66 protein-coding genes (1 of these 66 only partly in view) are annotated in these 54033 nt (G+C 67.4%); 54 read left to right on the plus strand and 12 right to left on the minus strand.

Going from position 1 to position 54033, the window contains the following annotated elements; all coding sequences use genetic code 11:
• The 29 genes from tuf to rplQ all read left to right on the plus strand — a co-directional run.
• On the plus strand, positions 1 to 1190 hold a 1190-nt coding region (gene tuf / locus D106_RS0107975), incomplete at its 5' end, for an elongation factor Tu (RefSeq protein ID WP_018879750.1).
• Positions 1191 to 1195: 5 nt separating this feature from the next.
• The gene (gene rpsJ, locus D106_RS0107980) at positions 1196 to 1507 is read left to right on the plus strand and encodes a 30S ribosomal protein S10 (RefSeq protein WP_018865670.1); all 312 of its coding nucleotides are present in this window, start codon (positions 1196 to 1198) and stop codon (positions 1505 to 1507) included.
• A gap of 110 nt (positions 1508 to 1617) precedes the next feature.
• Complete coding sequence (gene rplC, locus D106_RS0107985; protein ID WP_018878096.1) at positions 1618 to 2262, plus strand: 50S ribosomal protein L3; 645 nt, start codon at positions 1618 to 1620, stop codon at positions 2260 to 2262.
• A 4-nt stretch (positions 2263 to 2266) separates the two neighbouring features.
• Positions 2267 to 2872: a 50S ribosomal protein L4 gene (gene rplD / locus D106_RS0107990; RefSeq protein ID WP_018865672.1), complete on the plus strand. Its 606-nt coding sequence runs from the start codon at positions 2267 to 2269 to the stop codon at positions 2870 to 2872.
• Positions 2869 to 3165: a 50S ribosomal protein L23 gene (gene rplW, locus D106_RS0107995; protein ID WP_017941073.1), complete on the plus strand. Its 297-nt coding sequence runs from the start codon at positions 2869 to 2871 to the stop codon at positions 3163 to 3165. The genes rplD and rplW overlap by 4 nt, the downstream gene beginning before the upstream one ends.
• 2 nt (positions 3166 to 3167) lie before the next feature.
• On the plus strand, positions 3168 to 3989 hold the full coding sequence (gene rplB, locus D106_RS0108000) for a 50S ribosomal protein L2 (protein ID WP_018865673.1): 822 nt from the start codon (positions 3168 to 3170) through the stop codon (positions 3987 to 3989).
• Between the two features lie 12 nt (positions 3990 to 4001).
• Positions 4002 to 4274, plus strand: a complete 273-nt coding sequence (gene rpsS, locus D106_RS0108005; RefSeq protein ID WP_018139876.1) for a 30S ribosomal protein S19 — start codon at positions 4002 to 4004, stop codon at positions 4272 to 4274.
• 9 nt (positions 4275 to 4283) lie between these two features.
• A complete protein-coding gene (rplV, locus tag D106_RS0108010) occupies positions 4284 to 4625 on the plus strand; it encodes a 50S ribosomal protein L22 (RefSeq protein WP_018865674.1) in 342 nt (113 codons plus the stop codon).
• Positions 4626 to 4627: 2 nt separating this feature from the next.
• A complete protein-coding gene (gene rpsC / locus D106_RS0108015) occupies positions 4628 to 5308 on the plus strand; it encodes a 30S ribosomal protein S3 (RefSeq protein WP_018865675.1) in 681 nt (226 codons plus the stop codon).
• Between the two features lie 10 nt (positions 5309 to 5318).
• The gene (gene rplP, locus D106_RS0108020) at positions 5319 to 5732 is read left to right on the plus strand and encodes a 50S ribosomal protein L16 (RefSeq protein WP_017941078.1); all 414 of its coding nucleotides are present in this window, start codon (positions 5319 to 5321) and stop codon (positions 5730 to 5732) included.
• Entirely contained in the window at positions 5732 to 5926 is a 195-nt protein-coding gene (rpmC, locus tag D106_RS0108025; protein WP_018865676.1) for a 50S ribosomal protein L29, read from the plus strand. Before rplP ends, rpmC begins: the two co-directional genes overlap by 1 nt.
• A gap of 4 nt (positions 5927 to 5930) precedes the next feature.
• Positions 5931 to 6197, plus strand: coding sequence for a 30S ribosomal protein S17 (gene rpsQ, locus D106_RS0108030; protein WP_018865677.1), 267 nt, complete (start codon positions 5931 to 5933; stop codon positions 6195 to 6197).
• Between the two features lie 22 nt (positions 6198 to 6219).
• Positions 6220 to 6588: a 50S ribosomal protein L14 gene (gene rplN, locus D106_RS0108035; protein WP_017941081.1), complete on the plus strand. Its 369-nt coding sequence runs from the start codon at positions 6220 to 6222 to the stop codon at positions 6586 to 6588.
• A 7-nt stretch (positions 6589 to 6595) separates the two neighbouring features.
• On the plus strand, positions 6596 to 6910 hold the full coding sequence (rplX, locus tag D106_RS0108040; RefSeq protein WP_018865678.1) for a 50S ribosomal protein L24: 315 nt from the start codon (positions 6596 to 6598) through the stop codon (positions 6908 to 6910).
• Between the two features lie 17 nt (positions 6911 to 6927).
• Positions 6928 to 7467, plus strand: coding sequence for a 50S ribosomal protein L5 (rplE, locus tag D106_RS0108045; RefSeq protein ID WP_018879751.1), 540 nt, complete (start codon positions 6928 to 6930; stop codon positions 7465 to 7467).
• Between the two features lie 15 nt (positions 7468 to 7482).
• Complete coding sequence (rpsN, locus tag D106_RS0108050) at positions 7483 to 7788, plus strand: 30S ribosomal protein S14 (RefSeq protein WP_018865680.1); 306 nt, start codon at positions 7483 to 7485, stop codon at positions 7786 to 7788.
• Between the two features lie 14 nt (positions 7789 to 7802).
• Entirely contained in the window at positions 7803 to 8195 is a 393-nt protein-coding gene (rpsH, locus tag D106_RS0108055; protein WP_017941085.1) for a 30S ribosomal protein S8, read from the plus strand.
• A 10-nt stretch (positions 8196 to 8205) separates the two neighbouring features.
• Positions 8206 to 8736 (plus strand): 50S ribosomal protein L6, encoded by a 531-nt coding sequence (rplF, locus tag D106_RS0108060; protein WP_018865681.1) that lies wholly within the window; start codon positions 8206 to 8208, stop codon positions 8734 to 8736.
• Between the two features lie 10 nt (positions 8737 to 8746).
• Positions 8747 to 9100 (plus strand): 50S ribosomal protein L18, encoded by a 354-nt coding sequence (gene rplR / locus D106_RS0108065; RefSeq protein ID WP_017941087.1) that lies wholly within the window; start codon positions 8747 to 8749, stop codon positions 9098 to 9100.
• Between the two features lie 26 nt (positions 9101 to 9126).
• Complete coding sequence (gene rpsE, locus D106_RS0108070) at positions 9127 to 9633, plus strand: 30S ribosomal protein S5 (RefSeq protein ID WP_018865682.1); 507 nt, start codon at positions 9127 to 9129, stop codon at positions 9631 to 9633.
• Between the two features lie 3 nt (positions 9634 to 9636).
• Positions 9637 to 9816 carry a 50S ribosomal protein L30 gene (rpmD, locus tag D106_RS0108075; RefSeq protein WP_017941089.1) on the plus strand — a complete coding sequence of 60 codons (180 nt, stop codon included), beginning with the start codon at positions 9637 to 9639 and terminating at the stop codon, positions 9814 to 9816.
• Positions 9817 to 9818: 2 nt separating this feature from the next.
• Complete coding sequence (gene rplO, locus D106_RS0108080) at positions 9819 to 10250, plus strand: 50S ribosomal protein L15 (RefSeq protein ID WP_018879752.1); 432 nt, start codon at positions 9819 to 9821, stop codon at positions 10248 to 10250.
• 3 nt (positions 10251 to 10253) lie between these two features.
• Entirely contained in the window at positions 10254 to 11600 is a 1347-nt protein-coding gene (secY, locus tag D106_RS0108085) for a preprotein translocase subunit SecY (protein ID WP_018146441.1), read from the plus strand.
• A 15-nt stretch (positions 11601 to 11615) separates the two neighbouring features.
• Complete coding sequence (gene rpmJ / locus D106_RS14760) at positions 11616 to 11729, plus strand: 50S ribosomal protein L36 (protein WP_018881305.1); 114 nt, start codon at positions 11616 to 11618, stop codon at positions 11727 to 11729.
• A 66-nt stretch (positions 11730 to 11795) separates the two neighbouring features.
• Positions 11796 to 12152: a 30S ribosomal protein S13 gene (gene rpsM / locus D106_RS0108090; protein WP_017941092.1), complete on the plus strand. Its 357-nt coding sequence runs from the start codon at positions 11796 to 11798 to the stop codon at positions 12150 to 12152.
• Between the two features lie 21 nt (positions 12153 to 12173).
• Positions 12174 to 12563: a 30S ribosomal protein S11 gene (rpsK, locus tag D106_RS0108095; protein ID WP_017941093.1), complete on the plus strand. Its 390-nt coding sequence runs from the start codon at positions 12174 to 12176 to the stop codon at positions 12561 to 12563.
• A gap of 15 nt (positions 12564 to 12578) precedes the next feature.
• Positions 12579 to 13199 (plus strand): 30S ribosomal protein S4, encoded by a 621-nt coding sequence (rpsD, locus tag D106_RS0108100; protein ID WP_018865685.1) that lies wholly within the window; start codon positions 12579 to 12581, stop codon positions 13197 to 13199.
• A gap of 30 nt (positions 13200 to 13229) precedes the next feature.
• Complete coding sequence (gene rpoA, locus D106_RS0108105) at positions 13230 to 14219, plus strand: DNA-directed RNA polymerase subunit alpha (protein ID WP_018865686.1); 990 nt, start codon at positions 13230 to 13232, stop codon at positions 14217 to 14219.
• Positions 14220 to 14262: 43 nt separating this feature from the next.
• Entirely contained in the window at positions 14263 to 14652 is a 390-nt protein-coding gene (rplQ, locus tag D106_RS0108110) for a 50S ribosomal protein L17 (RefSeq protein WP_018865687.1), read from the plus strand.
• A 121-nt stretch (positions 14653 to 14773) separates the two neighbouring features.
• On the opposite strand, the gene uvrA is transcribed toward rplQ, so the two are convergent.
• Entirely contained in the window at positions 14774 to 17626 is a 2853-nt protein-coding gene (gene uvrA / locus D106_RS0108115; protein ID WP_018865688.1) for an excinuclease ABC subunit UvrA, read from the minus strand.
• Between the two features lie 173 nt (positions 17627 to 17799).
• Here uvrA and D106_RS0108120 point away from each other — a divergent pair, with 173 nt between their 5' ends.
• The 7 genes from D106_RS0108120 (at position 17800) to lnt (ending at position 25407) form a co-directional block, all read left to right on the plus strand.
• On the plus strand, positions 17800 to 19170 hold the full coding sequence (locus tag D106_RS0108120; RefSeq protein WP_018879753.1) for an MFS transporter: 1371 nt from the start codon (positions 17800 to 17802) through the stop codon (positions 19168 to 19170).
• Between the two features lie 109 nt (positions 19171 to 19279).
• Positions 19280 to 19756, plus strand: a complete 477-nt coding sequence (ssb, locus tag D106_RS0108125; RefSeq protein WP_018865690.1) for a single-stranded DNA-binding protein — start codon at positions 19280 to 19282, stop codon at positions 19754 to 19756.
• A 47-nt stretch (positions 19757 to 19803) separates the two neighbouring features.
• Entirely contained in the window at positions 19804 to 21156 is a 1353-nt protein-coding gene (gene miaB / locus D106_RS0108130; RefSeq protein WP_018865691.1) for a tRNA (N6-isopentenyl adenosine(37)-C2)-methylthiotransferase MiaB, read from the plus strand.
• A gap of 287 nt (positions 21157 to 21443) precedes the next feature.
• On the plus strand, positions 21444 to 22472 hold the full coding sequence (locus tag D106_RS0108135; RefSeq protein ID WP_018865692.1) for a PhoH family protein: 1029 nt from the start codon (positions 21444 to 21446) through the stop codon (positions 22470 to 22472).
• Positions 22462 to 22974: an rRNA maturation RNase YbeY gene (ybeY, locus tag D106_RS0108140; RefSeq protein WP_018879754.1), complete on the plus strand. Its 513-nt coding sequence runs from the start codon at positions 22462 to 22464 to the stop codon at positions 22972 to 22974. The genes D106_RS0108135 and ybeY overlap by 11 nt, the downstream gene beginning before the upstream one ends.
• A complete protein-coding gene (locus D106_RS0108145) occupies positions 22967 to 23899 on the plus strand; it encodes an HlyC/CorC family transporter (protein WP_018865694.1) in 933 nt (310 codons plus the stop codon). The genes ybeY and D106_RS0108145 overlap by 8 nt, the downstream gene beginning before the upstream one ends.
• A gap of 5 nt (positions 23900 to 23904) precedes the next feature.
• On the plus strand, positions 23905 to 25407 hold the full coding sequence (gene lnt / locus D106_RS0108150) for an apolipoprotein N-acyltransferase (RefSeq protein WP_018879755.1): 1503 nt from the start codon (positions 23905 to 23907) through the stop codon (positions 25405 to 25407).
• A 17-nt stretch (positions 25408 to 25424) separates the two neighbouring features.
• On the opposite strand, the gene D106_RS0108155 is transcribed toward lnt, so the two are convergent.
• Together D106_RS0108155 and D106_RS0108160 are read right to left on the minus strand one after the other, a co-directional pair.
• Positions 25425 to 25964 (minus strand): zinc ribbon-containing protein, encoded by a 540-nt coding sequence (locus tag D106_RS0108155; RefSeq protein ID WP_018865696.1) that lies wholly within the window; start codon positions 25962 to 25964, stop codon positions 25425 to 25427.
• 107 nt (positions 25965 to 26071) lie between these two features.
• Positions 26072 to 26923, minus strand: coding sequence for a DUF2189 domain-containing protein (locus D106_RS0108160; protein WP_018865697.1), 852 nt, complete (start codon positions 26921 to 26923; stop codon positions 26072 to 26074).
• Between the two features lie 246 nt (positions 26924 to 27169).
• On the opposite strand from D106_RS0108160, the gene leuS reads away from it, so the two are divergent.
• From leuS to D106_RS0108200, 8 genes are read left to right on the plus strand one after another with little or no spacing between them, the layout of a single operon-like run.
• On the plus strand, positions 27170 to 29761 hold the full coding sequence (gene leuS / locus D106_RS0108165) for a leucine--tRNA ligase (protein WP_018879756.1): 2592 nt from the start codon (positions 27170 to 27172) through the stop codon (positions 29759 to 29761).
• Positions 29758 to 30297: an LPS assembly lipoprotein LptE gene (gene lptE, locus D106_RS0108170; protein ID WP_018865699.1), complete on the plus strand. Its 540-nt coding sequence runs from the start codon at positions 29758 to 29760 to the stop codon at positions 30295 to 30297. Before leuS ends, lptE begins: the two co-directional genes overlap by 4 nt.
• Positions 30297 to 31334, plus strand: coding sequence for a DNA polymerase III subunit delta (gene holA, locus D106_RS0108175; RefSeq protein WP_018879757.1), 1038 nt, complete (start codon positions 30297 to 30299; stop codon positions 31332 to 31334). The genes lptE and holA overlap by 1 nt, the downstream gene beginning before the upstream one ends.
• Positions 31335 to 31338: 4 nt before the next feature.
• On the plus strand, positions 31339 to 32643 hold the full coding sequence (locus D106_RS0108180; protein ID WP_018879758.1) for a glutamate-5-semialdehyde dehydrogenase: 1305 nt from the start codon (positions 31339 to 31341) through the stop codon (positions 32641 to 32643).
• Between the two features lie 45 nt (positions 32644 to 32688).
• Positions 32689 to 33339: a nicotinate-nucleotide adenylyltransferase gene (gene nadD, locus D106_RS0108185; protein WP_018865702.1), complete on the plus strand. Its 651-nt coding sequence runs from the start codon at positions 32689 to 32691 to the stop codon at positions 33337 to 33339.
• Positions 33340 to 33347: 8 nt separating this feature from the next.
• Positions 33348 to 33740, plus strand: coding sequence for a ribosome silencing factor (gene rsfS / locus D106_RS0108190; RefSeq protein ID WP_026279156.1), 393 nt, complete (start codon positions 33348 to 33350; stop codon positions 33738 to 33740).
• A gap of 15 nt (positions 33741 to 33755) precedes the next feature.
• On the plus strand, positions 33756 to 34226 hold the full coding sequence (gene rlmH, locus D106_RS0108195) for a 23S rRNA (pseudouridine(1915)-N(3))-methyltransferase RlmH (RefSeq protein WP_018865704.1): 471 nt from the start codon (positions 33756 to 33758) through the stop codon (positions 34224 to 34226).
• Positions 34223 to 34816, plus strand: a complete 594-nt coding sequence (locus D106_RS0108200) for a nucleoside triphosphate pyrophosphatase (protein WP_196799896.1) — start codon at positions 34223 to 34225, stop codon at positions 34814 to 34816. Before rlmH ends, D106_RS0108200 begins: the two co-directional genes overlap by 4 nt.
• A 21-nt stretch (positions 34817 to 34837) precedes the next feature.
• Here the strand turns inward: D106_RS0108200 and D106_RS0108205 are convergent, their stop codons facing one another.
• On the minus strand, positions 34838 to 35260 hold the full coding sequence (locus tag D106_RS0108205) for a DNA polymerase III subunit chi (protein ID WP_018879760.1): 423 nt from the start codon (positions 35258 to 35260) through the stop codon (positions 34838 to 34840).
• 16 nt (positions 35261 to 35276) lie between these two features.
• Positions 35277 to 36770 (minus strand): leucyl aminopeptidase, encoded by a 1494-nt coding sequence (locus tag D106_RS0108210; RefSeq protein WP_018879761.1) that lies wholly within the window; start codon positions 36768 to 36770, stop codon positions 35277 to 35279.
• Between the two features lie 88 nt (positions 36771 to 36858).
• Here D106_RS0108210 and lptF point away from each other — a divergent pair, with 88 nt between their 5' ends.
• Genes lptF through D106_RS0108225 form a run of 3 tightly spaced genes read left to right on the plus strand, consistent with a single transcriptional unit; the run spans position 36859 to position 39676 of the window.
• Positions 36859 to 37965: an LPS export ABC transporter permease LptF gene (lptF, locus tag D106_RS0108215; RefSeq protein WP_018865708.1), complete on the plus strand. Its 1107-nt coding sequence runs from the start codon at positions 36859 to 36861 to the stop codon at positions 37963 to 37965.
• Positions 37962 to 39035: an LPS export ABC transporter permease LptG gene (lptG, locus tag D106_RS0108220; protein ID WP_018879762.1), complete on the plus strand. Its 1074-nt coding sequence runs from the start codon at positions 37962 to 37964 to the stop codon at positions 39033 to 39035. Before lptF ends, lptG begins: the two co-directional genes overlap by 4 nt.
• A complete protein-coding gene (locus D106_RS0108225; RefSeq protein ID WP_018876453.1) occupies positions 39032 to 39676 on the plus strand; it encodes a GDSL-type esterase/lipase family protein in 645 nt (214 codons plus the stop codon). The genes lptG and D106_RS0108225 overlap by 4 nt, the downstream gene beginning before the upstream one ends.
• 213 nt (positions 39677 to 39889) lie before the next feature.
• Here the strand turns inward: D106_RS0108225 and D106_RS0108230 are convergent, their stop codons facing one another.
• On the minus strand, positions 39890 to 40429 hold the full coding sequence (locus tag D106_RS0108230; protein WP_018878078.1) for an RDD family protein: 540 nt from the start codon (positions 40427 to 40429) through the stop codon (positions 39890 to 39892).
• A gap of 59 nt (positions 40430 to 40488) precedes the next feature.
• Between D106_RS0108230 and D106_RS0108235 the strand changes: the two genes are divergently transcribed.
• The gene (locus D106_RS0108235) at positions 40489 to 40842 is read left to right on the plus strand and encodes a PilZ domain-containing protein (protein ID WP_018879763.1); all 354 of its coding nucleotides are present in this window, start codon (positions 40489 to 40491) and stop codon (positions 40840 to 40842) included.
• A gap of 7 nt (positions 40843 to 40849) precedes the next feature.
• Here the strand turns inward: D106_RS0108235 and glp are convergent, their stop codons facing one another.
• The 3 genes from glp to mobA all read right to left on the minus strand — a co-directional run bounded on the left by glp (position 40850) and on the right by mobA (position 43430).
• Positions 40850 to 42106, minus strand: a complete 1257-nt coding sequence (gene glp, locus D106_RS0108240; RefSeq protein WP_018879764.1) for a gephyrin-like molybdotransferase Glp — start codon at positions 42104 to 42106, stop codon at positions 40850 to 40852.
• Between the two features lie 13 nt (positions 42107 to 42119).
• Positions 42120 to 42656 carry a molybdopterin-guanine dinucleotide biosynthesis protein B gene (mobB, locus tag D106_RS0108245; protein WP_018879765.1) on the minus strand — a complete coding sequence of 179 codons (537 nt, stop codon included), beginning with the start codon at positions 42654 to 42656 and terminating at the stop codon, positions 42120 to 42122.
• Positions 42657 to 42719: 63 nt separating this feature from the next.
• A complete protein-coding gene (mobA, locus tag D106_RS0108250) occupies positions 42720 to 43430 on the minus strand; it encodes a molybdenum cofactor guanylyltransferase MobA (protein ID WP_018879766.1) in 711 nt (236 codons plus the stop codon).
• On the opposite strand from mobA, the gene D106_RS0108255 reads away from it, so the two are divergent.
• The 4 genes from D106_RS0108255 (at position 43429) to D106_RS0108270 (ending at position 47558) form a co-directional block, all read left to right on the plus strand.
• Positions 43429 to 44991, plus strand: a complete 1563-nt coding sequence (locus tag D106_RS0108255) for a nodulation protein NfeD (RefSeq protein ID WP_018879767.1) — start codon at positions 43429 to 43431, stop codon at positions 44989 to 44991. The genes mobA and D106_RS0108255 overlap by 2 nt on opposite strands.
• A 39-nt stretch (positions 44992 to 45030) precedes the next feature.
• Positions 45031 to 45843, plus strand: coding sequence for a slipin family protein (locus D106_RS0108260; protein ID WP_018865717.1), 813 nt, complete (start codon positions 45031 to 45033; stop codon positions 45841 to 45843).
• Between the two features lie 3 nt (positions 45844 to 45846).
• Positions 45847 to 46752, plus strand: coding sequence for a site-specific tyrosine recombinase XerD (gene xerD / locus D106_RS0108265; RefSeq protein WP_018876448.1), 906 nt, complete (start codon positions 45847 to 45849; stop codon positions 46750 to 46752).
• A gap of 92 nt (positions 46753 to 46844) precedes the next feature.
• Complete coding sequence (locus D106_RS0108270) at positions 46845 to 47558, plus strand: DsbC family protein (RefSeq protein WP_018876447.1); 714 nt, start codon at positions 46845 to 46847, stop codon at positions 47556 to 47558.
• A 224-nt stretch (positions 47559 to 47782) separates the two neighbouring features.
• On the opposite strand, the gene trxA is transcribed toward D106_RS0108270, so the two are convergent.
• Positions 47783 to 48658: a thioredoxin gene (trxA, locus tag D106_RS0108275; protein ID WP_018879768.1), complete on the minus strand. Its 876-nt coding sequence runs from the start codon at positions 48656 to 48658 to the stop codon at positions 47783 to 47785.
• 460 nt (positions 48659 to 49118) lie between these two features.
• Here trxA and parE point away from each other — a divergent pair, with 460 nt between their 5' ends.
• Entirely contained in the window at positions 49119 to 51005 is a 1887-nt protein-coding gene (gene parE / locus D106_RS0108280) for a DNA topoisomerase IV subunit B (RefSeq protein ID WP_018879769.1), read from the plus strand.
• Between the two features lie 63 nt (positions 51006 to 51068).
• Here parE and D106_RS0108285 read toward each other — a convergent pair whose 3' ends face one another.
• Complete coding sequence (locus tag D106_RS0108285; RefSeq protein ID WP_018879770.1) at positions 51069 to 52217, minus strand: glycerate kinase; 1149 nt, start codon at positions 52215 to 52217, stop codon at positions 51069 to 51071.
• A 280-nt stretch (positions 52218 to 52497) separates the two neighbouring features.
• Entirely contained in the window at positions 52498 to 53859 is a 1362-nt protein-coding gene (locus tag D106_RS0108290) for a GntP family permease (protein ID WP_018865726.1), read from the minus strand.
• 94 nt (positions 53860 to 53953) lie between these two features.
• On the opposite strand from D106_RS0108290, the gene D106_RS0108295 reads away from it, so the two are divergent.
• A protein-coding gene (locus tag D106_RS0108295; RefSeq protein ID WP_018865727.1) for a Spy/CpxP family protein refolding chaperone crosses the window boundary here: on the plus strand, positions 53954 to 54033 show its 5' portion. Its footprint extends 556 nt past the window's final position; the window shows 80 of its 636 coding nt (coding positions 1-80); it begins with the start codon at positions 53954 to 53956; its stop codon lies off the right edge, out of view.

A 54033-nucleotide genomic window follows, 5' to 3' on the forward strand; every position in this document is an offset into this window, starting at 1 on the left:
TGTCCAAGGAAAAGTTCGAGCGTAAGAAGCCGCATGTGAATGTGGGGACGATTGGTCATGTGGACCATGGGAAAACGACGCTGACGGCGGCGATGACGGCGGTGCTGGGCAAGAAGTACGGGAGCGAAGCCCGTGCGTTTGACCAGATCGACAATGCGCCGGAAGAGAAGGCGCGCGGGATCACGATTGCGACCGCGCACGTCGAATACGAAAGCGACATTCGCCACTATGCGCACGTCGACTGCCCCGGGCACGCGGACTATGTGAAGAACATGATCACGGGTGCGGCGCAGATGGACGGCGCGATCCTGGTGGTGTCGGCGGCCGATGGCCCGATGCCGCAGACCCGCGAGCACATCCTGCTGGCGCGTCAGGTCGGTGTGCCGTACATCGTGGTGTTCCTGAACAAGGCCGACATGGTCGACGATCCGGAGCTGCTGGAGCTGGTCGAGATGGAAGTTCGCGACCTGCTGTCCTCCTACGACTTCCCGGGTGACGACACCCCGGTGATCACCGGTTCCGCGCTGAAGGCGCTGGAAGGTGACGAGAGCGAAGTGGGCGCCCCGGCGATCTACAAGCTGGTGGAGGCGATGGACAGCTGGATTCCGGAGCCCGAGCGTGCCGTGGACGGCGCGTTCCTGATGCCGGTGGAAGATGTCTTCTCGATCTCCGGTCGTGGCACCGTGGTGACCGGTCGCGTCGAGCGCGGCGTGGTGAAGGTCGGCGAAGAAATCGAGATCGTCGGTATTCGCGACACCCAGAAGACCACCGTCACCGGTGTCGAGATGTTCCGCAAGCTGCTGGACCAGGGCGAGGCGGGCGACAACGTCGGTATCCTGCTGCGTGGCACCAAGCGTGACGACGTGCAGCGTGGTCAGGTGCTGTGCAAGCCGGGTTCGATCACCCCGCACACGCATTTCGAGGCCGAGGTGTACATCCTGGGCAAGGACGAGGGCGGTCGTCATACGCCGTTCTTCAACGGGTATCGTCCGCAGTTCTACTTCCGCACGACCGACGTGACGGGTTCGGTGGAGCTGCCGGAAGGCACCGAGATGGTGATGCCGGGCGACAACGTCAAGATGACGGTGTCCCTGATCAACCCGATCGCGATGGAAGACGGGCTGCGCTTTGCGATCCGCGAAGGTGGCCGCACCGTCGGCGCCGGCGTCGTCTCCAAGATTATTGAGTGAACGAGATGGCTAACCAGCGCATTCGAATTCGTCTGAAAGCCTTTGATCATCGACTGATCGACCGCTCCGCGGCCGAGATTGTCGAGACCGCGAAGCGGACCGGCGCCCGGGTCAAAGGGCCGATTCCGCTGCCGACCAAGCGCGAGGCGTACACGGTCCTGGTCTCCCCGCACGTCAACAAGGACGCGCGTGACCAGTACGAGCTGCGTACGCACAAGCGCCTGATGGATATCCTCGATCCGACCGACAAGACCGTGGATGCCCTGATGAAGCTGGATCTGGCCGCGGGCGTCAATGTTCAGATCAGGCTTAACTAACGTTAAATTTTCTGCCATACTATTGGGCTTTCCGTGGCCCGGCGGAATTTTCGCCGGGCCACGGCTTTAGGGCGCTTGATAGCGCCGTCTGATACGGAAGGGGTTTTGTAATGGCTCTTGGACTCATCGGTCGCAAGCTCGGCATGTCGCGCGTCTTTACGGACGACGGCGTCTCCGTGCCGGTCACGGTGCTGCAGGTGGACAACAATCGCGTGGTCCAGATCAAGCGCACTGAAGGCGACGGCTACAACGCGGTCCAGGTGACGGCGGGCTCGCGCAAGCCGTCTCGGGTAAGCAAGCCGGAGGCCGGTCACTTTGCTGCGGCGTCGGTGGAACCGGGTCGTGGTCTGTGGGAATTCCGCGTGGACGAGGCCGATCTGGAAGGCCTGGCCGCCGGTGATGCGATCACCGTTGACCGGTTCGAGGAAGGTCAGATCGTCGACGTGACCGCGCAGAGCAAGGGCAAGGGCTTCCAGGGTGCGGTAAAGCGTCACAACTTCCGCACCCAGGACGCGACCCATGGCAACTCGCTGGCGCACCGTGCCCCGGGTTCCATTGGGCAGAACCAGAGCCCCGGCCGCGTGTTCAAGGGCAAGAAGATGGCCGGCCACATGGGCGCGGAGCGCAAGACCATCCAGAACCTCAAGGTGGTGCGTGTCGACGCCGATCGCAGTCTGGTCCTGGTTCAGGGTGCCGTGCCGGGCGCGCCGAGTTCCGACGTGATGATTCGTCCGGCCGTGAAGGCGAAGGGTTAAGACAATGCAAGTAACGACTGCCGATACCGGGGCCAGCGTCGAGCTGTCCGCCGTCTGCTTCGAGCGGGAATTCAACGAATCCCTGGTGCATCAGAGCGTGGTCGCGCAGCTCGCCGGAGCCCGCAGCGGCACCCGTGCGCAGAAGACGCGCGCCCAGGTGAGCGGCGGCGGCATCAAGCCGTTCCGTCAGAAGGGCACCGGCCGTGCGCGTGCCGGCACCATCCGCAGCCCGCTGTGGACCGGGGGCGGCAAGGTATTCGCGGCGCGCACCCAGGATTTCTCGCAGAAGCTCAACAAGAAGATGTATCGCGCCGCGATGGCGTCGATCCTCTCCGAGCTGCTGCGCCAGGATCGCCTGAAGGTGGTTGCGGGCTTTGCCGTTGAATCCGGCAAGACCCGCGACGGCGTCGCGAAGCTGAAGGAACTGGGCCTGGAGAAGGGTCTGGTGGTCCTGGCCGAAGAGGACGCGATGACCGCCCGCGCCCTCGGCAACGTGCCGCACGTGGACGTGATCGACGTCAACGGCGTCAATCCTGCCAACCTGGTCGGGGCCGAGACGGTCGTGATCACGGAAGGCGCCATCCGCAAGCTCGAGGAGTGGCTGGCATGAATTCGCGTCTGATGCAGATTATTCAGGGTCCGGTGGTGTCCGAGAAATCGACCAACGCCGGGGAAGTCGGGCAGTACGTGTTTCGCGTGCTGCCGGATGCCGACAAGGCCGAGATCAAGGCCGCGATCGAGAAGCTGTTCGAGGTTCGTGTCCAGCAGGTCCGCACGCTGAACCAGCAGGGCAAGAACAAGCGCTTCGGTCGCCAGTTCGGTCGTCGTAACCACTGGAAGAAGGCCTATGTCGCGCTCGCCGAGGGCGAGAGCATCGACATGGGTGAAGGAGAACAGGTCTAGTCATGGCGATTATCAAGACCAATCCGACGTCGGCCGGACGCCGTCACGCGGTTCAGATCCGCGGTGACGGTCTGCACAAGGGCGCCCCGCATGCGGCGCTGGTGGAGAAGCAGACGCGCACGGGCGGCCGAAACAATTCCGGGCGCATCACCACCCGTCATGTGGGCGGTGGGCACAAGCAGCGCTATCGCATCGTCGACTTCAAGCGGAACAAGGACAACGTGCCGGGCAAGGTTGAACGGCTCGAATATGACCCGAACCGTAGCGCTCATCTCGCACTGGTGCTGTACGCGGACGGCGAACGCCGGTACATTATCGCGCCTCGCGGCCTGAAGCAGGGTGACGCGGTGCACAGCGGCTCGCAGGCGCCGATTCGTGTCGGTAACGCCATGCCGTTGCGCTCGATCCCGGTCGGTACGGTGATTCACTGCATCGAGATGAAGCCGGGCAAGGGCGCCCAGATCGCCCGTTCCGCCGGTGCCTCGGCCCAGGTCGTGGCCCGCGAAGGCGCCCACGCCACCATCCGGCTGCGCTCCGGCGAGATGCGTCGCATCCCGTCCGAATGCCGCGCCACGGTGGGCGAGGTCGGGCATACGGAGCACAGCCTGAAGAAGTTCGGGAAGGCCGGTGCCAAGCGCTGGACGGGCGTGCGCCCGACCGTGCGCGGCACCGCGATGAACCCGGTCGACCATCCGCATGGTGGTGGTGAAGGGCGCAACTTCGGGCGTCACCCGGTGACCCCGTGGGGCCGTCCGACCAAGGGTTACAAGACCCGCAACAACAAACGTACCGACGGCATGATCGTGCGTCGGCGCAAGAAGTAACGGAGTGCCAGCATGCCGCGTTCACTGAAAAAAGGCCCGTTCGTCGACCACCACCTGCGCAAGAAGGTGGAAGAGGCGCGCGAGAAGAACGATCGCCGGCCGATCAAGACCTGGTCGCGTCGCTCGATGATTATCCCGCAGATGGTGGGTCTCACCCTCGCGGTTCACAACGGGCGTCAGCATGTTCCGGTGCTGGTCAACGAAAACATGGTCGGCCACAAGCTGGGCGAGTTTGCGTTGACGCGGACCTTCAAGGGTCACATCGCCAACAAGAAGTCGCGCTGAGGACGAACGATGGAGACGATTGCAAAACTGCGCTACGCGCGCATCTCGCCGCAGAAAACGCGGCTGGTCGCCGACCAGGTTCGTGGTATGCGCGTGGAAGAGGCCCTGAACGAGCTGACCTTCAGCCCGAAGAAGCCGGCCGCCATCGTGAAAAAGGTGCTGGAATCCGCGATCGCCAATGCGGAGAACAACGACGGCGCCGACATCGACGAGCTGCGCATCTCGCGCATCCAGGTCGACGAGGGCCCCGTGCTTAAGCGCATGCAGGCGCGTGCCAAGGGCCGCGGCAACCGCATCATGAAGCGCACCAGTCACATCGTGATTGGCGTTAGCGAGAAGGGAGCGAACTAACCATGGGTCAGAAAGTACATCCAACCGGCATCCGGCTGGGCATTTCTCGCCCGTGGTCGGCGACCTGGTACGCCGACGGTCGTGAATTTGGCGAGACGCTGAACAACGACATCAAGCTGCGCGAATTCCTGCAGAAGAAACTCGCGCACGCGTCGGTGAGCCGCATTACTATCGAGCGTCCGGCCAAGGCCGCGCACATCACGATCCATACGGCGCGTCCGGGGATCGTGATCGGCAAGAAGGGCGAGGACATCGAGAAGCTGCGTCGTGAAGTCGCGGCGGAGACGGGCCTGGACCAGGGCAACGTCAAGATCAATATCGAGGAAGTGCGCAAGCCCGAGATCGAGGCCCAGCTGGTGGCGGAAGGGATTGCCCAGCAGCTCGAGCGCCGCATCATGTTCCGCCGTGCGATGAAGCGCGCCGTCGGCAATGCCATGCGCCTGGGTGCCCAGGGGATCAAGGTGCACGTCTCCGGCCGTCTGAACGGCGCCGAGATCGCGCGTTCCGAGTGGTACCGGGAAGGGCGTGTGCCGCTGCACACCCTGCGTGCCGATATCGACTACGGCTTCGCCGAGGCCCGTACGACCTACGGGATCATCGGTGTGAAGGTGTGGATCTTCAAGGGCGAAGTCTTCGGTCTCGAGCCGGTCGAAGGGACGCGCGCTGCGGCCAACGCGAGCTAGGACATAGACCATGTTGCAGCCAAAAAGAACCAAATTCCGCAAGCAGTTCAAGGGCCGGAACCGGGGCATGGCCTCGACCGGTGCCAAGGTCAGCTTCGGCGAGTACGGCCTGCAGGCCGTTGAACGCGGTCGCATTACCGCGCGCCAGATCGAGGCCGCGCGTCGTGCGATGGTGCGTCACATCAAGCGTGGCGGGAAGATCTGGATCCGGGTGTTCCCGGACGTGCCGGTGACCAAGAAGCCGCTTGAAGTGCGTATGGGCAAGGGCAAGGGTGGCGTGGAGTACTGGGTTTGCAAGATCCAGCCCGGCCGCGTGCTCTACGAGATGGAAGGCGTTCACGAGGACGTGGCCCGCGAGGCCATGCGCCTGGCCGCCGCCAAGCTCCCGGTCAAGACGGTCTTCACCCGTCGGCAGGTGATGTAATGAAAGCAGAAGAACTCAGAAAGAAGTCGGATGACGATCTGAACCAGGAGCTGGAAGCGCTCTACAAGGAGCAGTTCGGCCTCCGTATGCAGAAGGCGATCGGGCAGCTCGCGCGCCCGGATCGCGTCGGCAAGGTGCGGCGCGAGATCGCGCAGATCAAGACGCTGATGAATGAACGCAGAAGGGCAGGCTAAGAAGATGACCGAAGAAGGTTCCAAGACTCAGCGTTCCGTCGTGGGGCGGGTGATCAGCGACAAGATGGACAAGACCCGGACGGTCCTGGTCGAGCGTCGCGTGCGTCACCCGCTGTACGGCAAGTTCATCCGCCGCAGCACGAAACTGCACGTCCACGACGAGGAGAACGTCTCCCGCATGGGCGATCGGGTTCGTATCCGTGAATGCCGGCCGGTTTCCAAGCAGAAGCGCTTTGCCCTGATCGAAGTGGTCGGGCAGGACGCGCTCTGAATCGGCTGCCAGGAGATAAGTCATGATTCAAATGCAGACCGTGCTCGAGGCCGCCGACAACAGCGGCGCCCGACGCATCCAGTGCATCAAGGTGCTGGGCGGCTCGCACCGCCGGTACGCCCGCGTGGGCGATGTCATCAAGGTGAGCGTCAAGGACGCGATCCCGCGTGGCAAGGTCAAGAAGGGCGATGTGTACGACGCCGTCGTGGTGCGCACCGCCTCTGGCGTGCGGCGCCCGGATGGTTCGATCATCCGCTTCGACCGCAACGCCGCGGTCCTGCTGAACAACCAGCACCAGCCGATCGGCACCCGTATCTTCGGGCCGGTGACGCGTGAACTGCGAGGGGAGAAGTACATGAAGATTATCTCCCTCGCCCCGGAAGTGCTGTGAGGAAGTGATGAACAAGATTCGCAAGGGCGACGATGTCGTCGTGATCGCGGGCAAGGACAAGGGTCGCCGCGGGACCATCATCAAGGTCTTGGACGGCAAGGTCCTGGTCCAGAACATCAACATGGTGAAGAAGCATCAGAAGCCGAACCCGCAGCAGGGTGTCGGTGGCGGGATCATCGAGAAGGAAATGCCGATCGATGTCTCGAACGTGATGCTCTTCAACCCGGCAACCGACAAGGGTGATCGCGTGTCGTTCAAGACCCTGGAAGACGGCCGCAAGGTGCGGGTCTTTCGCTCGAACGGCGAGGTCGTGGACGCATAACGCGGGACGGACGGTTTATGGAACGCTTGAGAGAAGAATACGAATCCAACGTGAAGCAGGCCCTGCGCGAGCAGTTCAGCTATGCCAACGTGATGGAGATCCCGCGCATCACCAAAGTGACCCTGAACATGGGTCTCGGCGATGCGGTCGCGGACAAGAAGGTGATCGAACACGCGGTCGGTGACATGACCGCGATTGCCGGGCAGAAGCCGGTGGTCACCAAGGCACGCAAGTCAATTGCGGGCTTCAAGATCCGTGACGATTATCCGATCGGCTGCAAGGTGACCCTGCGGCGCCGGCAGATGTACGAATTCCTGGATCGCCTGATCAATGTGGCGCTGCCCCGGGTACGCGACTTCCGCGGTTTTTCCGCGAAGGCGTTCGACGGCCGCGGCAACTACAGCCTGGGCATCAAGGAACAGATCATCTTTCCGGAGATTGACTACGACCGTGTCGACAAGCTGCGTGGCATGGACATCACCATCACAACCAGCGCAAAGACGGACGCGGAAGCCAAGGCCCTTCTGGAGGCCTTCCGATTCCCGTTCCGGCAGTAAACGAGGTAGGCGCACATGGCGAAGGTATCGATGGTCGAGCGCGAGAAGAAGCGCGAACGACTGGTAAAGAAGTACGCGGCCAAGCGGGCCGAACTCAAGGCAATCCTGGTGGACGACACCAAGTCCTCCGAGGAACGTCTGGCGGCCATGCATGCGCTGCAGAAACTGCCGCGTGATTCGTCGCGCGTGCGTCAGAAGAACCGCTGTGGCGTGACCGGCCGGCCGAAGGGCTATTACCGCCGGTTTGGCCTGGGGCGCAACAAGCTGCGGGAATACGCCATGAAGGGCGAGATTCCGGGCCTGCGCAAGGCGAGCTGGTAAGGAGATTTGAAGCGATGATGACCGATCCGATTTCCGACATGCTCACCCGCGTGCGCAATGCGCAGCGCGCGAACAAGGAGCAGGTCGCCATTCCCTACAGCAAGGCCAAGGAGCGCATCCTGAAGGTTTTCGCGGAAGAGGGTTTCGTGGGCGACATGCAGGTCGAGGGCGAGGCCGCGCAGAAGAAGCTGGTGGTTAAGCTGAAGTATTTCGAGGGACGGCCGGTCATCGAGACCGTCGAACGGATTTCCCGCCCGGGTCTGCGGATCTATCGCGGCAAGGACGAACTGCCGCGGATCAACGCGGGCCTTGGTGTCGCGGTGATCTCCACGCCGCAGGGTGTCATGAGTGACCGCGCAGCCCGGGCCGCTGGCCAGGGTGGCGAGGTCCTCTGCAAGATCTACTGAGGAATCAGCCATGTCGCGCATTGCAAATCTGCCGATCCAGCTGCCGAGCGGTGTGTCCGTGGAGCAGACGGACAGCGAGATCAAGATCAAGGGCCCGAAGGGCGAGCTTCAACTCACCTGCCCCGAGGCGGTGACGGTTACCGTCGAGGACGGCGTGGTGCGTGTGAAGGCCGCCGAGAATGCGAAAAACGTCGCGCTCGCCGGTACCATCCGTGCGCTGCTTGGGAATCATGTCCACGGCGTCAGCCAGGGGTTCGAACGGGCCCTGGAGCTGGTGGGTGTCGGCTACCGCGCGCAGATGCAGGGCGCGAAGCTGAACCTGACCCTCGGGTATTCGCATCCGATCGACTTCGAGATCCCCGAGGGTGTGACGGTGGAAACGCCGACCCCGACCGAGGTCGTGGTCAAGGGGACCGATCGCCAGAAGGTGGGCCAGGTGGCCGCGAATATTCGCGCCTTCCGCCCGCCGGAGCCCTACAAGGGCAAGGGCGTGAAGTACAAAGACGAGCGCATTGTGCGCAAAGAAGCCAAGAAGAAGTAGGTAGGCACCAGTGGACAAGAAAGAGGCCAGACTTAAGAGGGCGCGTCGCGCACGGTTCAAGATCCGTGAGCTGGGGGTGCATCGTCTCTGTATCCATCGGACGCCCCGCCACATGTACGCGCAGATCATCGCCCCGTCCGGCGACGCGGTACTCGCCGCGGCGTCAACGGTGGAGAAGGATCTGAAGAATGCCGGCGGTTCGACCGGGAACGCCGAGGCGGCGGCCCGTGTCGGGCAGGCGATCGCCGAGCGCGCGCGCAAGGCCGGTATTGAACAGGTCGCGTTTGACCGCGCGGGTTTCCGTTATCACGGACGGGTGAAGGCTCTGGCCGACGCCGCACGTGAAAACGGCCTGCAGTTCTAGTCAAACGGGATCGAGCGGAGAGAGATATGGCACGTAACGATGTAAGCGAAGCGCAAGACGGCCTGCAGGAAAAGCTGATTGGCGTGAACCGCGTGGCCAAGGTGGTCAAAGGCGGTCGCCAGTTCCGGTTTGCCGCACTGACGGTGGTGGGCGACGGAGAAGGTCGCGTGGGCTATGGCTATGCCAAGGCGCGCGAGGTTCCGGCCGCGATCCAGAAGGCAATGCAGCAGGCGCGGATGGAGATGCGCAACGTGGCCCTGCACGAAGGGACCCTGCACTACGCGGTCAATGGCCGCCACGGTGCCGCGAACGTCTACATGCAGCCCGCCTCGGAAGGTACCGGGATCATCGCCGGCGGGGCCATGCGTGCCGTGCTGGAAGTGGCCGGGGTGCGTAACGTGCTTGCCAAGTGCGTGGGATCGCGCAATCCGATTAACGTCGTGCAGGCCACGATCGACGGGCTCACCACGGTGAGCTCGCCGGAGCGTGTGGCGGCCAAGCGCGGCAAGACCGTTGACGAAGTGACGAGCTAAGCCATGAGCAAGCTGAAACTGACCCTGGTACGCAGCACCGCCGGCCGCATCGCATCGCACAAGGCGTGCGTCCGCGGCTTGGGGCTGCGCAAGACCCACAGCACCTCGACGGTCGAGGCCACCCCGGAAAATCTGGGCATGGTCAAGAAGGTGTCGTACCTGCTGAAGGTAGAGGAAGTCTAACGATGCGACTGAATGAGATTGCAAGCCCCGACGGCGCCCGCAAGCCGGGCAAGCGCGTCGGTCGTGGCATTGGTTCCGGTCTGGGCAAGACTGGCGGCCGTGGCCACAAGGGCCAGAAGTCCCGCTCCGGCGGCTTCACCAAGGTCGGCTTCGAAGGCGGCCAGATGCCGTTGCAGCGGCGCCTGCCGAAGGTGGGCTTCCGCTCCCGCAAGCAGCAGTACGCGGCCGAAGTGCGCCTGAGCGAGCTGGCCAAGGTGGACGGCGACGTGACCCTGGAAAGGCTCAAGGCCGCCGGTGTCGTGCGCAGCGACGCCCAGAGCGCGAAGATCTTCGCCTCCGGTGAAGTCTCCCGTGCCTGCGCCGTGAAGGGCGTGGGTGTGACCAAGGGTGCGCGGGCCGCGATCGAAGCGGCCGGCGGGAGCGTCGAGGCCTAAATAATGGCGCGTGGAGCGACAGCACGTTCCGGTGGCGGACTCACCGGCTTTACCGAGTTACGCCAACGCTTGCTGTTCGTGCTGGGCGCCCTGGTGGTGTACCGCATCGGGACGTTCATCCCCGTGCCGGGCATCAACCCGGTCGCGGTGTCGCAGTTCTTCGAGCAACAAAGCGGCACGATCCTGGACATGTTCAACATGTTCTCGGGCGGGGCGCTGGAACGGCTGTCGATCTTTGCCCTCGGGGTGATGCCCTATATCTCCGCCGCGATCATCATGCAGCTGCTCGCGGCCACCGTGCCGGCCCTGCAGCAGCTGAAGAAGGAAGGCGAGCAGGGGCGGCGCAAGATCACGCAGTACACGCGCTACGGGACCGTGGCGCTGGCGCTGTTTCAGAGTATCGGGATCGGGATTGCGCTGAATGGACAGACCATTCAGGGCATGCCGATGGCGCTGAACCCGGGGCCGATCTTTATCTTTACGGTGGTCGTCTCGCTGGTGACCGGTACCCTGTTCCTGATGTGGCTGGGCGAGCAGATCACCGAGCGCGGCATCGGGAACGGGATCTCGATCATCATTTTCGCGGGGATCGTGGCGGGGCTGCCGGGGGCCATTGGCGGCACCCTGGAGCTGGCGCGTACCGGCGAACTGGCGGCGGCGTTCGTGGTGATCCTGATCGTGCTGGCCCTCGCGGTGACGGCCTTCGTGGTGTTCGTCGAGCGCGGTCAGCGACGCGTGACGATCAATTACGCGAAACGCCAGGTCGGGCGGAAGATGGTGGGCGGGCAGTCCTCCCACCTGCCGCTGAAGCTGAACATGGCCGGGGTGATTCCGCCGATCTTCGCCTCCAGTATCATCCTGTTCCCATCGACGCTGGGGCAGTGGTTCGGGCAGGCCGAAGGGATGGACTGGCTGCGCGAGATCTCGACGACGCTGGCGCCGGGGCAGCCGCTGTACGTGATGTTCTATGCGGCCGCGATTATTTTCTTCTGCTTCTTCTACACCGCGCTGGTGTTCAACTCCCGGGATACCGCGGAGAACCTGAAGAAGCAGGGCGCCTTCATCCCGGGGATTCGTCCCGGGGTGCAGACGGAACGGTTTATTGACGGGGTCATGACACGGCTGACGGCGGTGGGCGCGGTCTATATCACCGCGGTCTGCCTGCTGCCCGAGTTCCTGATCCTGTACTGGAACGTGCCGTTCTACTTCGGTGGGACGTCGCTGCTGATCATCGTGATCGTGGTGATGGATTTCATGGCCCAGCTGCAGTCGCATCTGGTGTCCCACCAGTACGAAGGGTTGATGAAGAAAGCGAATCTGAAGGGTTTCGGCGGTACCGGGATCCGCTAGACCAGGAGAAAGACCATGAAGGTACGTGCATCTGTAAAACCGATCTGCCGAAACTGCAAGGTCATTCGGCGTAACGGTGTGGTGCGGGTGATCTGTTCGGATGCCCGCCACAAGCAGCGCCAGGGCTAACGCTTGGCGTAACGGATATTCATTGCTACTATAGCCGGCTTTGCCGGATTTAGATGGAGAGGTTGGATGGCTCGCGTCGCTGGAATCAATATTCCTGACCAGAAGCACACGGTAATCGCGCTGACCGCGATCTATGGCATTGGCCCCACCCGGGCCGGCCTGATCTGCGATGCCGCGGGTGTGCGTCGGGACATCAAGGTGCGGGATCTGACCGATGCCGAAGTCGATGCCCTGCGCGCGCAGATCGACAAGATCCCCGTGGAAGGGGATCTGCGCCGGGAAGTCAGCATGAACATCAAGCGGCTCATGGACCTGGGCTGCTACCGGGGCGTGCGTCACCGCCGCGGCCTCCCGCTGCGGGGTCAGCAGACGCAGACGAATGCACGCACCCGCAAGGGCCCGCGTCGCCCGATTCGCAAGTAATCAGACTGGGATCTCAGGTACATGGCACAAGCGCAGACTCGGACCAAGAAGAAGGTCCGCAAGAATATCGCCGAGGGCGTGGCTCACGTATATGCCACGTTCAATAATACGATCATCACGATCACGGACCGGCAGGGCAATACGATCAGCTGGGCCACCTCCGGTGGCTCCGGTTTCCGTGGTTCCCGCAAGTCCACGCCGTTCGCCGCGCAGATCGCGGCCGAACGGGCCGGGACGACCGCGGCCGAGCACGGCGTGAAGAATCTCGACGTGATGGTGCGGGGCCCGGGTCCGGGTCGCGAATCGGCGGTGCGTGCGCTGAACAATGCCGGGTTCAAGATCACGAACATCAGTGATGTGACCCCGATCCCTCACAACGGCTGCCGGCCGCCCAAGAAACGCCGCGTTTAAGGCTGGAGTTCGAGAATGGCTCGTTACATTGGACCGAAGTGCAAGCTCAGCCGCCGCGAAGGCGTGGATCTGGGCCTGAAGAGCGGCGCACGCGCGCTGGAAACCAAATGCAAGCTGGACAAGCCGCCGGGTCAGCACGGTGAACGTCGTACCCGCCTGTCCGACTATGCCGTGCAGCTGCGCGAGAAGCAGAAGCTGCGCCGGATCTACGGCGTGCTGGAGAAGCAGTTCCGCAACTATTACAAGAAGGCCGCCCAGCGCAAGGGCTCGACCGGCGAGAACCTGCTGAAGCTGCTGGAAGGTCGTCTGGACAACGTCGTGTACCGCATGGGCTTCGGCGCCACCCGCTCGGAAGCGCGGCAGCTGGTGGCGCATCGCGCGATCATGGTGAATGGCCAGGTGGTGAACATCGCCGCCTATCAGGTTCAGCCGTCGGATGTGGTCACGGTCCGCGAGAAGGCCCGCAAGCAGGTCCGCATCCAGGATGCGATGACCCTGGCCGAGCAGACCGGTTTCCCGAGCTGGGTCGAAGTCGACACCAGCAAGTTCGAAGGGACCTTCAAGGCGATCCCGGACCGTTCGGATCTGCCCGCGGACATCAACGAGTCGCTCGTCGTCGAGCTGTACTCGAAGTAATCGTTTTTCGGCCTGGCGCCAGGAGTCACAATGCAGTCGAACGAACTGGTCAAGAAACAGCAGATCGAGGTCGAGGCCGAGAACCGGAATCAGGCCAAGGTCGCGCTCGAGCCGCTGGAACGCGGTTTCGGGCATACCCTGGGCAATGCCCTGCGGCGTGTGCTGCTGTCGTCCATCCCCGGTGCCGCGATCGTCGAGGCCCGGATCGAGGGCGTGCTGCACGAATACACCACGATCGAAGGGGTGCAGGAGGACGTCGTTGACATCCTGCTGAACCTCAAGGGCGTGGCGCTGCGCATGCACAGCCGTGACGAATCCACCCTGACCCTGAAGAAGAAGGGTCCGTGCGTGGTGACGGCGGGTGACATCCAGGTGGACCATGACGTGGAGGTCGTGAATCCTGAACACGTGATCGCGACCATCACCAAGAACGTCGACCTGGACGTGACGCTGACCGCGCGGGCCGGCCGTGGCTATGAGCCCGTGAGCGCCCGACGCCAGTCCGAGGCGGGCGACGATACGGGCATCGGCCGACTGCTGCTGGATGCCAGCTTCAGCCCGATCCGCCGCGTGTCCTACCGCGTCGAGAGCGCGCGTCTGGCGCAGCGTACCGACATGGACCGCCTGGTGCTGGAACTGGAGACCAACGGTGCGATCGCGCCGGATGACGCGGTGCGTCAGGCAGCGACGATACTGCAGGGCCAGCTGGCCCCGTTCGTCGACCTCCAGGAAGAGGCCGGCGAGGTGGTCGGGACCGCCGGTGGTGCGATCGACCCGGTCCTGCTGCGTCCGGTGGACGAACTGGAGCTCACGGTGCGTTCGGCGAACTGCCTGAAGGCGGAGAACCTGTACTACATCGGGGACCTGGTTCAGCGCACCGAGGTCGAGCTGCTGCGCGCGCCGAACCTCGGCAAGAAGTCGCTCACCGAGATCAAGGACACGCTGGCGACCCATGGGCTGTCGCTGGGCATGCGTCTCGAGAACTGGCCGCCGCCGGGTCTGCGCGACGACAACGAGTAATCACGGCGCCCTGCGCCCATCGTTTTTCTAGAGGAAGCCTCTCATGCGTCATCGTCATTCCGGCCGTCAGCTGGGCCGTAACAGCTCGCACCGCAAGGCCACGTTTCAGGCCCTGTCCGTGGCCCTGTTCCGGCACGAACTGATCAAGACCACGCTGCCCAAGGCGAAGGAACTGCGCCGGGTCGCCGAGCCGCTGATCACCATGGCCAAGGAAGACAGCGTGCATGGCCGTCGCACGGCCTTTGCGCGTCTGCGCGACAAGGAGATCGTGGGCAAGCTGTTCAGTGAGCTGGGTCCGCGCTATCAGCAGCGCCCGGGTGGGTATCTGCGTATCCTCAAGTGTGGCAATCGTCCGGGTGACAACGCCCCGATGGCCTACGTGGAGCTGGTGGATCGCCCCGAGGGCGATTCCGGGGACGGCGAAGCCGCCTGAGATTTCGCAGTGCAATGAACCGCACCCTCTCGGGGGTGGCGGTCCCGAGAAAGCCGGCCTCTTGCCGGCTTTCTTGCGTCCGGGGCGGGGTGTTTGCGAGCCGGTCGCGGGATGCGCGGCTTCAGTTGGAGACGGCCCGAGGGCGGGCGGCCGGGGCCAGCAGCGGCGCGAGGAACTGGCCGGTGTGGCTGTTGGGGGTGGCGGCGACGGTCTCCGGCGTGCCGGCGACCAGCAGCTCGCCGCCGCCGCTGCCGCCTTCGGGCCCGATGTCGATCAGCCAGTCGGCGGTCTTGATCACGTCCAGGTTGTGCTCGATCACGACGATGGTGTTGCCGTGGTCGCGCAGGCGGTGGAGCACGCGCAGGAGCTGGGCAATGTCCTCGAAATGGAGCCCGGTGGTGGGCTCGTCGAGGATATAGAGGGTGCGTCCGGTGTCGCGCTTGGAGAGCTCGCGCGCCAGCTTGATACGCTGGGCCTCGCCGCCGGAGAGGGTGGTCGCGTTCTGGCCGAGCTGGATGTAGGACAGGCCGACCTCCATCAGCATCTCCAGCTTGCGGTGGATGACCGGCACGGGCTGGAAGAAGTCGAGGGCCTCTTCCACAGTCATCTCGAGGACCTCGTGGATGTTCTTGCCCTTGTAGCGCACCTCCAGCGTCTCGCGGTTGTAGCGGTGGCCCTTGCAGACGTCACAGGGCACGAAGACATCCGGGAGGAAGTGCATCTCGACCTTGATCACGCCATCCCCCTGGCAGGCCTCGCAGCGCCCGCCACGGACGTTGAAAGAGAAGCGCCCCGGCTTGTAGCCGCGCGAGCGGGCCTCGGCGGTTGCGGCGAACAGCTCGCGGATGGGTGTGAACAGTCCGGTGTAGGTCGCCGGGTTCGAGCGCGGTGTGCGCCCGATCGGGCTCTGGTCGATGTCGACGACCTTGTCGATGCGTTCCAGGCCGTCGATGCGCTCGTGGGCCTCGATGTGGTGGCGGCCCCCATGCAGGGCGGTCGCGACGGCCGGATAAAGGGTGTTGTTGACCAGGGTCGACTTGCCGGATCCTGACACGCCGGTGACGCAGGTGAACAGGCCCGTAGGGAAGGCGAAATCGCCGCCCTTGAGATTGTTGCCGCGCGCGCCGATCACCCGGATTTCGGCTTCCGGATCGGCAGCGTGGCGCTGTTCCGGGACCGCGATAGATCGTGTGCCCCGCAGGTAGGCACCGGTGAGTGATTCAGGATGCGCGGCGACGGCCTCGGGGGTCCCGGAGGCGACGATCTGGCCCCCGTGGCGGCCGGCGCCCGGTCCGATGTCCACTACGTGATCGGCCTGTCGGATGGCGTCTTCGTCATGCTCGACGACAATCACGGTGTTGCCGAGGTCGCGCAGGTGGCTGAGGGTGTTCAGCAGCCGCGCATTGTCGCGCTGGTGCAGGCCGATGGAGGGTTCGTCGAGGATGTACATGACGCCGACCAGGGCCGAGCCGATCTGCGACGCCAGCCGGATGCGCTGGGCTTCCCCGCCGGACAGGGTGTCGGCGGAGCGGTCCAGCGTCAGGTAGTCGAGCCCGACATCGTTGAGGAAGCCGAGGCGCGCGGAGATCTCGCGCACGATCTTCTCCGCGATCTGGGCGAAACGCCCGGGCAGGCGCAGGTCGCTGAAGAAGGTCTGGGCATTGGCCACGCTCATGTGCGTGACCTCCGGCAAGGTCAAGTCATTGACGAACACATGGCGCGCGGCGGAATTCAGGCGCGTGCCGTGGCAGTCGGGGCAGGGCTGCTCCGCCAGGTAGCGGCCCAGCTCCTCGCGCACGGCAGAGGAGTCGGTCTCGCGGTAGCGCCGTTCGAGGTTCGGGATCACGCCCTCGAACACGCGTTCGTCGGTGCGCAGGCGGCCGTTGGCGGCGGGCGTGGCGAGCTTGACCTTCTCCTTGCCGGAGCCGTGCAGGACCACCGCGCGCACCTCCGCGGGGAGCTCCTGCCACGGGGTCTCTACGTCGAAGCCGTAGTGCCGGGCCAGGCTGGTCAGCAGGCTGAAGTACCAGGCGTTGCGTCGGTCCCAGCCGCGCACGGCCCCGCCGGCCAGGCTCAGCTCCGGCTGCGAGACCACGCGCTCGGGATCGAAGAACTGGTGTACGCCCAGGCCGTCGCAGGTGGGGCAGGCCCCGGCCGGGTTGTTGAACGAGAACAGGCGCGGCTCCAGCTCGCGCAGCGCATACCCGCAGACCGGGCAGGCGAAGCGGGCGGAGAAGATCATCGGTTCGCGTTCCGGCTCGTCCATCCAGGCGATCAGGGCCAGGCCGTCGGCGAGCTCGGTGGCCGTCTCGAAGGACTCGGCCAGACGCTGGCGCAGGTCCTCGCGCACGCGGAAGCGGTCGATCACGATCTCGATGTTGTGCTTGCGCTTCGGGTCCAGCGCCGGCAGGGCATCGAGGTCGTGAATCTCGCCATTGATGCGCGCGCGCAGGTACCCCTGGGAACGCATCGCCTCCAGCATCTTGTGATGCTCGCCCTTGCGTCCGCGTACCACGGGCGCGAGCAGCATCACCTTGTCGCCCTCCGGCAGCTCCAGCACCTGATCCACCATCTGCGAGATGGTCTGCGCGGCCAGGGTTTCGCCATGTTCCGGGCAGCGCGGTTCGCCGGCGCGGGCGAACAGCAGGCGCAGGTAGTCGTAGATCTCGGTAATGGTGCCGACGGTGGAGCGCGGGTTGTGCGAGGTGCTTTTCTGTTCGATGGAGATCGCCGGCGACAGACCCTCGATCTGGTCGACGTCGGGTTTCTCCATCATCGACAGGAACTGCCGGGCATAGGTGGACAGGCTCTCCACGTAGCGGCGCTGGCCCTCGGCAAACAGGGTGTCGAAGGCCAGCGACGACTTGCCCGAGCCGGAGACGCCGGTGATCACGATCAGCCGCTCGCGCGGCAGATCGAGGTCCACGTTCTTCAGGTTATGGGTGCGGGCGCCGCGAATGCTGATGCTGTCCATGGGGCTGGGTCGACTCCACCGGGTTGCGTCGCGCGGTGTGCCCGGTCATCCGGGGTACCGCAAACCGACCATGTTAACACCCGGGCGTGCGGCGCCATGGTTTCCGCGCCGGGGTTGCCGGTAAACTCCGCTGCCATGAACACCCCTCCGTCCATGCGCCGGTTCCGGACGCCATGAGCCCGCGCGAGTTGCGCGCCACCACCGGGCTCGCGGCGATCTATGGCGTGCGCATGGCGGGCCTGTTCATGGTCCTGCCGGTCTTTATGCTGCATGCCGACCGCATCCCCGGCGCGACCCCGCTGCTGATGGGGCTGGCGCTGGGGATCTACGGCCTCACCCAGGCGATTCTGCAGATCCCGTTCGGGCTGCTGTCCGACCGCGTGGGGCGCAAGCCGCTGATCCTGGCCGGCCTGCTGCTGTTCGTTGCCGGCAGCCTGGTCGCGGCCCTCGCCGAGACCATCCACGGCATCATCCTGGGGCGCGCCTTGCAAGGGGCGGGTGCGGTGGCGGCGGTCATCCTCGCCCTGACAGCAGATCTGGTCGGCGAGGAACGCCGTATGCGGGCGCTCGCCGTGATCGGGCTGACCATCGGCCTGACCTTCACCGCCGCGATGGCACTGGGGCCGGTGGTGGATCGTTCTGCGGGGCTGGAGGGGATCTTCGCCCTTTCGGCGCTGCTCGGGGTGGTCGCGATCGTCATCCTGTTCCTGTGGGTGCCGAGCCCGGATCAGGTGCGCAGGCATCCGGACATGGTTCCGGTGTGGTCGGCGCTGCCACGGACCCTGCGGGCCCCCGACCTGCTGCGCCTGAACCTCGGCATCTTCGTGCTGCACCTGGTGCTGGCCGCGAACTTCCTGGTGATCCCGGTCCTGCTGCTGGAGACCCTGGCGCTGCCCGGGGCGAGTCACTGGAAGTTCTATGTGCCGGTCCTGCTGGCGGGGTTCGTGCTGATGCTGCCGGGGATCATCTTTGGCGAGCGGCGGCGGCGCGTGCACGGCGTGCTGCGCGCGGCGATCCTCCTGCTGGCCGGGGTGCAGGTTCTGCTGGCCCTGCTGGTGCTGGACGGTGGCGGCCTGTGGACGCTGGGCGCCTTGATGATCCTGTTCTTCGCCGCGTTCAATCTACTGGAGGCCGGATTGCCGTCCCTGGTGGCACGCGTCGCGCCGGTGGCCCACAAGGGCACCGCGATGGGCGGCTTCGCCACCGCGCAGTTCCTCGGGATCTTCGCCGGCGGAGTGCTGGGGGGCGCCTTGCTGACGGTCGCCGGGCCGGTCGGCGTGTTCCTCGCCGGGGTGCCTTTGCTGCTGCTGTGGTGGTGGGGGGCGCGCGGGATGCAGCCGCGCTACCGCTCCAACCGCGTGCTGGCGCTGCCCGCCCACTGGTCCGGTCGCGAGGCCGAGCTGCTGCGACTGATCGCGCACTGGCCGGGGGTGCACGAGGCGGAGCTGTCGCCGGATGCTGGTTCCCTCTACCTGAAGGTGGAGCCCGGCGGTCCGGATACTCCCGAGCTGGCGGCCTGGCTGGCGCGTCCGCCCTCCCGGTAGCGTCGGCAGGACGTGCCCGCTCCGCGTCGTGGGCCGGTGCACTGTCGCGGCGGGGGCGGGCTGCTACACTATCGGGTCTGTCTCTCCATGCCCGACTGAAGGAGGCCCCATGGCCCGCGGCGTCAACAAAGTCATCCTGCTCGGCAACCTCGGGGCCGACCCGGAAAAGCGCGAGACCCCCAACGGGGTTACCGTCACCAACCTGCGTCTGGCAACGTCGGAACAGTGGACCGACAAGAATTCCGGCGAGAAGCGCGAGAACACCGAATGGCACCGGGTGGTGATGTTCGGGCGCCTGGCGGATATCGCCGCGCAGTATCTGTCCAAGGGCTCGCAGGTCTATATCGAAGGCAAGATCCAGACGCGCAAGTGGCAGGACCAGTCCGGCAACGACCGCTACAGCACCGAGGTGGTCGCCAACGACATGCAGCTGATCGGCGGTCGCGGGGGCGGCGGCGGTGGCGGGTTCGATCAGGACCCGGGCTATGGCGGCGGCAATGCCTATGGCGGTGGCGGCCAGCAGGGTGGCAACCGCAGCAGCGCCCCGGTCTCCGGTGGCTTTGATGACGACGACGTCCCCTTCTAGAACGCACGGCGATCCCTGACCGGCCCAACCAGCGAAGTACCGAGAGCATGATCCGCAAGGTCTATATCCAGACGCACGGCTGCCAGATGAACGAGTACGACTCCGATCGCATGCTCGACGCGCTGCGCGAGCTGCACGGGGCCGAGCGTACCGACGATCCGGAGCAGGCCGATGTCCTGTTGATGAACACCTGCTCCATCCGCGAGAAGGCGCAGGAGAAGGTCTTCTCGCTGCTGGGGCGCTGGCGCCAGATCAAGGAGCGCCGGCCGGAGGTAATCATCGGCGTGGGGGGCTGTGTCGCCAGCCAGGAGGGTGATGCCCTGCGCGAACGCGCTCCGTACGTGGACCTGGTGTTCGGCCCGCAGACCCTGCACCGGCTGCCGGCCATGATCCAGTCGGTGCGCCGCGAGCGCGCGCCGGTGGTGGATATCTCCTTCCCCGAGATCGAGAAGTTCGACCGCTTGCCGGAGCCGAAGGCCGATGGCCCGACCGCGTTCGTCTCGGTGATGGAGGGCTGTTCCAAGTACTGCAGCTTCTGCGTGGTGCCCTATACCCGCGGTGACGAGATCAGCCGGCCGTTCGACGACGTGATCGCCGAGGTGGTCGCGCTGGCTGCGCAGGGGGTCCGGGAGATCAACCTGCTGGGACAGAACGTGAACGCCTATCAGGGGCCGATGGAGGACGGTGATACCGCCGACCTCGCGCTGCTGATTCACTACGTCGCCGCGGTGGACGGGATCGAACGTATCCGCTTTACCACCTCGCACCCGGTGGAGTTCTCCGATTCGCTGATCCAGGCCTTTGCCGACGAGCCCAAGCTGGTCAGTCACCTGCACCTGCCGGTACAGAGCGGCTCCGACCGCATCCTGGCGCAGATGAAACGCGGCCACACGATCCTGGAATACAAGTCCAAGATCCGCCGCCTGCGCGAGGCGCGCCCGGACCTGGACCTGTCCTCCGACTTCATCGTCGGCTTCCCCGGCGAGACGGATGCCGACCACGCGGCGACTATGAAGCTGATCGAGGAGCTGCACTTCGACTTCTCCTTCAGCTTCATCTATAGCGCCCGTCCGGGCACACCGGCGGCCTCGCTGCCGGACGACGTGCCGCTGGCCACCAAGAAGGCCCGTCTGGCCGAGCTGCAGGCCCTGATCGAGCAACATGGGCGCGAACGCAACCAGGCCATGGTCGGCAACATCGAGCCCGTGCTGGTCGAGGGCCCGGCCAAGCGCAATCCCGGCGAACTGGCCGGACGCACGGCGAACAACCGCATCGTGAACTTCGCCGGCGACCCCGGCCTGATCGGGCAGATGATCCCGGTCGAGATCACCGATGCCCTGGCGCATTCCCTGCGCGGCCGAACCGTGGAGCGGGCCATGTCTGCGGCCGTCGGCGCCTAGGGAAACACTGAACAATGTGCATGTTCGCGTTGGCACCCCATGTTTTCCGAGTCAAGGCGCGGTCCGCAGGCGGTAGTGGTTCTACCGGCAAGGGCCGCAACGCAGGATCGGGGAACATGGGGTGTCAACCCCACAAATCATTTGAAGCAGGGGCTCGGCCGCTTTTGCCCGCGGACGGCGTTGCGGCTCGTTCATGTAGCCAGGCTACACTTCACTCACCGCGCCTGGTCAGCGAGCAAAAGCGACTCGAGCGCGAACATGCACATTGTTCAGTGGTTCCCTAGCGCATGGCCAATCGTCTGGATTTCACCCTGGAACCCGGTGACCAGGAGACGCTCGCGCGGATCTCCGGGCCGCTGGATGCCCATCTGCGCCTGATCGAGTCGCGCCTGGGCGTGGCCGTGCACAACCGCGGACCGCGCTTTAATCTGACCGGTCCGAAGACCGCGGTGCAGGCCGCCGGGGCGCTGATCCACGACCTCCATCGCATGGCGCAGGAGGAGCCGGTCAGCCTGGAACAGGTGCATACGGCGCTGCAGACGGCGCATGTCGAAGGCCTGGCCGAGCCCGACGGCAATGCGGGCGATCCATCGCTGCGCCTCAAGCGCGCGGTGATCCGCGGGCGCGGCCCGCGCCAGGCGAAATACCTGGCGGCGATTGCGCAGCACGACCTCAGTTTCGGCATCGGGCCGGCCGGTACCGGCAAGACCTTCCTCGCGGTCGCCGCCGCCGTCGCGGCGCTGGAGCAGGACCGCGTGCAGCGACTGGTGCTGGTGCGCCCGGCGGTGGAGGCCGGCGAGCGCCTGGGGTTCCTGCCCGGCGACCTGGCGCAGAAGATCGACCCCTACCTGCGCCCGATGTACGACGCCCTCTACGAGTTGATGGGCTTCGACCAGACCGCGCGCCTGATGGAGCGTCAGGTGATCGAGGTGGCCCCGCTGGCCTACATGCGCGGGCGCACGCTGAACGAGGCCTTCATCATCCTCGACGAGGCGCAGAACACCACCGTCGAGCAGATGAAGATGTTCCTGACCCGCATCGGCTTTGGTTCCACGGCGGTCGTCAACGGCGACATCACCCAGGTCGACCTGCCGCGCGGCCAGCGCTCGGGGCTCAAGCACGCGATGCAGATCCTGAACGACGTGGAGGGTGTACATATCACCCGCTTCCAGGCGGGTGACGTGGTGCGCCATCCGCTGGTGCAGCGCATTGTGGAGGCCTACGACGCCCACGACAGCGCCTCCGGCAAACCGGATGCGGCGCCCGAGTCCGGTGCCGGCGCCGCTGTGGACGGGCAGGACGCCGATGGGGCTTGAGGTTGCGGTGCAGTACGCCGTGCCGCGCGCCGGCCTGCCGGCTGCCACCACCCTGCACCGCGCGGCCCGCGCGGCCTGGCGCGGGGCCGGCGAGGCTGCGGTGACGCTGCGCCTGGTGGATGTCGACGAGGGGCGCACCCTGAACCATGTCTTCCGCGGCCGCGACTACGCGACCAATGTACTGTCCTTCCCCGCACCGGAGCTGCCGCCCGGTCTGCCGCCCGAGGCGAACGCCTATCTCGGCGATGTCATCCTGTGCGCGCCGGTGCTGGCGCGCGAGGCGGTGGAGCAGGGCAAGCCCCTGGCCGCCCACTACCACCACATGGTGGTGCACGGGATGCTGCACCTGCAGGGGATGGATCACCAGACGCCGGACGAGGCCGCGCGGATGGAGGCCGTTGAGCGCTCCATCCTGACCGGGTTAGGCTATCCCGACCCCTACGCCGAGCATCCGGCCCGCGCGCTGACGCCGCACCCAGCCGGAAACGCCCCCGATGCCTGAACCCGAACCCGACGAGCAACCGATCTGGCGGCGCTGGCTGGCCCGCGTCGCCGAGACCCTGCGTCCGCGCCGCGAACCGGCTACCCGCCGCGAGCTGATCGAGACCCTGCGGGGCGCCCACGCCCGCGAACTGGTCGACCCCGAGGCCCTGACCATGCTCGAGGGCGTGCTCAACGTGGCCGACATGCAGGTGCGCGACATCATGATCCCGCGCGCGCAGATGGAAGTGGTCCGCCGGGATGCGGGGCTCTCCGAGTTTCTCCCCGACGTGGTGGCCTCCGCGCACTCGCGGCTGCCGGTAGTCGGGGATCACCGTGACGAGGTCGTTGGCGTCCTGCTGGCCAAGGACCTGCTGCGCTTCTTCGGCGAGCCCGACGATGCTGCCTTCGACATGCAGGAGATCCTGCGCCCGGCGGTGTTCGTGCCGGAGAGCAAGCGTCTGAACGTGCTGCTTAAGGAGTTCCGCCTGAGCCGCAACCACATGGCGATCGTGGTGGACGAGTACGGGGGCGTGGCCGGCCTGGTGACCATCGAGGACGTGCTGGAGCAGATCGTCGGCGAGATCGAGGACGAGCACGATGTCGAGGACTACCTGACCCAGATCATGCAGCACCCCGGCGGGCGCTACACCATCAAGGCGCTGACGCCGATGGAGGAGTTCAACGCCTACTTTCAGACCGCCTACAGCGAGGCCGACTTCGACACCATCGGAGGCCTGGTGCTGTCGCACTTCGGGCATGTGCCGCGGCGCGGCGAACAGATCGTGGTGGATGGCATGCAGTTTCGCGTATTGCGGGCCGACAACCGGCGTCTGCATCTGCTGGAGATGCGCCTGCCCGAGCCGGATGGCCGCGTGACCACCGGCGAGGGGGCGCAGCCATTCGATGGCCCGGCCCCGGAGCCGGGCGACCACCGCGCCCCCTGACGGTCATGCCGATCCGTGTCGCGGACTTGCCGCCCTGGGCCGCGGGGCTGGTGGCCCTGCTGGCCGGGGCGGGGGCGACCCTGGCCTTCGCCCCGGTGGGCTGGTTCCTGGCGGCCCCGCTGGCCCTGGCCGCCTGGTTTGCCCTGCTGCCCGGGGTGACCCCGCGCCGGGCCGCCGGGATCGGCTATGCCTTTGGTCTCGGGTTCTTCGGCGTCGGGGTGACCTGGATCTTCAACAGCCTGCTGGTGTTCGGCCAGGCCCCGCTGGTCGTGGCCTCGCTGATTACCGTGCTGTTCGTGCTGGCCATGGCGGTCTATCCGGCGCTGCTGGCCGCGCTGGCGGCGCGCTTCCTGCCGCTGGGGCGTCCGGCCGGGATGCTGGCGCTGGCCGGTGGCCTGGTGCTGATGGAGCTGGCGCGCTCCTGGCTGTTCTCCGGCTTTCCCTGGCTCCTGTTCGGGCATACCGTACTGGATACACCGCTGCAGCCCTGGCTGCCGCTGGCCGGCGAGCTGGGGGCGGGGCTGGTCGTGGCGCTGCTGGCGGTGGCCGTGGTCAGCGTGTTCCGGGCCGGGCAGCGCGGGGCGGGCGCGGGGCTGGTCGGGGTGCTGGTGCTGGCTTCGCTCGTGCCGGGGCTCGCACGCTGGGTGGAGCCGGGCGGCGAGGCGCTCTCGGTGGCCATGGTGCAGGGCAATATCGATCAGGCACGCAAGTGGGATGCCGACGGCATCGAGTATTCGCTGGGGATCTACCAGGAACTGACCCGCGAGGCAGGGGACGTGGATCTGGTGGTCTGGCCGGAGACCGCGATCCCGGCGTTCTATGTGGAAGTGCAGCGCCCGCTGGGGCAGCTCGCGCAGTCGCTGGCGGAGCACGATGCCGAGCTGCTGGTCGGGGTGTTCGACCATGCTTCGGCCGGCCGTCACGTCTACAACTCGGTGATCAACGTGACCACCGGCGCGGGGTACAACAAGCGCCAGCTGGTCCCGTTCGGCGAATATATCCCGCTGCGCGGCCAGCTCGACTGGCTGGACCGGCTGCTGGCGATCCCGATGTCCGACCTGTCCCCGGGGACCGGTGACGGGCGCATGCGGGTGGCCGGCCAGACGGCCGGGGTCAGCATCTGTTACGAGTCTGCGTATTCGCGCCACATCCGGGCCGCGCTGCCGGAGGCGGGATTCCTGGTCAATGTCTCCAACGACGCCTGGTTCGGCGACAGCCTGGCGCCGGCCCAGCATCTGCAGATCGCCCGGGTGCGGGCGGTGGAGACCGGGCGCCCGATGATCCGCGCGACCAATACCGGGATCTCGGCCCTGATCGATGCCGATGGCCGCATCCTGGAACGTTCGGGCTCGTTTACCCGCGAGGTAGTCACCGGCACCCTGCAGCCGCGCCAGGGCGTGACGCCGGCGACCGCCACCGGGGCGGGGCCGGCCGTGCTTGCCGCGCTGGTGCTGGTGGTTGCCGGTGCCGCCGTCGGGCGCCGGCGCGGCGCCCGCGGCGCCGACTGAACCTGTCCCCGGAGGGGTTACTCCGCCTCGGTGCCTCCGGGGCCGCGGCGGAAGGTGGTGTTGTGGCAGTTGGAGCACGGGGGGATGCGGCCGACCCGGGTCATGTGCAGCGGATGGCCGCACTTCTTGCACAGCAGCTCGCCCGGGCCGGTGATCTCGCCGGTGTGCCACTCGCCCATCACCTGGGCGCGCGCGGTCAGTTCGGTGATCTCGATCCGGGTGCGGTCGGCGATCCGCTCCAGGGCGTTCTTGATGCCGGCCTCGATCAGGCCCAGATCGATCTGCAGCCAGCCGCGCCAGTCAGAGCTGCGACTGTCCAGGTAGGCGCCGAGGTCCTGCAGGTCGCGGCGCAGGTAGTCCATCACCTCGTGGGCCTCTTCGCGGGTCAGGTCGCTGGCCTTCTGCACACGGTCGCGGGCGTTCTCCAGGGCCTCGGTGATGGCCTTGCTGGTCTTGTCTTCCAGTTTCTCGAGGTCCTCGGTGACCTCGTTCAGCATGCGGTGATAGGCATCGCTCAGGCGCGATTCGCGCTCCTGATCCTTCTGTTCTTCGCTCATCGGCCTCTCCTTTGCGAGCGTAGATGGTGGCGTGTCCCTAACGTTAGCACGAGCGCGGGCCCCCGGAGCCCGCGCCCCGGGGACGACCGCGCTTGGCCTGTCGGAGCTCAGCTTGCCTCGACCATATCCCGGTAGCCATGCCACATGGCGAAACCCAGCCACGGGAAGATCACGATCAGGGCCAGCAGGCCGGTTGCGATCGACACCATGAACAGGGCCGTGATGATCAGGGCCCACAGAATCAGGGTGCCCGGGTTGTGGTTGAAGGCCTTCAGGCTGACACCAATGGACTCGATCAGGCTCTTTTGCGGGGCATCGGCGCGCACCCGGTGATCCAGGAGGGCCGGGATGGTCGCCAGGCTCAGGGCGAAGACCACCAGCCCGAACACGATGGCGGCCAGCACGACCCCCACCAGCGAGATGATCCCGGCGCCGCTGCCGAGCATCGCACCCACCAGATGGTGCAACTGCCCCATCATGGCGAGTTCGCCGATGTTGAGGACCGCGATCCACATCCACACGAAACTGGCCCAGATCACGAACAGCACGGCCAGGAGCGCGGCAAAGCCCCAGATCGATCCGCCCAGGGTGCCCAGCCAGCCGAGTCCGGCACCGCCCGGCTCGCCGCGTTCCTTCTGCAGCGCCAGGTAGTTCACCCCCACCGCGAGTACAGGGCCGAGCAGCAGGATGCCGGCGAGGAAGGAAAAGGCCATCCACGGCTGGTTCCACGACAGGCCCAACAGGACCAGGCTGGCCAGCGCAATCACCAGGCCGTGTACGAGGGCCACCGGCGTCTTCCAGAGGTCGCGCCAGCCCTTGCCGAGCCAGGTGCCGAGGTCCTCGGGCGCGACTTCACGGATCGCGGGCGAGTCGGTCTCGGGCGTGTGTTCGGGATGGGTCTCGCCCAGATCCTCCGGGTAGGCCCGCTGCACAACGGGGATCTCGTCCTTCTCGTGCATGTCCTTCCTCCTTGGAACGTCAGGTTCAACGTTTCCGGTTGCTTTACCCAGTGAGGCAGTCCGGGCCGGGGGCATGTTCCTGAATTGACGTGACGCGGTTCACAGGCCGCCGGTGATCCGGGTGTCCCTCCGGATCTCTGCCCTGCGCCGCGCGAGGCTGCGGGGCGCTGTTTCCCTTGGAGGGGGTGGGGGGCGCTGGTATTCTGCGCAGTTCTTTGTTTTCGGCGATCAGGACAGGTGAGGCGCATGCAGGAGCACTATTCCCCCGAGGCGGTCGAGGCGCAGGCACAGCGCCAGTGGGAGGAGGCCGACTGCTTCCGCGCGCGCGAGGACGCCGCCGGCGAGCCGTTCTACTGCCTGTCCATGTTCCCCTACCCCTCGGGCAAGCTGCACATGGGGCATGTGCGCAACTACACCATCGGTGACGTGATCGCCCGCTTCCAGCGCATGCAGGGCAAAAGCGTGCTACAGCCGATGGGCTGGGATGCCTTCGGCCTGCCGGCGGAAAACGCGGCGATGCAGAACCACGTCCCGCCGGCCGCGTGGACGCGCCAGAACATCGAGCAGATGCGCACCCAGCTCAAGCGCCTGGGCTTTGCCTATGACTGGTCGCGCGAGTTCGCCACCTGCGATGCCGACTACTACCGCTGGGAACAGTGGCTGTTCGTGCGCCTGCTGAAGAAGGGGCTGGTCTATCGCAAGAAGGCGACCGTGAACTGGGACCCGGTCGATCAGACCGTGCTCGCCAACGAGCAGGTGATCGAGGGCCGCGGCTGGCGCTCCGGCGCGCCGGTGGAGCGCCGCGAGATGCCGCAGTGGTTCCTGCGCATCACCGACTACGCCGACGAGCTGCTGGAGGCACTGGACGACCTCGACGGCTGGCCGGATCAGGTGCGCACCATGCAGCGCAACTGGATCGGGCGTTCCGAGGGCGTGGAGCTGGAGTTCGCGGTGGAGGGCGGCGAACCGCTGACCGTGTTCACCACGCGCCCGGACACCCTGTTCGGCGTAAGCTACATGGCGCTGGCGCCGGAGCACCCGCGGGTGCAGGAACTGGCGCAGAACGATCCTGAACTGGCCGCGTTCGTCGCCGAATGCGGCCAGGGCGGGGTGGCCGAGGCGGATCTGGCCACGATGGAGAAGAAGGGCCGCGCGCTGGGCTTCACCGCACGCCACCCGCTGACCGGCGAAGACGTCCCGGTGTGGGTCGCCAACTTCGTGCTGATGGAATACGGCACCGGCGCGGTGATGGCGGTGCCGGCACACGACGAACGCGACCACGAGTTCGCGACGAAATACGACCTGCCGATCTGGCAGGTGATCGCCCCGGCCGACGGTACCGAGTGCGACGTACAGGCCGCGGCCTTCACCGATCCCGGTGTGCTGGTGAACTCCGGCGACTTCGACGGGCAGGCCTCCGAGGCGGCCAAGGCCGCGATCGCCGAACACCTGGAGCAGGCCGGGCTGGGCCGGCGCCGGCGCAACTACCGCCTGCGCGACTGGGGCATCTCGCGCCAGCGCTACTGGGGCTGCCCGATCCCGGTGATCCACTGCGACGACTGCGGGGCGGTGCCGGTGCCGGAAGTCGACCTGCCGGTGCGCCTGCCGGAGGACGTGATCCCGGACGGCGCCGGCTCGCCGCTGGCGCGCATGCCGGAGTTCTTCGAGGCGACCTGCCCGGAATGTGGCAAGCCGGCACGGCGCGAGACCGACACCTTCGACACCTTCTTCGAATCCAGCTGGTACTTCGCCCGCTACGCCTGCGCGGACAACGACACCGCGATGCTGGACCCGCGCGCCGATCACTGGTTGCCGGTGGACCAGTACGTCGGCGGTATCGAGCATGCGGTGCTGCACCTGCTGTACGCGCGCTTCTTCCACAAGCTGCTGCGCGACGAGGGCCTGGTGGCCTCCGACGAGCCATTCACCCGGCTGCTGACCCAGGGCATGGTGATCGCGCCGACCTTCTACCGCGAACGCGGTGACGGCGGGAAGGACTGGATCAACCCGGCCGATGTCGAGCTGGAACGCGCCGAGGACGGTTCGGTGAAGGCCGCGCGCCATCGCGAGGACGGCCAGCCGGTCGTCGTGGGCGGTATGGAGAAGATGTCCAAGTCGAAGAACAACGGCGTGGACCCGCAGGCCCTGATCGAGCGCTTCGGCGCCGACACCGCGCGGCTGTTCACCATGTTCGCCGCACCGCCGGACCTGTCGCTGGAGTGGTCCGACTCCGGCGTCGAGGGTGCGCAGCGCTTCATCAAGCGCCTGTGGCGGGCGGTGCACGAGCACGTGAACGGCGATGCCCCGGCTGCGCTGGACGTGGACGCGCTGGACGACGCCGGGCGCGAGCTGCGGCGCAAGCTGCACGACACCATCGCCAAGGTCACCGACGACATCGGCCGGCGCCAGACCTTCAACACGGCGGTGGCCGCGAACATGGAGCTGCTGAACGACCTCGGCAAATTCCCGAAGGATTCGCCCCAGGCTCCGGTAGTGCGCCAGGAGGCCCTGGAGGGCATCGTGCGCATGCTGGCGCCGATCACCCCGCACGTGACCGAGACCCTGTGGCGCGCGCTGGGCCATGACGAGCTGGTCGCGACCACCGCCTGGCCGACGGTCGACGAGGCCGCGCGCCAGGCCGCACAGGAGACCCTGGCGGTGCAGGTAAACGGCAAGCGCCGCGCCGAGATCGCGGTCCCGGCCGGCGCCGACAAGGACGCCATTGAGAGTGTTGCCCGCAACGACGAGAACGTGCAGCGCCATCTCGAGGGCCACCATGTGGTCAAGGTGATCGTGGTCCCGGGCCGGCTGGTCAACTTCGTGGTGAAGCCGCAATGACCGCCCTGCTGCGCGCCGCGCTGGTCCTGGTGCTGGTGGCCGCACTGGCCGCCTGCGGTTTCCAGCTGCGCGGTAGTGGCGAGTGGCCGGAGGCGCTGCAGCCGGTGCAGATCACCGGGATCAATGCGCGTGACTCGCTGTACCGCGAGCTGGCCGTGACCCTGGGCTCCGCCGGCGTGGAGATCGTCAACCAGCGCCCCGAGGGGCAGGGCGCGATCCTCGAGATCCGCTCGGTCAACGACCAGCGTCGCACCCTGTCGGTGACCGAGGCGGCGCGGGTTTCCGAGTACGAGCTGGTCCGCACGGTCGAGGTCCGCCTGCGCCCGGTCGACGGCGAAGCAGTGGACCTGGGGCCGCTGCGCGCCTCGCGCATCTACCTGTTCGACGGGACCGCCGTGCTCAGCCGTGGCGAGCGCGAGGCCACGCTGCGCGAGGCGATGGACCGTGACATCGTGGGTCAGCTGCAGCGCCGGATCGCGGCACTGACCGAGCCGGACGGCCGCCTGCGCGAACCGGCGGAGGAGCCGGCCCCGTAATGGCGCTGGATATCGCCCGCCTGGAGCAGGATCTCGCCCGGGGGCTGGCGCCGATCTACCTGCTGCTGGCCGAGGAGCCGCTGCAGGCGATCGAGGCGGCCGACGCGATCCGCGCGGCCGCCCGCGAGCAGGGCTTCCTCGAGCGCACGGTGCTGGACCTGACCGCGCAGTCCGACTGGGGGCCGTTCGAGGCCGCGATCCGCGACCGCTCGCTGTTCGCCGAGCGCACGGTGCTGGACCTGCGCCTGGCCACCGGCAAACCGGGCAAGACCGGTGGCGACCACCTGAAGGCCTACGCCGGCGATCCGCAGGACGATCTGGTGCTGTTGCTCCAGTTGCCGCGTCCGGACCGCGATATGCGCCGGGCGGCCTGGTTCAAGGCCCTGGAAAACCGTGCGGTGGTGATCCATGCGCGGCCGGTGCCGCCGGCCCAGCTGGGGAGCTGGATCCGCGCGCGCCTGCAGAAGAACGGGCTGCGCATCACCGACCCGGCGCTGGCGCTGCTGGTCGCGCGGGTGGAGGGCAACCTGCTGGCCGCGCGCCAGGAGATCGAGAAGCTGGCGCTGGCCGGCGTGACCGAGATCGACGAGGCGGTGCTGGCGGAGGCCACCACCGACGCCGCGCGTTTCGAGCTGTTCGCCCTGGCCCCGACCGCGCTGCGCGGCGATGTCCGCCATGCCCTGCGCATGCTGGAGGGCTTGCTGGAGGAGGGCCAGGCGGAGCCGCTGATCCTGTGGGCGCTGGCGCGCGAATGCCGGCTGCTGGTACAGGCGATGGAGCGCAAGGCCGCCGGCGCGCCCGACAAGGAGGCCTTCCAGGGCAGCTTCGGCGATGGCCAGAAGGCCCTGCGCCAGGCGATGTCGCGGCTGAGCCTGACGCAGGCGCGGGGCCTGCTGGCCGAGGCCGCGCGCGTGGATCGCGTGATCAAGGGTCAGGAAAACGGCAATGCCCGGCAGGGGTTGCTAGACTTGGTGGCCCGTATGGCGGGGCGCCCGCTGACCGTGGCCGAACCCGCCCTGAACCCGGAACGAGTCTGACCGCATGAACGCTGCCGTGAACCCCACCGAATCCGTAGCCGACGATGTGATCGCCCAGGTCGAGGCGCTGGGCCGTGCCGCGCGCGTGGCCTCGCGGCGCATGGCCGAGGCCGAGCCGGGCGCGAAGAACGCGGCCCTGCACGCGATCGCCGAGGGCATCGCCGCGCGCCGTGCCGAACTGGCGGAGGCCAACAGCCGCGACCTGGAGGCCGGACGCGAGCGCGGCCTGGACGCCGCGATGCTGGATCGCCTGGCGCTGACCGACGCGCGCATCGACACCATGATCGAGGGCTGCCGCCAGGTGGCGGGCCTGTCCGATCCGGTGGGCACCATCTCCGACATGGCCTATCAGCCAAGCGGCATTCAGGTCGGCCAGATGCGCGTGCCGCTGGGCGTGATCGGCATCATCTACGAGTCGCGCCCGAACGTGACCATCGACGCCGCCGCGCTGTGCCTGAAGTCCGGCAACGCCGCGATCCTGCGCGGCGGCTCCGAGGCCCTGCACTCCAACCAGGCGCTGGCCGCGATCATCCAGGCCGGGCTGGAGCAGGCCGGGCTGCCGCGCGAGGCGGTGCAGGTGGTGCCGACCACCGACCGCGCGGCGGTGGGCGCGCTGCTGCGCATGCCGCAGTACGTGGACGTGATCGTGCCGCGCGGTGGCAAGGGCCTGATCGAACGCGTCAGCAACGAGTCGCAGATCCCGGTGATCAAGCACCTGGACGGCGTCTGCCACGTGTACGTGGACGGCGGGGCCGATCTCGACAAGGCGCTGGCGGTCGCGGTGAACGCCAAGACCCAGCGCTATGGCACCTGCAACACCATGGAGACGCTGCTGGTGCACGCGGATCAGGCCGAGGCCTTCCTGCCGCGCCTGGCGACGGCCCTGGCGGAACATCAGGTGAGCCTGCGTGGCTGCGCGCGTACCCGGGCCATCCTCGCGAATGCCGGGACGGATATCGCCGAGGCCACCGAGGACGACTGGGTGGCCGAGTACCTGGGACCGATCCTCGCGATCCGCGTGGTTGACGACCTGGACGCGGCGATCGACCACATCAACACTTATGGTTCGCACCATACCGACAGCATCGTGACCGAGGACTACACCCGGGCCCGGCGCTTCCTGCGCGCGGTGGACTCCAGCTCGGTGATGGTGAACGCCTCCACCCGTTTCGCCGATGGCTTCGAGTACGGCCTGGGTGCGGAGATCGGCATCTCCACCGACAAGCTGCACGCGCGCGGTCCGGTGGGCCTGCATGGGCTGACGACCCTCAAGTATGTGGTGTTCGGCGACGGTCATGTGCGTAGCTAAGAAAGACGCGCGATTGGATCAGCGTCTCCCTGGGGCACGCCCGGCGTGATCGGGATCCTCGGCGGCACCTTCGATCCGATCCACTTCGGGCATCTGCGTCCGGCGCTGGAGATCCAGCAGCATCTGGGTCTGGAACGGGTACACTTCATCCCCTGCCACGTGCCGCCGCATCGCGCGAGCCCGGGCACCGGCAGCGACGACCGGCTGGCGATGGTGGAGAGTGCCATCGCGGACGTGCCGGGGTTTGTGGCCGATCGCCGTGAACTGGATCGCGAAGGGCCGTCCTACACCGTCGACACCCTGCTCAGCTTCCGCGAGGAGCTGGGGCCGGAGGCACCGCTGGTGCTGATCATGGGCATGGACGCCTTCGCCGGCCTGCCGTCGTGGAACCGCTGGAAGCAGATTTTCGATCTGGCGCATATCGTGGTCTCGCATCGTCCCGGCAGCCCGGCCTCGCAGGATCTGGGGGGCTGGCTGGGCAATGCCGCAACCCGCGACCCGGCGGTGCTGCGCAATGCCCCGGGCGGGCGGGTCTATTTCCAGCCGGTGACCCAGCTCGACATCTCCGCCACCGCCATCCGGGATGAACTGCAGGCCGGGCGCAGCCCGCGCTTCCTGCTCCCCGGCGCCGTCAATCGCTACATCCACGACCGCGGCCTGTACCGGGCCGTGTCGAACCGCAATCACGGGATATGACCGACAGCATGAACAGTGAACAACTCCTGGAGCTGGTGACCACCGCTCTGGACGACATGAAGGCCCAGAACATCCGCAGCATCGACGTGCGCGGCAAGACCACGCTGGCGGACTACATGGTGATCGCCTCCGGGACCTCCGGGCGTCACGTGCAGTCCACCGCGGAGTCGGTGGCAATGAAGGCCAAGGAGGCCGGCATCCAGCCGCTGGGGGTCGAGGGCCAGGAGAGCCAGGAGTGGGTGCTGGTGGACCTGAACGACGTGATCGTCCACGTGATGCTCCCGGAGACCCGCGACTTCTACAACCTGGAAAAGCTCTGGCTGGCCGAGGAGGCCGCGGATACCGAAAAGGCCGCGCCCGAGGACCCCAGCCTGGAGCGCGTCCGCCGCCTGCGCGGCTGACCGGGGCGCGCCGCCATGCGCCTGGACCTGATTGCGATCGGCAAGCGCATGCCCGACTGGGTGGCGGCCGGGTTCGACGAGTACGCCGGTCGTCTGCCGCGCGAGCTGAACCTGAACCTGCAGGCCCTGGCCGGCCCCTCCGGGGCCAAGTCCATGGATACGGCCACGCTGCTGCGGCGCGAGGGCGAGATCCTGCTGAAGGCCATCCCCGAGGGCGCCCGCGTGATCCTGCTGGACGAGCGCGGCAAGGGCGTGGACACCAGGGGTGTCGCGCGGCGCCTGGCGGACTGGCAGCAGGACGGGCGCGATGTCGCGCTGGTGATCGGCGGGGCCGCGGGGCTGGATGAGGCCGTGCGCACCCGTGCGGAATGGGCCTGGTCGCTGTCGCCGCTGACCTTCCCGCACATGCTGGTGCGGGTGCTGGTCGCCGAGCAGCTCTACCGCGCCTGGTCGCTGCTGAACAACCACCCCTACCACCGCGCGTGACGCCCGTGGCTCATCCGCTGCTGCTGGCCTCCGCATCCCCGCGCCGCCGCGAACTGCTGGAGCAGATCCAGCTCGCCTACGAGGTGGCCCCGATGGACGTGGACGAGACCCCGTTACCGGGCGAGTCCCCAGAGGCGCTGGTCGAACGCCTCGCCATCGCCAAGGCCAAGGCGGCCATCGCGTGCGGCATCCCGGGGCAGTGGGTGCTGGCCGCGGATACCGTCGTCGCGGTGGGCGACGAGGCCCTGGGAAAGCCCGCGGATTGCGCCGATGCCGATGCCATGCTGCAACGCCTTTCCGGCGGGGAGCACCGGGTGGTATCCGGCATGGCGCTGGGCCGGCCCGCTGCATCCATGCGGGCGCGTACCGTGACGACCCGCGTGCGCATGCGGCCGCTGACGTCATCCGACATCGCGGCCTACTGGGCGACCGGCGAGCCGCGTGGCAAGGCCGGCGCCTATGCCATCCAGGGGCGCGGTGCCGCCTTTGTCGAATGGATCGAGGGGTCCTACACCAATGTGGTCGGTCTGCCCCTGTTCGAGCTGGAGGCCTGGCTGCGCGAGATCCCCGACCCGCCGCCGCGTGTCTGAACCGCCCCGGTCAGCGCCCCTTTACTGGATGTTGTGGTGCTCCAGCGGGTAGCCGCGTTCCTTGAAGTAGCGGTAGCGGGCGCGGCCCGCCTCGCGTTCCGATTCCTCGCCGCCGACGATATCCGCGACCCGCTCGAAGCGCCCGCAGTACTCTGGCACCTCCGCCGCCAGGTTGATCAGCACGTCGCAGCGATCCGACGGGGCATGGGCTTCGTGCAGGGAGACCGGGACGTCCGCATCGCGCACGTCGGTGCTGTGCGGCAGGAACGCGGTGTCCTCGAAGGTCCACAGCCACTCGTCCAGCGTGCGCGTCAGCTCCGGCGAGCCGGTGTGGATGTGCACGCGATGGCCCTGGCCGCTGGCCTTTTTCGCCAGGCGGCAGGTGAAGCGCAGGCGCGCCTCCGGGGCCGGGTCCTGCAGCAGGTAGAAGCTGACGTGGGTCATCCGCGCCCGACCCGGATCAGGCCTGGTCGAGCAGGTAGCGCATCAGCATCGGCACTGGGCGGCCGGTCGCGCCCTTCTCCTTGCCGCTCTTCCAGGCCACGCCGGCGATATCGACATGCGCCCAGGTGTAGTCCTCGGTATAGCGCGACAGGAAGCAGGCGGCGGTGATGGTGCCGGCCGGACGCCCGCCGATATTGGCCATGTCGGCGAAATTGCTCTTCAGCTGTTCCTGGTACTCCGGCCACAGCGGGAGCTGCCAGCCGCGATCGCCGGTCTCCTCGCCGGCGGCCAGCAGGCCCTTCGCCAGGCGCTCGTTGTTGCCCAGGATCGCCGCGCCCTGATGGCCCAGCGCGATGATGCAGGCCCCGGTCAGGGTGGCGATGTCGATGACTACCTTCGGCTCGTAACGCTCGACCCAGGTCAGGGCGTCGGCCAGCACCAGGCGGCCCTCGGCGTCGGTGTTCAGGATCTCGACGGTCTGCCCGGACAGGGTGGTGACGATGTCGCCCGGGCGCGTCGCGCGGCCATCGGGCATGTTCTCGGCACTGGTGACCACGCCGACCACATTGACTGGCAGCCCCAGCTCGCAGCAGGCTTCGATCACCCCGAACACGCTGGCCGCGCCGCACATGTCGTACTTCATCTCGTCCATCTCGGCGCCGGGCTTCAGCGAGATGCCGCCGGTGTCGAAGGTGATGCCCTTGCCGACCAGCACCACCGGGGCGGCGCCCTTCTTGCCGCCGGAGTACTCCATCGCGATCAGGCGCGGCGGGCGCTCGGAACCCTTGCCGACCGCCAGGATGGCCCCAGCCCCGAGCTTCTCCAGGTCCTTCTCGTCCAGCACGGTGGCCTTCAGCGACTTGTACTGTTTCGCCATCTCGCGAGCGGTGTCGGCCAGGCTCTCCGGGTAGCAGACATTCGGCGGGGTGTTGCCCAGGTCCTTCGCGCGGTTCACGCCGGTGGCGATCGCCGCGGCCTCGGTGCAGGCCTGCTTCGCGGCCTCGGCGTCCTTGCGCTCCACGCACAGCTGGATCTTGTCCAGCTTCACCGGGGTGGTCTTCTCCTTGCCCTTGAACGGGGTGAAGCGGTAGGCGGCATCCGAGATCGCCGCGACCAGGGTGTGCACCACCCAGGCGATATCCTTGCCGCGCGGCTGGAAGTCCGCGACCGCGATCGCGGCGCTGGTGGCCGGGCGCTCGACCAGTGCGGCGGCCAAGGCCTGCGCCGCCTTGCGCGCGGCGCGGGCGTCGAAGTCCTTCTTCGCCCCCAGGCCGATCAGGAGTGCGCTACCCTTCCCCTGATTGCCTGGGCTGCCACCGCCGGGCAGCAACAGCCGGCTGCCGGCCTCGCCATCCATCTCGCCGGCCTTCAGCAGGGCCGCGATCTCGCCGTCGCGCGCGGCATCCAGGGCGCTGGCGCCCGCGGCCGGCTTGCGCTTGTGATGGATCCCGGCGGCGCGGATGCCGGCGCGGGGTTTGTCGAGGGTCGAGGTGGTGACGGAGAATTGCATGAATGCCTCCCGAAAATGAGTTCCATCATGGTACCAGCGCCACGCGGCGACCGACCACGCGCCGCGCGGGCCGCAGGGTAATGCGCGCATGATCCTGCGCCGTGCCGAACGCTTCATCGCCCGCGAGCTGCTGGTCACCCAGACCGCGGTCACCATCGTCCTGCTGCTGGTCATCATCGGCGGCGTGCTGGCGCGGGTGCTGCGGGACGTCGCCGAGGGCACGATCCCGGTCGATTTTCTGCCGCCGCTGGTGGCCTTCGGTGCCTTCAAGGGCATCGTGTTCCTCTGGCCGGTGGCGCTGTTTCTGGCCTTCATGCTGGTGCTGGGCCGGTTGCAGCGCGACAGCGAACTGGTCGCGCTGCAGGCCAGTGGCATGTCCTTCGCCGCGCTTTATCGCGCGCTTTTGTGGGTGGCCGTGCCCGCGACGCTGCTGCTGCTGGTGCTGATGATGCTGGTGGTGCCGCGTACCGAGGCCCAGATCGATCAGTTCCGCGACCTGGCCGAGCAGCGCTCCGACCTGGTCGGGATTACCCCCGGGCGTTTCCTGCGCTCGCGGGTGGGCGAGCAGGTCTTCTTCGCCGAGCGCCTGAGCGAAGACCGCGAGGCGCTGCTGGAGGTGTTCATCTACCGGGAGGTGGAGGGCGAGGCGCAGGTGACCGTGGCCGAGCGCGCGATCCCCGATCCCGGGGCGGAGGGCAGCGGCTTCCTGATCCTCGAGAACGGCTACCGCCACGTCGGTGTGCCGGGCGAAAGCAGCTTCCGCATGCTCGAGTTCGAGCGCCTGCGGACCCAGATCACCGAACCGGACGCCGGGGCGGGGCGCCGCTCGCTGAACGCGATGTCGACGCTGGATCTCTGGGAGGAGCGGCATCGCCCCGACCACCGCGCGGAGCTGGAATGGCGCCTCGCCATGCCGCTGTCGATCCTGGTGCTGAGCCTGATCGCGCTGCCGCTGGCGCAGGTGCCGCCGCGCACCGGCCGTTATGCGCGTATCCCGGCGGCGATCGGCGTCTACGTGCTGTATGCCAACCTGTTGATCCTGGGGCAGGGCCAGCTGGCGGACGGGCGCACGCCGCTGGCCCTGGGCCTGTGGTGGACGCACGGTTCGATGCTGGTGCTTTGGCTGGTGCTCGCCTGGCGCAAGGGCATGCTGGGCCTCGGCCGGGCCATGGAGCGTGACGAGGTGACGCCATGACGACGGTGCTGGGGCGCTACATCATGCGCCAGGTCCTGATCGGGACCGCGCTGGCCGTGGTCCTGCTGGTGGCGCTGGATGCGGTGTTCGCGCTGATCGACGAGCTGCGCGACACCGGGCGAGGCAACTACGGGCTCACCGAGGCGCTTCTGTACGTGGCGCTGACCCTGCCGCGGCGGATGTACGACATGCTGCCGTCGGCGGCGTTGCTGGGTGGTCTGTTGTGGCTGGGCAATCTGGCCGCGAACAGCGAGCTGACCGCGATGCGCGCGGCCGGGATGACACTGGGCCGCTTTATCGGCTGGGTGATGCAGGCCGGCCTGGTCGTCGTGGTGGCGATGGTGGTGGTGGGCGAGTTCTTCGCCCCGGCCGCCGAGAGCCGGGCGCAGAACCTGAAGGCGACGGCCTTCGACGAACAGCTGAGCGTGAGCCCGATCGGGCTGTGGGCACGCGATGGCCGGCGCATGGTGCAGGCGGATACCGTGTTGCCGGGCAATCGGCTGATCGGGGTGCGCATCATCGAGGTGGACGCGAATCGCGAGCCGCGCGAGATTACCCGCGCCCAGAGCGCACAGTACGAGGGCGGGGCCTGGCGGCTGCAGGACGTAAAACGCTCAAGGCTGTCGCTGGAACGTGTCGAGTCGGAGCGTCTGGAGACCGAAACCATCGAGCGGCTGATCGCGCCGGAATACTTCGACGTGCTGGTGGTCGAGCCGGGCCAGATGGCGGCGCAGAACCTGGCGCGCTATATCGGCTACCTGCAGGAGAATCGCCTGGACTCGGCCCCCTATGAGGTCGCGTTCTGGCAACGCCTGACCCTGCCGGCCAGCACCTTCGTGATGCTGCTGCTGGCCATCCCGTTCCTGTTCGGTTCCCAGCGCGAGGGCGGGGCCGGCCGGCGGTTGTTCATCGGCATCGCGATCGGCGTGTCCTTCGCCATCGTGATGCGCGCGATGACCCACCTGGGGCTGGTCTACAACCTGCCGCCCTTCGTCGCCGCCAGCCTGCCGGTCTTGCTGTTCCTGATCCTGGCACTGGTGGCGCTGTATCGCATGGGGCGCCAGACATGATGGCCTGGCTGCGCGCGGGCTTCCTGCTGGGGCTGGTCGCCATGCTGGTGGCCTGCGGGAGCGGCGTCCCGGGCGACTTCGATCCGCTCCCGCGCCAGGCGACAGTACTGGCCTTCGGCGACAGTGTGACCCACGGGACCGGGGCCGGAGCGGGCGAGGACTACCCGGCGCGCCTGGCGGCGATCACCGGCTGGACGATCGTCAACGACGGGGTGCCCGGGGATCGCGCCAGCAGCGCCCGCGAGCGTCTCGCCCCGAGCCTGCGCGCGCACGAGCCCGATCTGGTGCTGATCTGGCTGGGTGGCAACGATTTCCTGCGCCAGCGCGACCCGGCCGCGGTGCGCGAGGATCTGCGTCTACTGGTGGAGACCGTTCGCGACCATGGAGCCCAGCCCCTGCTGCTGGGGGTGCCGCGGGCCTCCGCCCTGGGCGCGGCCACCGGCCGCCTGCGGGACGACCCGATCTACCGCGAGCTGGCGCACGAGGAACAGGTGCCCCTGATCGAGGGCGTGCTCTCGGGGGTGCTGTCCGAGAGCGATCTGCGCGCGGACCCGGTCCACCCCAACGCCCGCGGCTACCGCCGCATCGCCACCGAGATCGCCGAGGCCCTGGACGACCTCGGCCTCTGGCTCGCCCCCTGACGTTTGACTTCACGAAAGGTCAAATGCGGTTTACAGGAAGCTTGGAAGATGGGAAGGGGATTGTGTTCGGGCGTCAGGATGAAACCGAACGACGATGGCAGGGCCCCCGCTCGGGCAACCCGAGCGCCAAACCCAAAAATCCTTCCTGTCTTCCAGACTTCCTGTAAACCGCCCTTGTCCTTCTTTACGGTGAGAGCAAGTGGTGAGGGGGCTTCAGGTCTTGCGGTTCTGTTTCCAGCGGGGTTTGGCGAGGCCGGGGATGCGCACCAGTTCGGTGCCGGTGAGCCAGTCGTGCAGCATCCAGCGCCGCGGGTGGAACTGCGACAGGCCGATCGCGAACAGCGCCGCCGCGGTGACCACCGTAATGGCGACCGCGCCGTATTCGCGCACCGCCCAGATGGCCATCAGGATCACCAGCCACTGGGCGACCGCAACCAGATAGCGCAGCGTCGCCTGCCAGGCATTGACGGCGTGTCCGCCCTCGGTGCGCAGCTGTATGTTCCAGGCCTGCATGCCGAGCGTCTGCCCGGTGCGCGTCCAGAACCAGTAGAAGAACCCCCAGGCCACGATCAGGTTGAGCACGAAATGGGCGCGGGGCGAGTACAGCCCGGTCGTGTTGCCGAGGATGACCACCAGCAGGCCGAGGACCATCCAGATCGCCACCAGCAGCAGGGCGTCGTAGACGATGGCGGCCAGGCGGCGCAGCAGGCTGGAGGGCTGGCCGTCGATGGACGAGGCGGCGGTTTCGGTCATGGGCGTTCCGGGTGGTTCTGGATTTGGCCGCGGGTGCGGAGTGGGCGTAGTCTTGCCGCATGGAGCGACGCTTTCAACGTATCCCCCTGGAATTTCCGGCTACCCTGCTCACCGATGGCGGGGGCGGTCCGGTTCGGGTGGAGGATATCTCCCTGAAGGGTGTGCTGCTGGAGGGCGCGGATCTTCCCGGGATGGCCGATGGCGACGAGGTCAGTGTCGACATCCCGCTCAGCGAGGAGGCGCGGATCACCTTCGAGGGCCGGGTGCGCTGGCGCGAGGGCCTGTGGCTGGGCGTGGAGATCGAGGCCATGCCGCTGGAATCCGCCTCCCACCTGCGCCGTCTGGTCGAGCTCAACCTCGGTGACGAGGCCCTGCTGGAGCGCGAATTCGCCGCGCTGATCCAGGCCGACTGACTCGGCCTCAGGGGGTCGGAAAGATCTCCCGGAACGGCAGGACCTCCACCCAGTCACCCGCACGGGCCCCGGCGGATTCGCGTGGCAGGACGACGTAGGCGTTGGCCTCGCTCATCGCGCGCAACTGATGTGAACCCTGGCCGCCGGCGGCGCGCACCACCCAGCCGCGTTCGTCGGTCTCCAGCACTGCGCGCTGGAAATCCTTGCGTCCCGGGGTTTTGCGGAGGTCTTCCAGCAGGCGCGCGTTCAGGGTCTGCGGAGCGGTCGCTGCGCGCCCGGCCAGCTGCTGCAGGGCCGGGCGCACCAGCAGGGCGAAGGTGGTCATTACGGCCACCGGGTTGCCCGGCAGACCGAAGAAGTGGGCCTGGCCGAAATGCCCGAAGGCCAGGGGGCGCCCGGGCTTGATGGCCAGCTTCCAGAAGCCGACCTGGCCGGAGGCCTGCAGCACGCGGGTCACATGGTCGGCATCGCCGACCGAGACCCCTCCGGTGGTGATGATCACGTCGGCCGTTGCCCCGGCACGCGTCAGGGCCTCGCGCACCGCATCCTCGGTGTCGCGGATCACGCCGTAGTCCTGCACCTCGACCGGGTAGGCCGCGAGCAGCGCCCACAGGGTGTGGCGGTTGCTGTCATGGATCTGCCCCGGGCCCAGTGGCTGATCCACGGGCACCAGTTCGTCCCCGGTCGAGAAGAAGGCCACGCGCGGCCGGCGCAGTACCTTCACCCGGGCAATGCCCTGGCTCGCCAGCACCCCGATCTCGGCGGCGCCCAGGGTTGTCCCGGCGGCATACAGCGGGGTCCCGGCGGCGGTGTCGCCACCCGGGCCGCGGATGTTGTGGCCCGTGGCGAGGTCACCGTTTTGCAGTAGGATGGTGGCGTCGTCCCGTTCCACCTGCTCCTGCATCACGACCAGTTCGGCCCCGTCCGGGATCACCGCGCCGGTCAGGATGCGCACGCACTGGCCTGGTTGCAGTTCGCCATCCCAGGGGTGCCCGGCCGCCGAGGTGCCCACCAGTGCCAGGCGCGCACCCTTGGCGGCGTCCGTCGCGCGCAGGGCGTAGCCATCCATCGCGGAGACCGCGGCCGGCGGCACGTCGATGCGCGCGGCCAGGGGTTCCGCCAGGGTCCGCCCGAGGGCCTGCTCCAGCGCCACTGTCTCCTGTTCCTCGAGGCTCTGGCAGGCTTCCAGGATCGCGGTACGGGCCTGTTCCAGGGTCTTGGCGTTGGGATCGAACTCGTCGCAGCCGGGGGCAGCCTCGGGCATGGGGGTCTCCGGGTCAGGGGTGGATGTCCAGGTAGTCGATGACGAAGGCCGCCACTGCGTCGGGGTCATTCACCGGCAGCAGCGGGCCGTCGAAGTCCAGTGTGGCGGCATCGGTGGCGACCGCGACCACGCCGGGGATCTCGCGGTACAGCGGGGCCTTGCCCACCGACGGCCGATGCACCTCGATCTTGGGCAGGTCCCATTGCTTGAAACCCTCGACCAGGATCAGGTCGGAGCGACGCGGGTCCAGGCGCCCGCAGAGCATGTCCAGGTCCGGCACGCGGCCATCGTCGGTCTCCGGGGTCTCCACCATCAGGGCGTAGCGCCGACCGGAGGCCACCAGCATCTGGTCGGCGCCGGCATGGCGCAGCTCATGACTGTCCTTGCCCGGCTTGTCCACGTCGAACTCGTGGTGGGCATGCTTGATCATCGCCGGACGCAGGCCGCGGGCTCGCAGGGCCGGGATCACGCCCTTCAGCAGGGTGGTCTTGCCGCTGCCGCTCCAGGCGGCGAAGCCGATGCGCGGGAGCTTGGAGGTGGACTGGATCATGGTGGCCTGCCTGCGTTAAGCGCGTCCGAGTATAGCGAGATCCGGCCGGGGCGCGAGGGGCGTTCAGCCCATCAGGTCCCCGGGGGTGTTGATGTTGGCGAATGCCTCCGGCTGATCGGAGAAGTCCACCGTGATCGCGCCGATCTCGTGAAACCAGCGTCCCACCGCCAGCGAACCATGCGCGAGATCGCTCTGCAGGCGCGTCGCCACCGCGGGCTCGAGCAGGCCGAACAGGGGCTGCAGGCGGTGGCCGTCGTGGGCAATGGCGGCGGGCGCCGGGTGGGTCTCCAGGGCCTGGCGCAGGCGGCATTCCAGGTCCAGGGGCAGCGCGGGTGCGTCCACCGGCGCGCACAGGATCGCGTGGCCGGGGAAGGCCGCGAAGGCGGCGGCGATCCCGGCCAGCGGGCCGCGATAATCGGCGTGGGAATCGGTCAGGACGGGAAACCCCAGCGCTTGATAACGGTCGATATCGGTATTGCTGCTGATGGCCAGGCGCGGCGCCTGGGGGCGCAGGCGCGCGATGGCGTGTTCGACCAGGGGGCGGCCCCGATACTCGACCCAGCCCTTGTTGCGCCCGCCCATGCGCAGGCCCTGACCGCCGGCCAGTATCACGGCGGCGAGATTCTCGGGCGGGGTCTGCTTTGCCTGCGGGTCCATGCGGGTCTGCGGGTTCGGCGCGGGTCCGGCCTTTGGTTTATCGTGGTGGATGAGTCGGCTGTCGCGTGTGCGCACGCAGTGTACGACGAATCCACCCTGACGGGAGAGGAAGCCCATGCGGGTTTCATTTGGACGCAAGGCAGGAGCGGGCGGAGGGCGCCGCTGGCGCCACCTGCTGTGGTTGACCCTCCTGGTGCTCGGGGCCGGCTGGCTGGCCGCTTCGAGCCTGGCCCAGACCGCGGATCGCCACGGCCTGTTGCTGACGGTGAATGACGCGATCGGCCCGGCCACCGGCGACTACATCCGCCGGGGGATCGAGCGGGCCGAGGCCGAGGACGCCGAGATCCTGGTCCTGATGCTGGATACCCCGGGCGGTCTGGATTCCAGCATGCGCAGCATCATCAAGAACATCCTGCAATCGGATGTGCCGGTGGTCACGTATGTCCACCCGGCGGGTTCCCGCGCGGCCAGCGCCGGCACCTACATGCTTTACGGGTCGCATGTCGCGGCCATGACCCCGGCCACCAATCTGGGCTCGGCCACCCCGGTGCAGATGGGCGGCGGCGGGCTCCCGGGCATGGACCCGCCGGAGCCGGACGAGGACGCGCGCGACGATACGGAAACCGACGAGGCCAATGGCGAGGCGCGCGACGACGAAACGGACGCGGCGGATGAGCCTGCGGATGAGAATGGAGCCGACAACGGCGAGGTCGAACCCGCCAGCGAGGAGGAACTGCTGGAGGACGACCCGGCCCCGCGCCGCGGCGGCGACGCGATGGAGCGCAAGGTCCTGGAGGACGCGGTGTCCTATATCCGCGGCCTGGCGGAACGCTACGGACGCAATGCCGACTGGGCGGAAGAGACCGTACGCGAGGGCTCCAACCTGACCGCGACCGCCGCGCTGGAGCAGAACGTCATCGACTTCGTGGCGGACAACCTGAGCGACCTGCTCGCCCAGATCGACGGGCATACCGTGCGCATGCACGACGGCGAGCGCACGCTGGCGACCGAAGGGCTGGAGATCGTGCGCATGGATCCGGACTGGCGTACCCAGTTGCTGTCCGTGATCACCAACCCGAACATCGCCTATATCCTGATGCTGCTGGGGATCTACGGCATCATCTTCGAACTGGCCAACCCGGGCGCGATCTACCCCGGCGTGATCGGTTCGATCGCGCTGATCCTGGCGTTCTTTGCGCTGCAGGTGATGCCGGTGAACTATGCGGGCCTGGCGCTGATGCTGCTGGGCATGATCTTCATGATTGCGGAGGCCTTCGTGCCCAGTTTCGGGGCGCTGGGCATAGGAGGCATCGTGGCATTCACAACCGGTTCCATCATTCTGTGGGACGACCCCAACCTGAACGTGGCCCTGCCACTGGTGATCGGCACGGCCATCGCCATCGGCATCCTGTCCGTCTGGGTGCTGGGACGGCTGTTCAGCCTGCGCGGCAAGAAGCCCGCCACCGGCTATGAAGAGATGATCGGCATGATCGGCGAGGCGCGCGAGGACTTCGATCGCAGCGGTCGGGTCTGGGTCCACAGCGAACAGTGGAACGCGGAGACCTCGGCACCGGTCCGCGAGGGACAGAAGGTGCGCGTGACCGCGATCGAAGGACTCAGGCTGCGGGTCGAACCCGTGACTGAAGAAGACACCCCGGGCACTGCCACGACCGGCTGACCGGTCGCCGCCGAGCCCATAACGCAGAAGGAGCAGGACATGAACGATCTCGGTTTCTTTGTCGTCCCGCTAGTCATCCTGGTCGCCATCATCGTGATGTCGATCAAGGTGCTGCGCGAGTACGAGCGCGGCGTCATCTTCTTCCTCGGCCGTTTTCAGTCGGTGAAGGGTCCGGGTCTGATCATCGTGATCCCGGGCATCCAGCAGATGGTGCGGATCGACCTGCGCATCATCACGCTCGACGTGCCCAGCCAGGACGTGATCTCGCAGGACAACGTGACGGTACGCGTGAACGCGGTGCTGTACTTCCGCGTGGTGGATTCCGCCAAGTCGGTGATCCAGGTGGAGGACTACTACGCCGCCACCAGCCAGCTCGCGCAGACCACGCTGCGCTCGGTGCTCGGCAAGCATGATCTGGACGAGATGCTCTCCGAGCGCGACAAGCTGAACAACGACATCCAGGAGATCCTCGATGCCCAGACCGACGCCTGGGGCATCAAGGTCACCAATGTCGAGATCAAGCATGTCGACCTGGACGACTCCATGATCCGCGCGATCGCGCGCCAGGCCGAGGCCGAGCGCGAACGCCGCGCCAAGGTCATCCACGCCGAGGGCGAACTGCAGGCGGCCGAAAAGCTGGTGCAGGCGGCGCAGCAGATGGAGGCCAGCCCCTCTTCGCTGCAACTGCGCTACATGCAGACGATGTCCGACATGTCGACCAACGGCAACGCCAACACCATCTTCTTCCCGCTGCCGCTGGAACTGACCAAGGTCTTCGAGAACCTGGCCGGCAAGTTCCGCGCGGAGAACCCGGACGCCCCGGGCAATGCCGGGAAACCTGGTGGCCAGTAACGCGTGAGCGTCGCCACGGCGGCATCTCCGGCCCTCGACCGTTTCCTGGACGAGCTCTGGGCGGTCGAGGGTCTGTCCGACCACACCCTGTCGGCCTACCGGCGCGATCTGGAGGGTCTGGCGCACTGGCTGGAACCCAGGGGGGCAAGCCTGGAATCCGCCCGTGCGGCCGATCTCCTGGGCTATGTCAGCGCCCGCATGCAGGCCGGGGCACGGCCGAAGTCCATCACCCGGGCACTGTCCAGCATCCGGCGTTTTTATCGCTATCTGGTCCACCAGGGCGAGCGCGAGGATGATCCGAGCGCCGGGATCGAGTCCCCCCGGGCCGGGCGCCCGTTGCCGGACAGCCTGTCCGAGGCCCAGGTGGAGGCCCTGCTGCGGGCCCCCGATATCGACGATGCGGTCGGGTTGCGGGATCGCGCGATGCTGGAACTGATGTATGCCACCGGACTGCGGGTCTCCGAACTGGTGGGGCTGGAGCAGTCGGAGGTGAATAGTCGGCAGGGCGTGGTGCGCATTACCGGCAAGGGCGACAAGGAACGCCTGATCCCACTGGGCGAGGAGGCGGCCCACTGGCTGGCTCGCTATCAGCGCGAGGCACGGCCGGACCTGATGGACGGTCACCCGCCCTGCGAGGCGGTGTTCGTCACCCGGCGTGGCGGCGGGCTCACGCGTCAGGCCTTCTGGTACCGCATCAAGGCTCACGCGCGCCGTGCCGGCATCGAGTCGCCGCTGTCGCCGCACACCCTGCGCCATGCATTTGCCACGCATCTGCTGGACCACGGGGCGGACCTGCGCGTGGTGCAGATGCTGCTGGGCCACAGCAGCCTGTCGACCACACAAATCTATACCCACGTCGCGCGCGCCCGCTTGCAGAGCCTGCATGCGGAACATCATCCCCGCGGCTGACGTCTATTACCGGACTCCGCCAGATGGCCCGGGGATACCCCCGCGAGGCTGGTAAACTGGCGCCGCTTTTTTGTATCGATACGAGAGAATCCATGTCCCTGAAACGCGCTCTTCCCCTTGCCGCGGCCCTGGCCGTCATCAGTACCCCGCTCATGGCCACCGAGGCCATCGAGGAATACATGGCCCGGGTCATCCCGGATACCGAGATCGACAGCATCCGCGAGACGCCGATGGAAGGTGTCTTTGAGGTCCGTTACGGCACCGATATCCTCTATGTCTCCGAGGACGGGCGCTATCTGATCCAGGGCAACATGGTCGACCTGGAGACCCGCGAAAACCTGACCCAGTCCGCGCTCAGCGGCGTGCGCGCGGACATGTTCGCCGCCATCGACGACAGCGAGTTGGTGACCTACTCGCCGAACGGAGAGACCCGGGGCGTGCTGAACATCTTCACCGATCCGAACTGCCCCTACTGCCGCGAGATCCATCAGGACCTGCCGGAGTATCTGTCGGCCGGGATCAAGGTGCGTTACCTGATGTTCCCGGTGCTGGGACGTGATTCCCCGGAGATCATGGACCGTATCTGGTGCGCGGAGGATCGCGAAGAGGCGATGGACCGGGCCAAGGAAGGCGACAAGCTGAACGATATCGACGGCAGCTGCGCCACGCCGCAGGATCAGCACATGGCCATGGGGCAGCAGCTCGGCCTGCGCGGCACCCCGGCGCTGATCACCGAGGGTGGCCAGCAGCTCTCCGGTTACCAGGAACCGCAGGCCGTGATCGAGCGCATCCTCGGCAGCAACTGATCCGGACGTCGACCGGGCCGCAGCCAGCGGCCCGGCTCGACCCACCCGGGAAGGGCCCCTTTGTGGGAGCGAGCCTGCTCGCGAATCCCCGCGCCAATCGCCGAGGGGGCTCGGCTCCTACGGGGGGCTTGCCGCGTGCTGCAGGAGGCCAGCCCTCTGGCCGACGGGGCGACTTCGAAGCCGTAGCCGTCTGCAAGGATGCTGTGACGGCAACCGGAGCCCGGTCAGTACAGCAGCGAGGCCATCTGCCGGCGGAACTGACCGACCAGCGGGTGATCGTTGCCGAGGACCTCGAACGCGGCCAGCAGGCCCTTCTGGCCGGCACCTTCGTTGTAGGAGCGGTGCTGTTTCATCAGTTGCAGGTACAGCCCCAGCGCCTCCTCGGCGCGGCCGGACAGCATCGCGTAGGCGGCCATCTGCTCCAGTGCCTCGGGGCGCGGATCGCCTTCCTGCAGCTCCTGTGCCAGCGCCTGCGGGTCGATGCCGGCGGCCGTCTTGGCGAATACCAGGCGGGCACGCAGGGCCTTCGCCTCTTCCTTTTCGCTCTGGTCCAGCGGGAGCTTGCCGAGCTCGGCCTCGGCGGCCTCCGGGTCGCCGGCCTGGGCGAGCGCGCGGGCCAGCTCGATGCGCAGGTCGCCGTTGTCCGGGTCCTCTTCCAGCGCCGCGCGCAGCGTGGCGAGGGCCGCGTCCGTGTCTCCGGCCTGGGCCTGTTCGCGGGCCTTCTCGATCAGCTTGTCGGAGGGCTTCTCCAGGTACTGGTCGATCATCGCGCGGATGTTCGGCTCCGGCTGCACGCCCATGAACTGGTCCACCGGCTTGCCGTGACGGAAGATCATCACCGTGGGCAGGCTGCGCACACCGTACTGCTGCGCCAGGGCCTGCTGCTCGTCGCTGTTGACCTTGGCCAGGCGGAACTTGCCGGCGTACTGCGCGGCCAGTTGCTGCAGCAGCGGCATCAGCTGCTGGCAGGGCCCGCACCAGGCGGCCCAGAAATCCACCACGACCGGGCGCTTGTGGGATTCGTCCAGCACGGCCTGCTGGAAATCCTCCTGGGTCACGTCGAGGATGTCGTTGCCAGTGATGCTCGCGGCTCCTTCCATCGGAAACCTCCTGTGAAGACGGGGATACGGAATCTGTCCTGCATTGTTGGGATCGGCCCCGGGATTGCAAGCAGCCTTTCCCCCGCGGGCTTTGGTACGCTGCGCACAGTCCGGGACGAGGGGACACGCCGGTAACGAAACCCGCCACCCTCGTCATCGCGGGGCGCGCAGCGCTGTGGCGATCCATGCGTGTGGCCCCGGCGCCGGCAGGCGCGGACGTCGGGGCTTGCGTTGAGGGGTTCCTTCGTCGCCTTTGGTTCCTCGCAAGGACGAGGTAAAGGCACCGTCATCGCGAGCGCCGCAGGCGCGTGGCGATCTCCGTGGACGGTCCCGGCGCTGGCCCGGACCAACGCCGGGGGGTTCGTTGGGAGGTTGCTTCGTCGCTTCGCTCCTCGCAATGACGGTGCCTGTTCAGAAGGCCGGGTTCGGCAAAGGGCATGATCAATAAAGGGGTTCCTGTGTGAGCTATTCCGCATCCGATATCGAGGTCCTCGAGGGGCTGGACCCGGTGCGTAAGCGCCCGGGCATGTACACCGACACCACCCGCCCGAACCATCTGGCGCAGGAGGTGATCGACAACTCGGTGGACGAGGCGATCAGCGGCCACGCGAAGCGGATCGACGTGGTCCTGCACAAGGACGACTCGGTCTCCGTGTCGGATGACGGCCGCGGCATGCCGGTGGATCTGCACCCGCGCGAGAACCGCCCGGGGGTCGAGGTGATCCTCTCCACGCTGCATGCGGGCGGGAAGTTTTCCGACAAGAACTACCAGTTCTCCGGGGGTCTGCACGGGGTGGGCGTCTCGGTGGTCAATGCGCTGTCACAGCAGCTCGAGGTGCAGATCAAGCGCGACGGGCGCGAGTACCGTATGGCCTTCGCCGGCGGCCACAAGACCCAGGACCTGGAGGCGGTGGGGGAGGTCGGCAAGCGCAATACCGGCACCACACTGCATTTCTGGCCGGACCCGCAGTACTTCGATTCGGCGAAGTTCTCGGTGCCAAAGCTCAAGCACATCCTGCGCGCCAAGGCCGTGCTGTGCCCGGGCCTGACGGTCACGTTCCGCGACGAGACCACCGGCGAGGCCTGCGAGTGGTGCTATCAGGCGGGGCTGCGCGACTATCTGGTGGAGGCCCTGGATGGCCTCGATCGTGTGCCGGAGGAGCCATTCATGGGCTCGGTCTCCGGGGCCACCGAGGCTGCCGACTGGGCGGTCACCTGGCTGCCGGAGGGCGGCGAGGTGGTCAGCGAGAGCTACGTGAACCTGATCCCGACGACTCAGGGTGGCACGCACGTGAACGGCCTGCGCACCGGTCTGACGGATGCCGTGCGCGAGTTCTGCGAGTTCCGCAGCCTGCTGCCGCGCGGGATCAAGCTGGCGCCGGAGGATGTCTGGGAGCGGGTCTCCAGCGTGCTGTCGTTCAAGATTCAGGACCCGCAGTTTGCCGGGCAGACCAAGGAACGCCTGTCCTCGCGCCAGGCCGCGCCGTTTGTCTCCGGCGTGGTCAAGGATGCCTTCAGCCTGTGGCTGAACCAGCACCCGCAGCAGGGCGAGCGCATTGCCGATCTGGCGATCCAGAACGCGCAGAAGCGCAGCCGTGCCGGGCGCAAGGTGGTGCGCAAGAAGGTCACTCAGGGGCCGACCCTGCCGGGCAAGCTGGCCGACTGCGCCAGCCAGGACCTGGAGCGCACCGAGCTGTTCCTGGTCGAGGGCGACTCGGCCGGCGGCTCCGCCAAGCAGGCGCGTGACCGCGACTTTCAGGCGATCATGCCGCTGCGTGGCAAGATCCTGAATGCCTGGGAGGTCGATCCCGACCAGGTGCTGGGTTCCCAGGAGATCCATGACATCTCCGTGGCCCTGGGCGTGGATCCGGGGCAGACCAGCCTCGACGGGCTGCGCTACGGCAAGGTCTGCATCCTGGCCGACGCCGACTCCGACGGCGCGCACATCGCCACCCTCCTGTGCGCGCTGTTCCTGAGGCACTTCCGCCCGCTGGTGGAGCGGGGGCATATCTACATCGCGATGCCGCCGCTTTATCGCGTGGACGTCGGCAAGCAGACCTTTTACGCGCTGGACGACGACGAGAAGGCCGGCGTGCTGGAACGCATCGAGGCGGAGAAGATGAAGGGCAAGGTCTCCGTGACCCGCTTCAAGGGCCTGGGCGAGATGAACCCCCTACAGCTGCGCGAGACCACCATGAACCCGGACACCCGGCGCCTGGTACAGCTCACCCTGGACGCCGCCGACGACACCCAGCAACTGATGGACATGCTGCTCGGCAAGAAGCGCGCCTCCGAACGCCGCGCCTGGCTGGAAGGCAAGGGCCACCTGGCCGACGTCGCCGTCTGACGCCAGGCGCCCGGCCTCTCAGCTCAACGTCATCACGTACGAGCGCGTTCAGTGGGATGATGTTCAGTCCGGTGCGGATGGTGAATCTGTCGGGTGACGGGCCTCGACCAGAGTGCGGGTACGCTCGGCGATGTAGCGCGCGGGGTGGGCCAGAGCCTCGTCCAGGGTGATGCTGCCATCGCACAGGGCGCGGGCATCGCTCAGGCCAACGGCCGCCAGCTCGGCCGCGTCGCAGGCGATGGAGCCGGCCACCGCCACGACCGGCACCTGATGCTCGCGGGCGCGACGTACCACCTCGGCGACGACCTTGCCGTGCGAGGTCTGGCCGTCGAGCTGGCCCTCGCCGGTGATGACCAGGTCGGCCTCCCGCAGCGCGGCATCCAGTCCGATCAGCTCGGCCAGATAGCCGGCCCCCATGCGGGCGCGGCCGCCGAGAACGCAGTCCAGCGCGAAGCCGAGCCCGCCGGCGGCGCCCGCCCCCGGGGTGTCGACGGGCCGCTGCAACTGCCCCGCGGCCTCGATGGCGGCGGCCAGGCGCTCCATGTGGGCATCCATGGCCGGGATGTCTGCGGTCTTCAGGCCCTTTTGCGGTCCGAACACGGCCGCCGCGCCATGCGGCCCGGTCAGCGGGTTGTCGACGTCGTTCAGGACGGTGATGTCGACGCGGGCCAGGCGCGGGTCCAGTGTGTCGAAGTCCACCCGTTGTAGATCCGCGAGGCCCGCGGGGTGGGGCGGCAGGCGCTGCCCTTGCGCATCGAGGAAACGCACGCCCAGCGCGGCCAGCATGCCCGCGCCGCCGTCCACCGTGCCGCTGCCGCCGAGACCGATCAGCAGGTGTTCGGCGCCCGCGTCCAGGGCGGCCAGCATCAACTCGCCGACCCCGAAGCTGTGGAGCTGCCAGGGGTCTTGGCGATCATCGGGGATCCGGTCCAGGCCGCAGGCGGAGGCGACATCGATCACCGCGCGCCGCTCGCGATGATCGCAGCCCCAGCCGGCACTCAGGTGGGTGCCGGTGGGGCTGGTCACGTCGGACAGGTGCCAGGCCCAGCCGAGGGTATGGCTGACCAGACGGGCCGTGCCCTCGCCACCGTCGGCCATGGGCAGGGCGCGTATCCGGGCATCCGGGCGGGTCGCGTGCACGCCCCGGGCCATGGCGGCCGCCACGTCCTCGGCTTCGAGGCTTCCCTTGTAGCTGTCCGGGCACACCACCACCCGGAAATGACCAGGGGGACGCTGACTAATCGGCACGTTCGCGCTCGAGTCGACTCTGCGCGCTGACAAGGCGCGGTGAGTGAAGTGTAGCCGAGCTACATGAGCGAGCTGCAACGCCGTCAGCGCGCAGAATCGGCCGAGCCCCTTCGGGGTTGGTGCCCCCTGTTCCCCGATCCTGCGTTGCGCCGCTTGCGGGTAGGACCATTAACTGCTGCACGACGCGCCTTGTCTCGGGAAACAGGGGGCACCAACGCGAGCGTGCCGATTGGTCAGCGTCCCCCTAGACAAAGATCAGCCCCAGGATGTAGATGGTGATCATTGCGCTGATGCCCTGCAGCAGCGTGGCGGTGGTGAACGCCTTGTACGCGGTGGACACCTTCATGCGGCTGAACTGGGTGACCACCCAGAAGAAGCTGTCATTCGCGTGCGAGACGGTCATCGCGCCGGCACCCACGGCCATCACCGCCAGGACCATGCCCATGGTGGAATCCAGGCCCAGCGAGGCCAACATCGGCGCGATCATGCTGGACGCGGTGACCAGTGCCACGGTGGACGAGCCCTGTGCGGATTTCAGAGCAGCCGCTATCAGGAACGGCACCAGCAGGCCCAGGCCCAGGCCGCTCAGCAGGTCGCCCAGCTGATCGCCGATCGGGGTCTCGCGCAGCACGTTGCCGAAGGCGCCGCCCGCGCCGGTGATCAGGATGATCGGCGCGGCCAGCAGGATCGCGTCCACCGTCATCTGGTGGAAGCGGTCCTTGATGCCGGCCCCCTTGATCAGCAGCAGCGCGAAGATCACGCCGATCGCCAGCGCCACCACCGGGGTGCCAAGGAAGATCAGGGCCGCGGCGAGCATGCCGGGGTCGCTATCGCGGGTGGCCAGCGCGGCCACCGAGCCGATGGAGATCAGTACGATCGGCGCCAGGATGGGCATGAAGGCGCCCAGGGTCGTCGGGCGATGCTCCAGCTTGATCTCTTCCTTCTCGATCTCCTGGCCAGTCGCTTCGCTGATCGGGTCCGGTTCCAGCAGCTCGTCGTCGTTGGCCTTCGCGTAGCGGCTGGCCCACAGCCAGCCGACGGCGGCCGCCACCGCGGACACGAACAGGCCGACCAGGATCACCAGGCCCAGCGCATCGGCGATGCCGACATTGCTGGCGGCCGCGATCGGCCCGGGGGTGGGCGGCACGAAGTTGTGGGTGGCGAACAGGCCGGTGGCCAGCGCGACACTCATGGCGACCACCGAGATGCCGGCAGTCTTGGCCAGGGCGTTCTTCAGCGAGTTCAGGATCACGTAGCCCGAGTCGCAGAACACCGGGATGGACACGATGTAGCCGATGATCGATACCGTCAGGGTGGGGAAGCGGTCGGACAGCGTGCGGATGATTGCCTCCGCCATCACCACGGCCGCACCGGTGCGGTCGAGGATCACCCCGATGATCGTGCCCAGCGCGATCACGATGCCGATATAGCCCAGGGTGCTGCCGAAGCCGTCGTTGATGACGCTGATGGCCTCGCGCGGGGCGATGCCGCCGATGATCGCCATCACAAAGGCGGCGATCAGCAGGGCCAGGAACGGGTGCACGCGCAGTTTGGCCGTGGCGAACACCAGCGCGGCAACGACCACAATCAGTCCGATAATCAGCATGTCGCGTCCTTTCTGTTTTGGTTGTTCTGGGTGCCGCTCTGGAGTCTAGACGTCCCGTAGTGATCCCGCGCCCCGAGATCGCCCGTGATCTACAATGCGAAAACTTTTCACCGTCGAGGGTTCCATCATGCATCGTATGTTCCGCTTTTCCGGGGGGCTGGTTGTGGGGCTTGC

The organism is Thioalkalivibrio sp. ALE9 (assembly GCF_000377445.1).
Lineage (GTDB): Bacteria > Pseudomonadota > Gammaproteobacteria > Ectothiorhodospirales > Ectothiorhodospiraceae > Thioalkalivibrio.

Bases quoted from the DNA above. Each gene is read 5' to 3' on its own strand.
- rpsJ (WP_018865670.1), top strand. From the start codon at position 1,196: ATGGCTAACCAGCGCATTCGAATTCGTCTGAAAGCCTTTGATCATCGA.
- rplC (WP_018878096.1), top strand. From the start codon at position 1,618: ATGGCTCTTGGACTCATCGGTCGCAAGCTCGGCATGTCGCGCGTCTTT.
- rplD (WP_018865672.1), top strand. From the start codon at position 2,267: ATGCAAGTAACGACTGCCGATACCGGGGCCAGCGTCGAGCTGTCCGCC.
- rplW (WP_017941073.1), top strand. From the start codon at position 2,869: ATGAATTCGCGTCTGATGCAGATTATTCAGGGTCCGGTGGTGTCCGAG.
- rplB (WP_018865673.1), top strand. From the start codon at position 3,168: ATGGCGATTATCAAGACCAATCCGACGTCGGCCGGACGCCGTCACGCG.
- rpsS (WP_018139876.1), top strand. From the start codon at position 4,002: ATGCCGCGTTCACTGAAAAAAGGCCCGTTCGTCGACCACCACCTGCGC.
- rplV (WP_018865674.1), top strand. From the start codon at position 4,284: ATGGAGACGATTGCAAAACTGCGCTACGCGCGCATCTCGCCGCAGAAA.
- rpsC (WP_018865675.1), top strand. From the start codon at position 4,628: ATGGGTCAGAAAGTACATCCAACCGGCATCCGGCTGGGCATTTCTCGC.
- rplP (WP_017941078.1), top strand. From the start codon at position 5,319: ATGTTGCAGCCAAAAAGAACCAAATTCCGCAAGCAGTTCAAGGGCCGG.
- rpmC (WP_018865676.1), top strand. From the start codon at position 5,732: ATGAAAGCAGAAGAACTCAGAAAGAAGTCGGATGACGATCTGAACCAG.
- rpsQ (WP_018865677.1), top strand. From the start codon at position 5,931: ATGACCGAAGAAGGTTCCAAGACTCAGCGTTCCGTCGTGGGGCGGGTG.
- rplN (WP_017941081.1), top strand. From the start codon at position 6,220: ATGATTCAAATGCAGACCGTGCTCGAGGCCGCCGACAACAGCGGCGCC.
- rplX (WP_018865678.1), top strand. From the start codon at position 6,596: ATGAACAAGATTCGCAAGGGCGACGATGTCGTCGTGATCGCGGGCAAG.
- rplE (WP_018879751.1), top strand. From the start codon at position 6,928: ATGGAACGCTTGAGAGAAGAATACGAATCCAACGTGAAGCAGGCCCTG.
- rpsN (WP_018865680.1), top strand. From the start codon at position 7,483: ATGGCGAAGGTATCGATGGTCGAGCGCGAGAAGAAGCGCGAACGACTG.
- rpsH (WP_017941085.1), top strand. From the start codon at position 7,803: ATGATGACCGATCCGATTTCCGACATGCTCACCCGCGTGCGCAATGCG.
- rplF (WP_018865681.1), top strand. From the start codon at position 8,206: ATGTCGCGCATTGCAAATCTGCCGATCCAGCTGCCGAGCGGTGTGTCC.
- rpsE (WP_018865682.1), top strand. From the start codon at position 9,127: ATGGCACGTAACGATGTAAGCGAAGCGCAAGACGGCCTGCAGGAAAAG.
- rpmD (WP_017941089.1), top strand. From the start codon at position 9,637: ATGAGCAAGCTGAAACTGACCCTGGTACGCAGCACCGCCGGCCGCATC.
- rplO (WP_018879752.1), top strand. From the start codon at position 9,819: ATGCGACTGAATGAGATTGCAAGCCCCGACGGCGCCCGCAAGCCGGGC.
- secY (WP_018146441.1), top strand. From the start codon at position 10,254: ATGGCGCGTGGAGCGACAGCACGTTCCGGTGGCGGACTCACCGGCTTT.
- rpmJ (WP_018881305.1), top strand. From the start codon at position 11,616: ATGAAGGTACGTGCATCTGTAAAACCGATCTGCCGAAACTGCAAGGTC.
- rpsM (WP_017941092.1), top strand. From the start codon at position 11,796: ATGGCTCGCGTCGCTGGAATCAATATTCCTGACCAGAAGCACACGGTA.
- rpsK (WP_017941093.1), top strand. From the start codon at position 12,174: ATGGCACAAGCGCAGACTCGGACCAAGAAGAAGGTCCGCAAGAATATC.
- rpsD (WP_018865685.1), top strand. From the start codon at position 12,579: ATGGCTCGTTACATTGGACCGAAGTGCAAGCTCAGCCGCCGCGAAGGC.
- rpoA (WP_018865686.1), top strand. From the start codon at position 13,230: ATGCAGTCGAACGAACTGGTCAAGAAACAGCAGATCGAGGTCGAGGCC.
- rplQ (WP_018865687.1), top strand. From the start codon at position 14,263: ATGCGTCATCGTCATTCCGGCCGTCAGCTGGGCCGTAACAGCTCGCAC.
- uvrA (WP_018865688.1), bottom strand. From the start codon at position 17,626: ATGGACAGCATCAGCATTCGCGGCGCCCGCACCCATAACCTGAAGAAC.
- D106_RS0108120 (WP_018879753.1), top strand. From the start codon at position 17,800: ATGAGCCCGCGCGAGTTGCGCGCCACCACCGGGCTCGCGGCGATCTAT.
- ssb (WP_018865690.1), top strand. From the start codon at position 19,280: ATGGCCCGCGGCGTCAACAAAGTCATCCTGCTCGGCAACCTCGGGGCC.
- miaB (WP_018865691.1), top strand. From the start codon at position 19,804: ATGATCCGCAAGGTCTATATCCAGACGCACGGCTGCCAGATGAACGAG.
- D106_RS0108135 (WP_018865692.1), top strand. From the start codon at position 21,444: ATGGCCAATCGTCTGGATTTCACCCTGGAACCCGGTGACCAGGAGACG.
- ybeY (WP_018879754.1), top strand. From the start codon at position 22,462: ATGGGGCTTGAGGTTGCGGTGCAGTACGCCGTGCCGCGCGCCGGCCTG.
- D106_RS0108145 (WP_018865694.1), top strand. From the start codon at position 22,967: ATGCCTGAACCCGAACCCGACGAGCAACCGATCTGGCGGCGCTGGCTG.
- lnt (WP_018879755.1), top strand. From the start codon at position 23,905: ATGCCGATCCGTGTCGCGGACTTGCCGCCCTGGGCCGCGGGGCTGGTG.
- D106_RS0108155 (WP_018865696.1), bottom strand. From the start codon at position 25,964: ATGAGCGAAGAACAGAAGGATCAGGAGCGCGAATCGCGCCTGAGCGAT.
- D106_RS0108160 (WP_018865697.1), bottom strand. From the start codon at position 26,923: ATGCACGAGAAGGACGAGATCCCCGTTGTGCAGCGGGCCTACCCGGAG.
- leuS (WP_018879756.1), top strand. From the start codon at position 27,170: ATGCAGGAGCACTATTCCCCCGAGGCGGTCGAGGCGCAGGCACAGCGC.
- lptE (WP_018865699.1), top strand. From the start codon at position 29,758: ATGACCGCCCTGCTGCGCGCCGCGCTGGTCCTGGTGCTGGTGGCCGCA.
- holA (WP_018879757.1), top strand. From the start codon at position 30,297: ATGGCGCTGGATATCGCCCGCCTGGAGCAGGATCTCGCCCGGGGGCTG.
- D106_RS0108180 (WP_018879758.1), top strand. From the start codon at position 31,339: ATGAACGCTGCCGTGAACCCCACCGAATCCGTAGCCGACGATGTGATC.
- rsfS (WP_026279156.1), top strand. From the start codon at position 33,348: ATGAACAGTGAACAACTCCTGGAGCTGGTGACCACCGCTCTGGACGAC.
- rlmH (WP_018865704.1), top strand. From the start codon at position 33,756: ATGCGCCTGGACCTGATTGCGATCGGCAAGCGCATGCCCGACTGGGTG.
- D106_RS0108205 (WP_018879760.1), bottom strand. From the start codon at position 35,260: ATGACCCACGTCAGCTTCTACCTGCTGCAGGACCCGGCCCCGGAGGCG.
- D106_RS0108210 (WP_018879761.1), bottom strand. From the start codon at position 36,770: ATGCAATTCTCCGTCACCACCTCGACCCTCGACAAACCCCGCGCCGGC.
- lptF (WP_018865708.1), top strand. From the start codon at position 36,859: ATGATCCTGCGCCGTGCCGAACGCTTCATCGCCCGCGAGCTGCTGGTC.
- lptG (WP_018879762.1), top strand. From the start codon at position 37,962: ATGACGACGGTGCTGGGGCGCTACATCATGCGCCAGGTCCTGATCGGG.
- D106_RS0108225 (WP_018876453.1), top strand. From the start codon at position 39,032: ATGATGGCCTGGCTGCGCGCGGGCTTCCTGCTGGGGCTGGTCGCCATG.
- D106_RS0108230 (WP_018878078.1), bottom strand. From the start codon at position 40,429: ATGACCGAAACCGCCGCCTCGTCCATCGACGGCCAGCCCTCCAGCCTG.
- D106_RS0108235 (WP_018879763.1), top strand. From the start codon at position 40,489: ATGGAGCGACGCTTTCAACGTATCCCCCTGGAATTTCCGGCTACCCTG.
- glp (WP_018879764.1), bottom strand. From the start codon at position 42,106: ATGCCCGAGGCTGCCCCCGGCTGCGACGAGTTCGATCCCAACGCCAAG.
- mobB (WP_018879765.1), bottom strand. From the start codon at position 42,656: ATGATCCAGTCCACCTCCAAGCTCCCGCGCATCGGCTTCGCCGCCTGG.
- D106_RS0108255 (WP_018879767.1), top strand. From the start codon at position 43,429: ATGCGGGTTTCATTTGGACGCAAGGCAGGAGCGGGCGGAGGGCGCCGC.
- mobA (WP_018879766.1), bottom strand. From the start codon at position 43,430: ATGGGCTTCCTCTCCCGTCAGGGTGGATTCGTCGTACACTGCGTGCGC.
- D106_RS0108260 (WP_018865717.1), top strand. From the start codon at position 45,031: ATGAACGATCTCGGTTTCTTTGTCGTCCCGCTAGTCATCCTGGTCGCC.
- D106_RS0108270 (WP_018876447.1), top strand. From the start codon at position 46,845: ATGTCCCTGAAACGCGCTCTTCCCCTTGCCGCGGCCCTGGCCGTCATC.
- trxA (WP_018879768.1), bottom strand. From the start codon at position 48,658: ATGGAAGGAGCCGCGAGCATCACTGGCAACGACATCCTCGACGTGACC.
- D106_RS0108290 (WP_018865726.1), bottom strand. From the start codon at position 53,859: ATGCTGATTATCGGACTGATTGTGGTCGTTGCCGCGCTGGTGTTCGCC.